The following is a 56,117-nucleotide window of genomic DNA, read 5'->3' as shown; positions in this document are numbered from 1 at the left end:
GCCGAGACGCCCATGTGGTGGTTGACCGGGGCGCCGCGCATCGACAGGCGGCGCGCGCCGCCGAGGAGCGTGCCCGCGGTGTTGGCCGCGGCGCCCGGCTCGCAGAGCGCGGGGCGACCCTCCATGCACGGCACGCAGTGCCCGCAACTGGGCACGAACACCATGACGACGTGGTCGCCCGGGGCGAGGGCGGCGACCAGGGGGCCGCACTCGACCACTTCCCCGGCGGCCTCGTGGCCCAGCGCCATCGGCACCGGGCGCGGCCGGTCGCCGTTGATGACCGAGAGGTCCGAGTGGCAAAGCCCGGCGGCGCGCACGCGCACGAGAACCTCGCCGGGGCCCGGCGGCGCGAGCTCGATTTCCTCGACCCGCAACGGCCGGCTCTGCGCGTAGGGCGGCGGCGCACCAACGGTGTGAAGGACGGCGGCGCGGGCTTTCAAGGCGATCTCCCCGGGAGGTGTTCGCACGAGGTTATCGCCCGGCGCCCGGGGGGCGCAAGGCGGCCGCCGGAAAGCAAAAAGCCCGATCTCTGTGGAGATCGGGCTTTTTTGTTTGTGGTCACGGTGCTTCGCAACCACGGGTAAGGCCCTGGCGATGACCTACTTTCTCACGGGCAATCCGCAATATCATCGGCGCGACGTCGTTTCACGGTCCTGTTCGGGATGGGAAGGGGTGGGGCCAACGCGCTATGGTCGCCAGGAATTCGGTATGTGGCCTGCGGTGCTCTGCGGCCACGGTCGTGGGTGCCCTGTTTGTTCGTGTTGGCGGTGCTTCGCAACCACGGGGGCATCCACGCGCTTGTTCGGGGGGTCATGAAGGTGTGGGTGTTGCATTGCGCCGGCGCTGTTTCCCGGGTGGGGGAGACGGCGCGCACAGGCGTCTGGTGCAGAGTTATAGGGTCAAGCCGCACGGGCAATTAGTACTGGTTAGCTCAAGGCGTTGCCACCCTTGCACACCCAGCCTATCAACGTCCTGGTCTCGGACGACCCTTCAGGGGGGTTGGACCCCCGGGAGATCTCATCTTCAGGCAAGTTTCCCGCTTAGATGCTTTCAGCGGTTATCTCTTCCGCATTTAGCTACCCGGCAATGCGACTGGCGTCACAACCGGTACACCAGGGATGCGTCCACTCCGGTCCTCTCGTACTAGGAGCAGCCCCCGTCAAATCTCCAACGCCCACGGCAGATAGGGACCAAACTGTCTCACGACGTTTTGAACCCAGCTCACGTACCACTTTAAATGGCGAACAGCCATACCCTTGGGACCGGCTACAGCCCCAGGATGTGATGAGCCGACATCGAGGTGCCAAACTCCCCCGTCGATATGAACTCTTGGGAGGAATCAGCCTGTTATCCCCGGCGTACCTTTTATCCGTTGAGCGATGGCCCTTCCATACAGAACCACCGGATCACTATGACCTGCTTTCGCACCTGCTCGACTTGTCAGTCTCGCAGTTAAGCACGCTTTTGCCATTGCACTATCAGCACGATTTCCGACCGTACCTAGCGTACCTTCGTACTCCTCCGTTACAATTTGGGAGGAGACCGCCCCAGTCAAACTGCCTACCATACACGGTCCCCAATCCAGCTAATGGATCTAGGTTAGAACCCCAACAACATTAGGGTGGTATTTCAAGGATGGCTCCATAGATTCTAGCGAATCTACTTCAAAGCCTCCCACCTATCCTACACAAATGTTATCAAAGTCCAATGTAAAGCTACAGTAAAGGTGCACGGGGTCTTTCCGTCTAGCCGCGGGGAGATTGCATCTTCACAAACATTTCAACTTCGCTGAGTCCCAGGAGGAGACAGTGTGGCCATCGTTACGCCATTCGTGCAGGTCGGAACTTACCCGACAAGGAATTTCGCTACCTTAGGACCGTTATAGTTACGGCCGCCGTTTACCGGGGCTTCAATCAAGAGCTTGCACCCCATCATTTAACCTTCCGGCACCGGGCAGGCGTCACACTCTATACGTCCACTTACGTGTTTGCAGAGTGCTGTGTTTTTATTAAACAGTCGCAGCCACCTATTATTTGCAACCTTTTTCTGCTTCATGCGCAAGGCATTACACATACCAAAGGCACACCTTCTCCCGAAGTTACGGTGTCATTTTGCCGAGTTCCTTCTCCTGAGTTCTCTCAAGCGCCTTAGAATTCTCATCCTACCCACCTGTGTTGGTTTGCGGTACGGTCTTTATTTAACTGAAGCTTAGCGGCTTTTCCTGGAAGCATGGTATTACTCACTTGGCACTCCGAAGAGTGTTGCGTTATCACATCTCGATTTAGTCACTCGGATTTTCCTAAGTAACATATCTACTTGCTTGAACCGGGATATCCAACGCCCGGCTGAGCTAACCTTCTTCGTCCCCACATCGCATTAAACAAAGGTACTGGAATTTTAACCAGTTTCCCATCAGCTACGCATTTCTGCCTCACCTTAGGGGCCGACTCACCCTGCGCCGATTAACGTTGCACAGGAAACCTTGGGTTTTCGGCGAGGAAGTCTTTCACTTCCTTTATCGCTACTCATGTCAGCATTCGCACTTCCGATACCTCCAGCAGCCTTTACAAGCCACCTTCACAGGCTTACGGAACGCTCTCCTACCATTTACATTGCTGTAAATCCCTAGCTTCGGTGTATAGTTTAAGCCCCGTTACATCTTCCGCGCAGGACGACTCGATCAGTGAGCTATTACGCTTTCTTTAAAGGATGGCTGCTTCTAAGCCAACCTCCTGACTGTCTATGCCTTCCCACTTCGTTTACCACTTAACTATATCTTTGGGACCTTAGCTGAGGGTCTGGGTTGTTTCCCTTTTGACACCGGACGTTAGCACCCGATGTCTGTCTCCCATGCTTACACTCTTTGGTATTCGGAGTTTGCAATGGTTTGGTAAGTCGCGATGACCCCCTAGCCATAACAGTGCTCTACCCCCAAAGGTGATACATGAGGCACTACCTAAATAGTTTTCGGAGAGAACCAGCTATTTCCAGATTTGTTTAGCCTTTCACCCCTATTCACAGCTCATCCCCTAGTTTTTCAACACTAGTGGGTTCGGACCTCCACGAGGTGTTACCCTCGCTTCATCCTGGCCATGAATAGCTCATCTGGTTTCGGGTCTACACCCAGCAACTTGACGCCCTATTAAGACTCGCTTTCGCTACGCTTCCCCTACTCGGTTAAGCTTGCTACTGAATGTAAGTCGCTGACCCATTATACAAAAGGTACGCAGTCACCCTTACGGGCTCCCACTGTTTGTATGCAAGCGGTTTCAGGATCTATTTCACTCCCCTTCCGGGGTTCTTTTCGCCTTTCCCTCACGGTACTGGTTCACTATCGGTCGATTACGAGTATTTAGCCTTGGAGGATGGTCCCCCCATCTTCAAGCAGGATTTCTCGTGTCCCGCTCTACTTTTCTCAATCTTAGTTCCACATTTGAATTTTCATCTACAGGGCTATCACCTACTATGGCTTAACTTTCCAGAAAATTCGATTAATTCAAATGCTAAATATTGAAGGCTGATCCCATTTCGCTCGCCACTACTTTGGGAATCTCGATTGATTTCTTTTCCTCTGGATACTTAGATGTTTCAGTTCTCCAGGTTCGCTACACTTAATCTATATATTCAATTAAGGTTGACTCTTGCCTAATAAGCTCTTTTATCTAATTCTCGAAGAACCAATTAGACAAGAGTCGGGTTTCCCCATTCGGACATCTCCGGATCAAAGTTTGCTTGCCAACTCCCCGAAGCTTTTCGCAGGCTTCCACGTCCTTCATCGCCTGTAATCGCCAAGGCATCCACCACTTGCACTTATTCACTTGATCCTATAACTTTAAAAATTATCAAAGCTATAAAAACCATATTTAGTTACTTTTCATATCTTCTTTCATTACAAAGATACAATCTTAACCCTTAGCTTCCATTAACATCAATGAAAGCTATTATTTTCCACATTTTTAAAGAACAAAAATACATAGACAATAGAGGAACCGTCACGAACCTATCATTCCCACCATTTTAATATTTATTAACTATTATTGGTGGAGGTGAACGGGATCGAACCGATGACCCCCTGCTTGCAAAGCAGGTGCTCTCCCAGCTGAGCTACACCCCCTTTTATGCCGTTGGTGGGTCTGGGTGGACTTGAACCACCGACCCCACGCTTATCAAGCGTGTGCTCTAACCAACTGAGCTACAGACCCAAATAAGTCTAAGCACCATTTCTCATAGATCATAAACTAGCAAAAACTCTGGCTCTTAGCTCTGTCTATAAAACAATCGATAGGTTGTGAGTACTTGACACAGTCATTTCTTGAAAGGAGGTGATCCAGCCGCAGGTTCCCCTACGGCTACCTTGTTACGACTTCACCCCAGTCATGAACCTCACCGTGGCAAGCGCCCTCCTTACGGTTAGACTACCTGCTTCTGGTGAAGCCCACTCCCATGGTGTGACGGGCGGTGTGTACAAGACCCGGGAACGTATTCACCGCGACATGCTGATCCGCGATTACTAGCGATTCCGACTTCACGGAGTCGAGTTGCAGACTCCGATCCGGACTACGACGCGCTTTATGAGATTAGCTCCCTCTCGCGAGTTGGCAACCCTCTGTACGCGCCATTGTATTACGTGTGAAGCCCTACCCATAAGGGCCATGAGGACTTGACGTCATCCCCACCTTCCTCCGGTTTATCACCGGCAGTCTCATTAAAGTGCCCAACTAAATGATGGCAATTAATGATAAGGGTTGCGCTCGTTGCGGGACTTAACCCAACATCTCACGACACGAGCTGACGACAGCCATGCAGCACCTGTGTTGCAATTCCCTTTCGGGCACTTCTTCATCTCTGAAAAATTTTGCACATGTCAAGGGTAGGTAAGGTTTTTCGCGTTGCATCGAATTAATCCACATAATCCACCGCTTGTGCGGGTCCCCGTCAATTCCTTTGAGTTTTAATCTTGCGACCGTACTCCCCAGGCGGTCAACTTCACGCGTTAGCTACGTTACCAAGCCTATTAAGACCCGACAACTAGTTGACATAGTTTAGGGCGTGGACTACCAGGGTATCTAATCCTGTTTGCTCCCCACGCTTTCGTGCCTGAGCGTCAGTGTTAACCCAGGGGGTTGCCTTCGCCATCGATGTTCTTCCACATCTCTACGCATTTCACTGCTACACATGGAATTCCACCCCCCTCTGCCACACTCTAGTCTTGTAGTTTCAAACGCAATTCCCAGGTTAAGCCCGGGGATTTCACATCTGACTTACAAAACCGCCTGCGCACCCTTTACGCCCAATAATTCCGATTAACGCTTGCACCCTACGTATTACCGCGGCTGCTGGCACGTAGTTAGCCGGTGCTTCTTCTGTTGATACCGTCATGAATTATGATTATTAGTCACAATCTTTTCTTTTCAACTGAAAGAGCTTTACAACCCGAAGGCCTTCTTCACTCACGCGGCATTGCTGGATCAGGCTTTCGCCCATTGTCCAAAATTCCCCACTGCTGCCTCCCGTAGGAGTCTGGGCCGTGTCTCAGTCCCAGTGTGGCTGGCCATCCTCTCAGACCAACTACTGATCGTCGCCTTGGTAGGCCATTACCCTACCAACTAGCTAATCAGACATCGGCCGCTCCAAAAGCATAAGGTCTTACGATCCCCTACTTTTCTCCTCAGAGATTATGCGGTATTAGCGCATCTTTCGATGCGTTATCCCCCACTTTAGGACACGTTCCGATGCATTACTCACCCGTTCGCCACTCGCCACCAGACCGAAGTCCGTGCTGCCGTTCGACTTGCATGTGTAAAGCATGCCGCCAGCGTTCAATCTGAGCCAGGATCAAACTCTTAAGTTCAATTCTGGTAAAACTTTCGCTTGACGTCGATTTTGATTAATTTATCAATTTCTACATTTTAGCGAATACTAATTAAGCTTTTAAGCAATAAATTTGCTCTTTTGACTTATCAAGTACTCACACCTATCGATTGTATTTTTTTAAAGAACATCGCTACTTTTTTGTTGCTCATGCAGCGAGAAGCGGAATTATACAGACTCTGAAGTACTGGTCAAGATTTTTTTTCATTTATTGAAAAATATTTAAAAAATGATTAACTGGCGTGTGAATTTTGAGTTCTCTAAAAAAACCACCGCTCATACTCTAGTTGTTTAGTCCCACGGTGTGCTGGCGTAATATACAATCAGGTACTGAAGGAGGAATTATGGGACAAATTCTGCATGGAAGCGCCCGCACGACGGAGGCGGTGCGTCGCACGATACAACATAGTCAAGAGAGCCTGAATGTTCTGGCGAAGCGGTACGGTATTAATCCGAGAATCGTATCCAAGTGGCGCAAGCGTAACTTTGTCCATGATGCGCCGATGGGGCCTTCGGTCCCTACCTCCACGGTTTTGAAGCCAGAGGAGGAAGCTATGTGTGTTGCTTTTCGGCGGCATACGCTCTTGCCTCTGGACGATTGCTTGTATGCGTTGCAGTCCACGGTCCCGCATTTATCACGCCCGACCTTTCATCGCTGTTATCAACGTCACGGCATTAGCCGGTTGCCGGATGTCGAGGGTGATAAGCCTGCAAAAAAGAAATTTAAAAACTATCCGATTGGCTATTTTCATATCGATATCGCGGAAGTTCAAACGGAAGAAGGAAAGCTTTATCTATTCGTCACCATTGACCGCACATCAAAGTACGCTTACACCGAGCTGCATGAGCGTTCCACAAAGATGATCGCGGCAGATTTTTTACGTAGCTTGCTTAAAGCCGCTCCTTACACAATCCATACTGTCCTGACCGACAATGGTATCCAGTTCGCCGACCGAGTCTGCGATAAATACGCCTTCATACATATCTTTGATCGCGTCTGCGTTGAGTATGGCATCGAACACAGACTCACGAAACCAAAACATCCCTGGACGAACGGACAGGTCGAGCGCATGAATAGAACAATCAAAGAAGCGACTGTGAAACGCTATTACTATGATTCACATGATCAGTTGAAGGCTCATCTACATACTTTTGTGATGGCCTATAACTTCGCTAGACGACTAAAAACCCTCAATAGCCTCACGCCTTATGAATACATTCGCAAAATATGGACAAAAGAGCCAGAACGATTTAACGTTGACCCATCCCAGCACACCGTGGGATAAACATCTAGGTAATCTTTTAGAATCATTTTGCTGTGCCTATTGCCATATATTTCCTTAATAATAAATAAAAAACCACATCCACGGTGAGCCATAACGATCATTGAATATTAAGAGAAAAAAATCAATCAGTAGCATCACATTTAACAACTTGAATCCCAAGATCCTCAGCACGATACACAGTTACAAAACAACTCAATGATTATATACATATAAATATCAGTTCATTACGTTTAAAAAGCATATATACCATTCAAGAATTATATTGATCACCCGATTATCAAATTTAGTATAGTTTCTATTCACAAAACTCAATGCAATGTTTCTTAAACTTATTCATCATAAATACTGATATCTATGCGATTAGGAATACTTGAAGACGAACCAACTCAAATAGCCATTTATGAACTATTATTTTCTCATGGGCAGTACGAATACGAAATTTTTAGCTCCATTGCCGCGTTTCTCGATGCACTGAAAGAGAAAAAATTCGACTTGCTTGTGTTGGATTGGATGCTTCCGGATGGTACAGCGGAAGAAGTACTTAAATGGATTCGAGGAAACTACAGCTGGCATATCCCAATCATTTGTGTGACATCACGCGATAGCGAATCGGATGTTGTACATGTTTTACATATGGGTGCCGATGACTATTTTGTAAAATCAACCCGGCACTTTGAATTGCTCGCCAGAATCGAATCACTCACACGCCGCAACCGCGAAAAACAATCCTCTGTACTGCATTTCGGACCCTACGCAATCGACTGCGGCAATCAAGAAATCAATATTTCCGGAAAAAACATCGGACTTACACAAAAAGAATTCGCGCTTGCCAACTATCTATTTCACAATAAAAACAAACTATTATCAAGAATTCACTTGCTCGAAAAAATTTGGGGATTGGCAGCTGAAATTGACACACGCACGGTTGATACGCATATCAGCCGACTTCGTAACAAACTTCAGTTTACTCCGCAAAGCGAATGGGATATCCAGACTATCTACGGTTACGGCTACCGGCTGCAAAACGCCAAGGTAGCGGAAATTGCGTAAACGCTCGTGCCTCGAACAAGAGAACGGGGGCCAATGTCCCCCGTATTACATTTGAGCAGTTGAATCCCGTCAACTAAACCGCAATTGCTCTTCTGCGGCACGCCACAAATCCAAGAAAGCCAAGACCTGCTAACAGCATCGCATAAGTTTCAGGCTCCGGAATATCGGTGCGGCATTAAATGCCACTTCGCTAAGAAACACCCAAGGCCCGCTCGAGTGATAGAGACCACCAGATCATTACCGCTAAACGACAAACCGTCTGTTACGAAAGCGAATGGGGCCGACCCAACCGGATCGGCAATCGCAAAATTAGTATCGCCAGCGTTCACATTTGACGGCGCATAAACGCCGCCTGCTCCGTTGGAATCGTCAAAATGGAACGTCACGGAGGTGATATTCACCGGCGTATCCAGTGAAACGTAATCACCGGATCGAGCGTCCAGCCGACATACGGACCATTGCCGACAGGTGCCTCGGTCACAAACCAGTTGTCCGCCGTGATGACGCCATCAGTCAAGTCACCGCGCCGCCGGTTAAAGCCGCATTGCTGCAAGTTACGCAACCGCTACCATTATAGGTTTCATCCCAGTAGTTAAATTACCTCCGGCAAAGCCGGAGGCTTATTGAGTGAACGCCTCAAAGGCGTCCTAAACCATGAGCCGTCCAAGGCGGCTAAACATCTAATTTCATTTGGTCGTAGCGTTCATCTTCATGCTCTTGGTTGCGGATATAGGCCCTGACTATTCCTTCATCAAGACCGACCGTAGAAACAAAATACCCTCGAGCCCAGAAAACCTCACCCGTAAAATTCTTTACTCGACCTCCGTAGCGCCTCGCTATCGCAATTGCACTCTTCCCCTTGATGTAACCCATCACGTTCGATACCGAATATTTCGGCGAAATACTGATGCACATGTACACGTGATCCAGCATAATGTACCCCTCTACAATATTCGCTTCCTTTGTTGTGGTCCAATAGAGGCGGATATCTTGTTAAGGTAGTTGGAAGACTAATTAACGAGGTGAAAGATGAAAGAATCAGAAAAGCGAAGGGTCTATTCAGCGCAATTTAAAAAGGAAGCGGTATTACTGGTTACAGAGCACGGCTACACCATAGTGCAAGCGGCTCAAGTAGTTGACACCAGTGAGAAGAATCTGCAACGGTGGGTGAAGCAGCAAGCGCAGGAGAGAGATGGGAAATGTCTGGATGCTGATGAACGTGCAGAACTGCAACGTCTCAGAAGAGAGGTAAAAACACTGCGCATGGAGAAAGAAATCCTAAAAAAGGCGAGCGCCTTCTTTGCGCAAGAAATGAAGTGAAATATGGTTTCATTCAAGCTCGGAGAAATCATTATCCAGTAGCTATGCTTTGCAGGGTAATGAACGTGAGCAGCAGTGCTTATTATGATTGGCGCAAGAAGGGTGCAAAGCTCATCGATAGCCAAACCTGGCATCTGTGTCAGCGGATGAAAATGCACTTTACCCAATCCAGAGAAAGCATGGGCAGCCGACGCTTAATGAAGCAGTTACGCAAGGAAGGTTTTCAGGCAGGTCGACATCGAATACGTTTTCTCATGAATAAACTCGGATTAGTTGTTAAACGTAAGCGCCGGTTTGTGTTGACCACAGACAGCAAGCATTCATGCCCGATAGCACCCAATATACTGGATCGGCAGTTTAGTCCGGGATGCCCCAATCAAGTATGGGCGACTGATATTACTTACATCTGGACATTACAGGGCTGGCTATATCTGGCGGTAGTCATTGATTTGTACTCACGGCGTGTGATCGGCTGGAGTATAGACAAACAAATGAAGCAATCGCTGGTGATCCGGGCATTATTGATGGCAATTAATTTACGTAGTCCGCCTGAAGGGTTGATTCATCATTCCGATCGCGGCGGCCAGTATGCCAGCCATGCATATCAGCAGTTACTTAAACAGCATGGCATGGTCTGCTCAATGAGCAGAAAGGAAAATTGTTGGGATAATTCTCCGGTCGAGCGTTTCTTCAGTAGCTTGAAACGTGAATGGCTGACAGGAAATAGTTATCAAACCAGAGAATCTGCTATTGCCGATACTCATGCCTATATGAGTTACTATAATTCTCAGCGTATTCATACGGCGATCGGTGATGTGACACCAATAGAATTTGAAAAAGGACTTAATAAAGTGTCCGGCTTTATTTGACCACAACATGAGTCCCCCGGCTTAGCCGGGGGCTTACCTCACTGAGTTATCGGCATTCACCTTTCTGCTACCTATCGTTAATGAATCTTTCCAATCCGCTTGACTACATCCGCATCGTACTCAGTCACACTATGCACCCCGGCAATATCGGCGCGGCGGCACGGGCGATGAAAACGATGGGATTAAGCTCGCTCTATCTGATTAATCCAAAATCTTTCCCTGATAAAGAAGCGAATGCCCGTGCGGTCAGCGCCCGTGACATTCTTGAGAAAGTCAAGGTATGCTCTGAGTTGGATGAAGCATTGGACACCACTGTGCTGGTCGCTGCGATTACAGCGCGTCCGCGCGATCTTTCGCACGATGTTTTCGATGCGCGGCAGGGCGCGCGGGAATTATTGTGTTATGCCCGGCATCACCCGGTCGCTTTACTGTTTGGCGCGGAAACTTCCGGCCTGACGACCGCGGAAGTAAACAAATGCCAGATGATCATTCACATTCCTGCAAATCCGGAATTTACGTCGTTGAACCTGGCCAGCGCAGTGCAAGTCATGGCATATGAGTTGCGCATGGCGCTGATAGAAGATGCAGAACCTGCAACCCCGATTGGGTCACCAGCCAGCTTCAATGATTTGGAATTATTCTACGCGCATCTTGAGCAAGCGATGATTGCCAGTGATTTCCTCGACCCGGAAAAACCCAAATTGCTGATGCAGCGTATCCGCCGTTTGTTTTCAAAGGCGCGGCTGGAGAAAGAGGAAGTGCAAATTCTGCGCGGGATTTTGACAGCACTGGGTAAGCGCTGGTGAAATTCGGCACCCAATCGATTAATTTTCTTTGATTAATGTACCGACCCCTTGATCGGTCAAAATTTCCAGCAACAAAGCGTGTTCGACACGCCCATCGATAATGTGACAGGATTTGACGCCTTTCTTGATCGCATCCAGCGCTGAACCGATCTTCGGCAGCATGCCGCCGGAAATGGTGCCGTCGGCAAATAGTTCGTCGACACGTTGCGCGGTCAGACCGGTCAGGAGCTTGCCTTCCTTGTTCATGACACCGGGAATGTTCGACAGCAAAATCAATTTTTCCGCCTTTAGAATTTCCGCCAGCTTGCCCGCAACCAAGTCGGCGTTGATGTTGTAGGCTTCGCCTTCGCTGCCGACACCGATCGGCGCAATCACCGGGATGAAATCCTGGGTGTCAAGCAACGCGATCAACGCCGGATCGATCGATTCGATCTCGCCGACCTGGCCGATGTTGATCCACTTGCCAGCGGTTTCACGATCCGGCATCAGCATTTTCTTGGCGCGAATAAACGCACCGTCCTTGCCGGTCAAACCAACCGCTTTGCCACCGTGGCGGTTGATCAGATTGACAATGTCTTTATTGACCGAACCGCCGAGCACCATTTCGACGACATTCATGGTTTCCGCGTCAGTAACGCGCATACCTTGAATGAATTCGCCTTGCTTGCCGACGCGCTTGAGCATATCGTTGATCTGCGGTCCGCCGCCATGCACTACCACCGGATTCATGCCAACCAGTTTCAACAGCACGACATCGCGCGCGAATCCGTGCTTGAGATTTTCTTCCACCATGGCGTTGCCGCCGTATTTGATGACAATGGTTTTACCGTGGAAACGTTGAATGTACGGCAATGCTTCCGCCAGAATCTTGGCTTTTTCTTTTGCAGCGATAGAAGTTATCGACATAATTTTACTGTTATCGGTTGGTTGATTTTATTGTCGTGTGCATAAAAAAATGATTTCTTATTCACTGCGAGCGATCTGCATAAATTTTTCGTCCCGGATCAAAGCAAATATGCTGAGTTCCTTCCAAATTCGTCCCTCGCTGTCTTGATAGTGCGCCAGGATGCCGGCAGATAGTTTCTTTTTGGGTGATTTAACCGGGGTAAACTCGGACAATTTTCGGATGCCGAGCATGCTATGCACGGCAAAACCACCATAGTCTTTATTGCCTGGAAATGCCAGTAATACGCGCGATTTCAAATTAAACGGCATCGATTGATGGCCAAGATACATCGATAAATCCGTAATGCCATAGAGATTACCGCGTACATTGGCTAAACCAAGAAACCAGGATTGCGTCAGCGGAACATGCGCAAGCTTTGGCATGACAATGACTTCATTGACTTCCGTCATCGGAATCAAATAACGCTCTTCACCGGCAGTCACGCCGATAACAGCCGATGTGCTTGTTTGCTTACCGGTACTTCCTTTCTGCTTACTTTGAGCCGGATTGATTTCTTCTATGCTCATGGATTTTGATCGCCGATGACGGCGCTCTCGCCAATTGTTTATTCGTAATCGCGTTATTTTACTGTATTATCGGCCTTGAAATTTCGAATTCTATGGAGCCCAGTAAATGAAATCTTTCAATAGGAACTGGTTGTTACTTTTTCTATGTCTGCCATTGTTGTCAGGTTGTCCGATGTACACTCTGAGCACAGCTTCCGGATCAGATTCTTATATTGCCGAAGATCGAAGAACCAGTGGCATTTTCATTGAGGACGAAGGTATTGAGCTCAAAAGCTCGCGACGTATTCATCAACAATTCGGTAATAGCGTGCATATCAATGTAACCAGTTATAACCGAGTGGTTTTGTTAAGCGGCGAAGCGCCATCTGAAGAGATCAAACATAATATTGAGCGATTGGTAATGGGCGTCGATAATGTACGCCGCATTCACAATGAAATCGCCGTAGCCGGAAATACTACACTGGCTTCGCGCAGTAATGACACATTGCTGACATCCAAAGTAAAAGCGCGTTTTCTCGCAGAGCGGAAATTTCAGATTAATCACGTAAAAATCGTGACGGAAAATGGAGTGGTTTACTTAATGGGCATTGTTAAGCGTGAAGAAGCCGACAATGCCGCGAAAATCGCCAGCTCCACTTCCGGTGTCCGTAAAGTTGTGAAAGTATTCGAATACATGAATTAAGATGCATCGGTTTATCCCATGTTGCCAGCCGACCTGAGCGCGCACTTAGATCGCATATTTCCACCCGAACGTTTTTATACTGATCCGGTGGATTGCTATGCATATGCCTACGATAACAGCCGCAAGATCTTCCCACCGGATGCGGTCTTGTTTCCTTTATCAGCCGATGAGATCCGGCAAACTATCCTTCTGTGCAACCAATACCGAGTGCCATTAATTCCTCGCGGCAGAGGCACTGGCACTGCAGGTGGCTGTTTACCTGAATTCGGCGGCATTGCCCTATCGCTGGAGCGCATGATCCATATCATGGCTATCGATCCTGCAAACCGCGTTATCGTGGTGCAACCGGGTGTTTTGAATCAATCCGTGCAGGATGCGGCCAAGCCGCATGGTTTTTTCTGGCCGCCGGATCCTTCAAGCGCTGCGTTTTCAACAGTCGGTGGTAATATTGCAGCCAGTGCCGGCGGTCCGCATGCGGTTAAATATGGCACCACGCGCGAACATGTTTTAGGTTTGAAAGCCGTAACGGGGGTTGGAGATATTATTACAACCGGCTGCTACACGACTAAAGGAGTGGTCGGTTATGACTTGACTCGCCTACTTATCGGTTCCGAAGGAACGCTGGCAGTCATCACGGAAGCCACGTTGAAATTAACCGCGTTACCCAATGCTGTCACCGGCATTACTGCTCACTACCGTGATCTTTCCAGTTGTGCCGCAGCGATCGTTAGAATCATGACGCTGCCGCAATTGCCAAGTGCTCTGGAATTTTTGGATGCCGGTTCTCTCAATTTAATTCGTGGCCGCTATCCCGATATGCTGCCTGCTGACACGCATGCCATGCTAATGATTGAAGTGGATGGCTCCAGTCTTGACATAGCAGAAGCGGTAGCCGCTATTTTAGCTGCTTGTCAATCTTCCGAGTTGATTTTTGCGGGTGAGGTCGACAACATTCCAGCACTGTGGAAAGCTCGCAAAGCTTTGTCTCCATTACTTCGAGAAATCGCACCGAAAAAAATTAATGAAGATGTCGTCGTACCGGTTGATACCTTGCCTCAATTTCTGACTGGACTGACACAATTGAGTCATCACTATCAACTGCACAATGTCAATTTCGGTCATGCAGGCAATGGCAATATTCACGTCAACTTACTGATCAATCCGGATAATCCTGACGAAGTAGCGCGTGCTGAACGGTGTTTGGATGAAGTGTTTAATTTGGTGATTAAACTGCGCGGCACTTTATCCGGTGAACATGGTATTGGCAGTGAAAAGCGCGCTTTCATTACGAAAGAAATCGATGCTTCAACGCTCAATCTGATGCGCGCCATTAAACAGGTATTTGACCCGAATAATATTCTTAATCCTGGCAAATTGTTTCCTGCTCCAAATTGAAGCAAACCGCCTGTTCTTAAAAATATAAAAGCGATTGCAGTTCCACCGCTATGGAAATACTGCAACCGCAGTTTTTGTAAATTGATCAGAAAATTCTAGAAATGAAAGTAATGATCAACCAGTAATGCGACAAACAGCAATGCCAGATATAAAATCGAGTAGCGGAATGCTTCGCGAGCCAGTTTATCGCTGTAATTGCGGTAAATTTCGATGGCATAGTATAAGAAAATACCATTCAATATCAACGTGCTTACCAGATAAATCATACCGCTCATTTGGGTCACGTATGGAAGAATCGTGACGGCACATAGAATGAATGTATACAACAGCACATGCAATTTCGTAAATTGATCGCCGTGTGTCACTGGCAGCATCGGCATGCCGATAGATGCGTATTCATTTTTGCGATACAACGCCAGTGCCCAAAAATGGGGAGGCGTCCAGGCAAAAATAATCAAAAACAGCAATAATGCATCGCTTGAAATTTCTCCAGTCACCGCGGTCCACCCCAAAACTGGTGGCATGGCACCCGATGCACCGCCGATCACAATATTCTGCGGCGTCAATGGTTTTAATATCACGGTATAAATGATGGCATAGCCGACAAAAGTCCCGAGGGTCAGCCACATAGTCAGTTCATTGATCCAGTAATATAGAATGAACAATCCCAAACCACCAACGATTGACAGGAAAAACAATGTTTCAGGAACACTGACTTTTCCTTGTGGCAAAGGCCTGCCTTTCGTTCTTGCCATCACCACATCCAGTTTGTGTTCAACCAAACAATTTAAAGCGGCTGCAGCGCCTGCCACCAATGCGATGCCAATCGTCGCTAAAATTAATGTATCCAACGGTACTGCTCCGGGAACCGCTAAAAACATGCCAATTACTGCAGTAAAAACTATCAGCGATACCACACGCGGTTTGGTTAATTTATAGAATTGATTGATACGCGACGCCGTTTCTTGCCATGTCATACTGGAAGCCATATCATTAATCTCCTTATACTTTTCTTTAATCTCTTACTATTGCTATAAAATTTTTTATAGCAATGGTTATTTAATGTTCTATTTGCGAAACATGAAGTAAACGTTTCAGATCATGCCCCATTTTTGTGCCGTCAACATCCTCCGGAAATCGCATCATCAAATTTCCGATAGGATCTATCAAATAAATATGCTTTATTTGTGATTCCTTGGTTTCGATCAATTCGAGCAACTCGCTATCTTTCGCGCTTACAAAATACGTCCCTTCATATTCCTTCAATAATTCTTCACTGGGTTTCGTATTATCGTTGATTAGCCAGAGTCGTTCGATTCTATGTTTTTCTTTACCTTGTACTATCCGAACTTGCCGCATGAAGTAAAGCTTTTTCATACATGCTTCGCTGCAATGTTCAGCTGAGTCCACAGTTAATAATACCCACTTTCCATGCAAATCTTTTATTCGAAGAATGGTATTATCTAATTGATTCGTACCTTTGCCTGCAAGCTTGACGATCGGTATTAGATCACCATAATTCTTGCTTTCCGGCCTGTATTCCATGAAATACAGTGCATAAGAAACAAAAACCGGTAGGCACATCAAAATCAACAGAAGAATGAATTTACGCCTGTTGCTCTTCTTTATTTCTTCGTTTGACATTCAATACTATAAAAATGATTATTGTTGTGGCTGCAAGCGAAAACCATTGAACTGCATAACCAATGTTTTTCGATGCTCCTGAATCGGGTTTATGCCATTCTCTTATTAGTCCGTCATCATCTTTGCTTTTTTGTAAAATCAACAAAGGCTGCATTTTTAATCCGACAAATTGCTGATATTTCTCAAATGAGAAACTGCTCCAAACTTGATTCTCTATTTGTTTATCAGACAACTCAAACGTTTTGATATCTGGTGAAACAACAGTGCCTATTATTTGTACTTCGTCTTTTATTTCCATAATAGGCGGCAATATTGACCTATCGTAACCCGTAGCTATCCAACCTCTATTTATAGCTACATGTGAAGAACTATTTGAAATTCTTAGCGGCGTAATAACATGATAACCCGCTCTTCCCTGATAAGTTTTATTGTCCAGATAAATTGTCTTCTCATTAACAAATTCACCTTGTACTTCCACATCCCGATATTCATAATCTCTTAGCTTAACCATACTGGCAGGTAATAATACCGGGGGCTGCTTTGCGAATTGTTCTAACTGCTCATGTTTGGATTGCTTTTCATCCGCCCTCGATAATTGCCATAAGCCGAGATTCATAAAAATTAAGATTGCTGCTATGGTTACAATAATTGACCATAGTCTTGGTTCAAATCGATATCCTAGAATGTTCATCAATCAGCATTGCCAGTAAATTTGAACAGATTCTTTGCGAAATTCTTAGGATTCATCTATAGCAGGAAAACTCAACAGCATTGCATTTTTACTCTCGATAATGACAAATTCCAGCTTTTTCACCTTTCAATTTCCTTTAGTGCAAAAGCTGGAATTTTGTAAGAAAAACCGCTGTTATTTCGTTACATCAGGTATACGAATACAAACAACCCCAACCATACTACGTCGACAAAGTGCCAATACCATGCCACGCCTTCAAATCCGAAGTGATGCTCGGGCGAAAAGTGCCCAGCCGCACTACGGAAGTAGATAACGATCAACATAATCGTTCCAATAGTCACATGGAAACCATGAAACCCGGTTAGCATGAAAAATGTCGCACCGTATGCACCCGTTGTTAATTTGAGATTTAAATCTTGATAAGCATGAACATACTCATAAGCTTGGCAAGCAATGAACGTTGCACCTAATGCGATCGTTGCCAATAACCAGAGTTTTAAACCATCACGTCTGTTTTCTTTAAGCCTCCAATGTGCGATTGTGCAGGTTACACCGGAAGTCAATAGTAACAACGTGTTAAATGCCGGCAATCCCCAAGCTCCCATTGGAGTGAATGGATCATATTCTCCAGGACCAGCCGTCGGCCACTTTCCATCATACGATGACCAAAAACTATTCCCCAACACAGTGCTTTCTTCTGCTAACCATGGTATTGAAAGATTACGCATGTAATACAGAGCGCCGAAAAATGCGCAAAAGAACATAACTTCCGTAAAAATAAACCAACTCATTCCCCAGCGAAAAGATTTATCGACTTGCGTCCCATATTTTCCGCCTTCGCTTTCTCTCGCTACCGTTCCAAACCATCCAAAAAGCATATATATCAGAATAGCAAAACCAATTGCCAATAACCAATATCCTGTTTCTATCTTGTTCATGGTCAAAGCGGCGCCTGATCCCATAAACAAAATCGCCGTCGATCCAATGATTGGGTACGTCGATGGAGCTGGGACATAATAATGTCCTGATTCTTGACTCATTCTTCTCTCCTCTTACTTATGTTTTTAATTTCTAACTCACTATCAATCTGACAATCAGCATTACACCAAGAACGAATAGTATCGCGCCAATAATTCCACCTAAAATCACTTGAACTGGTGTTAATGTTGCAGCATCATGCTCAAGATCACTTTTTTTTCGAATTCCCATGAACGCAAACATTACAGCTTTCGCAACTTGTAAAATACTTGCTTTTGCGGGCTTATCTGTCTGCTTGCTCAAAATGTCGCCTTACTTTTTGATAACATTTACGCCTTCAGGCAATTCAAAAAAAGTATATGAAATCGTTACTGTATTAATCTCAACGGGTAAGCTGGGATCAATTACAAACTGAACTGGCATTTGCCTCGTTTCTTTTGGTTTAAGCACCTGTTTTGTAAAACAAAAACATTCCAATTTCTTCAGATGTTTTTCCAGATAGCGTGGACTATAACTTGGTATTGCTTGCCCAGCAATCTCACGATCTGAATTATTCGTAATCTCGTACATCACAGTAATTGGTTCACCGGGATGGATTCGAGCATTGGTTTGAAGTGATTTAAAACTCCAAGGTAATCCTCTTGCATTGGCATCAAACTCAACCGCCAACCAGCGCTCTTCATCCACCCAGTTATCCTTACTTAATACATCAGGATTTAACAGATTATTAATGCCGGTAACTTCGCAAAACTTTTCATAAAACGGAACTAACGCATAACCAAATGCAAACATGATCAATGTGAAAATAAACAACTTTTTCAGCATTAAAACATTAGCTTTTGGATTACTATTTATCATTCCCATTGTTTAATGATTACCGTTAAATATAACGCAACTACCGTTATTAACAAAAACAGTGCTGTTTTAACTTTTTTACGCTTCAAATCTGTTTCTTGTGACATACAAAATTCCTAATTGCTTTTATTTACTTAACAATAGGTGGTTTTTCAAAACTATGGTAAGGCGCTGGTGTTGGCAAATGCGTCCATTCCAAAGTTGTTGCGCCATCCCATGGCATTTGAGGTGCTTTTTCTCCGCTACGAATACAACTAATCATAATGTAGAGGAAAAGAAGCTGAGTTAATCCAAACCCAAATGCACCAATACTTGAAATCATGTTGAAATCAGCGAATTGCAAGTTGTAATCTGGAATTCTACGTGGCATACCCGCCAATCCCAAGAAATGCTGCACAAAGAATGTCAAATTGAAGAAGAACATTGACAACCAAAAGTGCCATTTACCCAGCGTTTCATTGTACATACGACCTGTCCATTTCGGTATCCAATAGTAAGCTCCTGCAAATAAAGCAAACAAAGAACCAGAAACAAGTACATAATGAAAGTGAGCGATTACGTAATAGGTATCTTGTACTTGAATGTCAATTGGCACAATGGCGCAAATTACACCACTGAAACCACCGATTACAAATAAGAAGATAAAGCCAATCGCAAACAACATAGGAGTTTCAAAACTCATCGAACCACGCCACATTGTGGCCGTCCAGTTAAACACTTTTACACCGGTCGGTACAGCAATCAGCATTGTCGCATACATAAAAAATAGCTGACCAACAGTTGGCATACCGGCAGTAAACATATGGTGCGCCCATACCACACACGACAAAATTGCAATTGAAGCCGTTGCATAAACCATTGAAGAATATCCAAACAATGGTTTACGTGAGAAGGTTGGAATTACTTCCGACACAATGCCAAAGGAAGGTAAAATCATGATATATACTTCTGGATGCCCAAAGAACCAGAAAATATGCTGAAACATCACAGGATCTCCACCGCCTGCCGCGTTGAAGAAGCTAGTACCAAAATGGCGATCTGTCAAAAGCATGGTTACCACACCCGCCAATACAGGCATCACCAACACAAGCAAATAAGCTGTAATCAGCCATGTCCAAACAAACATTGGCATTTTCATCAATGTCATGCCTGGAGCACGCATATTCAAAATGGTGGTAATGATATTAATCGATCCCATAATTGAAGACGCACCCAAGATGTGAACTGAGAAGATCATCAGATCAACGCCCAATCCGCCCTGTGTTGAAAGCGGGGGATAGAATGTCCAACCACCTGCAGCCGCACCACCGGGAACAAAGAATGAACTTACCAATAGCGTAGCCGCTACTGGTAGCAACCAGAAGCTCCAGTTGTTCATCCTCGCAAATGCCATATCTGGCGCACCAATCATCAATGGCACTTGCCAGTTAGCAAAACCAACAAACGCCGGCATAATGGCGCCAAACACCATTATCAAGCCATGCAGCGTCGTGAATTGATTAAATAATTCCGGTTCTAATATTTGTATGCCGGGCTGAAAAAGCTCGGCGCGAATTCCCATTGCTAGCGTTCCACCCACCAGAAACATCGCAAAACTGAACCACAAATACATCGTTCCGATATCTTTATGATTCGTTGTTGTAATCCAACGCATTATACCGCTTGGATGATGATCATCATGTTCGTGACCGTGTGCGTCACCATGTACTGCTGCCATAATTATCTCCTTTTACTTGTTTTCTAGATGCATTGATGTTTTAACCGCAGACGATTTTGCTGCCACCCATTTGCTATATTCATCCGCATCCATCACTTCCACCACAATTGGCATATACCCATGATCCTTGCCGCATAATTCCGCACATTGACCACGATAGATTCCCGGCTTATCTGCGGTAAACCATGTATCACGAATAAAACCCGGGATTGCATCTTGCTTAACCCCCAATGCCGGCACCCACCAAGCATGGAGCACATCATTTGCCGTTAAAATAACCCGCACCTTCTTACCTACAGGCACAACCACATGATTATCAACTTCCAGCAGATAGTTTTCCCCTTTCGGCGCTTTATTTTCAATTTGCGCACGCGGTGTAGATAGTTTACTAAAGAAACTAATTCCCTCTCCTTCGCCTTGCAAATAATCATATCCCCACATCCATTGATACCCAGTTGCCTTAATGGTTATATCTGGACTAGAAGTATCTTTCATCGCAATAACGGTTTTGGTCGCCGGCCACGCCATCACCACAAGAATAAGACAAGGTATGACTGTCCATATAATCTCAACAGTAGTACTATGATGAAAATTTGCTGCTTTATATCCAAGAGATTTACGATGCTTTAGCACAGAATAAAACATAACGCCAAATACACCAATAAAAATTACTAAACATATCCACATCAACACAATATGTTGATCGTAGATATCTTGCGCTATCACACTCTGCGGCTCAGGCAAATTATATTTGGACCCCACCGCCATACTTGAGTACAAAGCGAGAGCGGATACCCCCGCCAGGGTTGCTGCTGATTTACTTCTCATATTTCCCCCCACATGATTACTAATTTTACAGATTTCAGGTACGACTTAGAACGCTACAAACCTGAACGCTTATCCTGTTCAGCCAGCTTACGGAAGTCATACGCCAAAATCTTGTCTTGTTAAAACCACACCATGATTGACGATAATTTCATTTCCTTGGCCGAATTTCCTTTTTATCCGCAACTTAGATTTTATTAGTTATAGAACACTTCTACATGCTAATTAATCGAGTGGAAATTCTAGCATGCTGCAGTTACTCAAACAAGGGAAAATCATGATTTTTATAGCAATATTCCCATGTTTATAAAATGGTATTGTTACAAATGAATATAGAAAAACGATTATTTTAATTATCACAACTCAAAGAATATTCGATTTTCACACCAGCTTTATCAGAAGTGCAATAAATACGATTACCGCAAAAATAGGGATTACGAAACTCATCCAGTCGGATGATGTGCCCTTCGGGCTATTTTTGATCATATACCGCGCTGACGGCAAGAGAATAACAATAAACGCCACTAACGCCAAAGCTGAAACAATCTGCATCCAATCCATCTCAATTCCCCTCGTCAAACTATCTGACAGCGCAAAAAAAGCCCCGGTTCTACCGGGGCTTTATTCATTCCTCATTAGGATTTAGTGATTAATCATCGTTACCCATAATACCTAAAATTTGCAACAAACTGATAAAGATATTAAAAATGGTCATGTATAAACCTATCGTAGCTAACACATAATTGGTTTCACCGCCATGAATGATGCGACTCGTATCATAAAGAATAAAACCGCTCATTATCATGATAACAACCGCTGATATCATCAATGACATTGCCGGTATCTGCAAGAAGATATTAGCTACCGCCGCTAATAGTACTAGTAAAAAACCTACCATCAAAAAACCACCTAAAAAGCTAAAATCTTTTTTAGTAGCTAGCGCATAAGCGGACAACCCCATAAATATGACTCCTGTACCACCCAATGACAAAGTAATGATGTTGCCACCATTCGGTAACGAAGCATACATGGTCAGCACTGGCCCCAATCCGAATCCCAATAGACCCGTAATCAGGAAAACAATCCCGATCCCCGCCGATGAGTTTGCAAAACGCGGTAATACAAACATTGCTATCACCATACCACCAATAACTGAAATCAAATAAGTCATTGGCGGCATTTTCAGCGCCATTGATAGTGCAGCAGTCAATCCGCTGAACAGCAGAGTCAACGACAAAAGCATATAGGTATTACGCAAGACTTTATTTGTAGCAAGCACCGATGAAGAGCTTTGAGCTACTGATGAAAAATTTTGATTCATTATGAAATAGCCTCCATATAAAAAACATTCTAACGGCAAATAGGACTACTATATCCCTGATATAGTTCAAGTCATAGTATCATGAATCTTGTGGTCCTTTTATTTTAACCACTACTTGGCTACTTTCGCCAAGGCAAAATTATATACAAGAAAATATCCGTCTCGTTCGATTAGTGTAATATTTAGGCTAGCCAATCCAGAATCAAATGTTGCTTCACCAGAATAATTAATGCGTTTCTCCCCAACCAATGAAAATGCACTCATAGTTCGCGAAAAACTCAGCTCGACTATAGAGTGAAAGCGGCCAAAACTTCGATAGTAATCCATCAATTTATCTAGCTCTTTATCGGTAAGTGTTTGTTTGGTTTCCGGTGCTAAATGATGCAAGAAGGTTTGTTTTTCCCAGCCAGAAATTTCAGTGAGTATTTGTTTTATAGCTGGTTCCGCACTTTTGCTATAGTAATCTTTCTCGCGATTGGTATAGAAAAACAGCATTACAATCAAAGTTAGCAATACGGCTACGACAAAACGTAATGTATGAACTTGCATTTGAATTAATTGATTATCAGTTTAACAACTCATTATTCATTGTTTCCCCAGAAATTTCCTATCGATCCGTTGGTAGTTGGCAATGCGAAACCAAAATGCTGGAAAGCCGCTGCAGTCGCTACTCGCCCCCTTGATGTGCGTTTTAAAAAACCTTGTTGTATCAAGTAAGGCTCCAATACATCTTCAATAGTATCCCGTTCCTCACCGATCGCTGCAGCAAGATTATCCACACCCACGGGGCCACCGTTGAATTTCTCCAACACAGTCAGCAGCAATTTCCGATCCATCACATCCAAACCTATTGCATCCACATCTAACATGCTTAAAGCTGCATCCGCCAGTTCACGGGAAATATGTCCATCCGCTTTAACTTCCACATAATCACGAACCCGGCGTAACAAACGATTTACTATACGTGGAGTCCCCCGAGAGCGTCGCGCGATCTCAAATGCACCATCGAATGAAATTTTCACATTCAACAATCCGGCGGACCGTATCACTATCTTAGAAAGTTCTTCCGCGGTATAAAATTCCAAACGAGACACAATACCAAAGCGATCACGAAGCGGGTTTGTAAGCATTCCCGCCCGAGTCGTGGCACCCACCAATGTAAAAGATGGCAAATCCAATTTGACAGATCGTGCTGCGGGTCCTTCGCCAATCATAATATCCAACTGATAATCTTCCAATGCCGGATAGAGAATCTCCTCCACTACTGGCGAAAGGCGATGAATCTCATCAATAAATAATACGTCGTTGGGTTCCAGGTTAGTCAACAAAGCTGCCAAATCACCAGGACGCTCTAAAACCGGACCAGAAGTCTGCCGTAGGCTGACCCCCATCTCTTTCGAGATAATATGCGCAAGTGTCGTTTTACCAAGACCTGGCGGACCAAACAACAATACATGGTCGAGTGCTTCATGGCGTTTTTTGGCTGCTGCAATAAAAATTTGCAGCTGTTCCCGAATTTTCTCCTGACCGATGTATTCTTGCAACTGTTTAGGACGTAGTGCCCGCTCAAGAATTTCCTCCTGGGAAGAGGAAGGTGCTGCTGTAATCAGCCGGTCAACTTCAATCATTTCAAAGTTCCATTATCATTTACGCTACCTTTCTTTGGATAGCAACTGTAATGCCCGACGTATTCCATCTGTTAACGATGCTTCCGGTTGAATTTGATCAATAGCCCAATTTGCTTCTCGGTCATTGTAACCTAGTGACAATAAAGCGTTCAGCATATCACTACCATTTCTCGACGAAGATGAGATTGCTTCAGCATCGATCACTTTAGAGCTGAGCTTATCTCGCAATTCAAGTAATAACCGCTCTGCAGTTTTTTTCCCTATTCCAGGAATCTTGATTAGACGTGCACTATCTTGAGTGCCTATCGCTTGATACAAATCTTGTACACTCAATCCGGACAAGAGAGCAAGCGCTGTTCTCGCTCCAATACCGGATACCTTTATTAACTGTCGAAAAACTTGCCGTTCGGGCTCTGTTGCGAATCCAAACAGTAAATGTATATCTTCACGTATCAAAAGATGCGTATAAAGGGTAACTTCCGTGCCATTTACCGGAAGATCATAATAAGTACTCATTGGAACATCAATTTCGTAACCAATACCTCGCACATCCAACAGCACGTGCGGTGGGTGTTTTTCTATCAACACGCCAGTCAATCGCCCTATCACACTAACCGTCCCCGCTTCATACGATATCCCGTGGTTGAAATTTTTCCCAAACCCAACCCTCCATGAGCATGACACACCGCACACGCCAGAGCATCAGCAGCATCAGAACTCGGATGAGCCGTTAGATTCAGTAATCGCATAACCATTTGCTGGACTTGTTCTTTGCTAGCATGACCTTTACCGACAACTGCTTGTTTGATTTGCAAAGCTGTGTATTCCGCCACCTGTAAATTATTCGCTACAGCCGCACAAATTGCGGCACCGCGCGCTTGTCCCAGCAACAAAGTGGATTGAGGATTTAGATTGACAAAAACTTGCTCGATAGCGACGTGATCCGGCTGATACTGCTCAATCACATCACGAATATTATCTAAAATTTCTTTGAGTCTCGAAGGTAAATCACCTTCACATGTTTTAACGCTTCCACTACAGATATAAGTCAAATGGCTGCCATTTTTCTCGATCACTCCAAAACCGGTGATGCGTAAGCCTGGATCTATACCGAGAATGCGAATTTTTTCACCTATTCAAAATAAAAACTAATCCTGATTAATCAATGCGGTAGTATAAACATTCTGAACATCATCAAGATTCTCTAAAGCATCTAACAATTTCTGCATTTTTACCGCATCCTCGCCAGCTAACAATGCCTCGCTACTAGGCTTCATAGTAACCTCTGCATGCTCGGCTTTAAACTCCGCTTTCTCCAATGCTTGTTTCACATTGATAAATTCATACGGAGCAGTAATCACTTCAATACTGCCGTCATCGTTGCTGATTACGTCTTCCGCACCGCCATCAAGCGCTGCATCGATAAGCTTTTCTTCATCGGTTCCAGGTGCAAAAATCAGCTGACCGCAATGTTTGAATAAAAAACTGACGGAACCATCGGTTCCAAGATTTCCACCAAATTTGGTAAATGCATGACGAACATCTGCAACCGTACGAACACGATTATCCGTCATGCAATCAACCATAACGGCAGCACCGTTTATGCCATACCCTTCATAGCGAATTTCTTCATAATCGACTCCATCAAGAGCTCCGCTGCCGCGTTTAATCGCTCGTTCGATATTATCCTTTGGCATATTTTGATCATACGCTTTATCAACTGCTAATCGCAGCCGGGGATTACTATCCAGATCCGCCCCCCCCATCCTAGCAGCCACCGTTATCTCTTTGATGAGCCGCGTAAACACTTTACCGCGTTTAGCATCTTGCGCTGCTTTCTTGTGTTTGATGTTAGCCCATTTACTATGACCAGCCATTAATTAGTATCCTTAAATTGTAGATCGCTTATTAGCAAAAACACTCAAATCGGAAGCAATTATTGTTCAGCACGAACCTCTTCAATCATTGAATTCCGCCTTTTCCAAAATAACATATTGCTAAAAACCCGAATGATCACCATTCCGAATCGCTGTTAACTCATACTTTGCAAACTTACTAGCAAGGCATTTAATCTTTTTTCATCATCTTACTCACAATTTCAAACACAGTAAATTTGAACAATTTCACGATTATATTTTATTTCTTTTTTTCTGGACGCCTCCAGTTTGCAATACTGACTTGTTTTGACCTTGATAGTGTTAGTTGATTTTCCGGCGTCTCTTTGGTGATTGTTGATCCGGCCCCGATCGTTGATCCTCTGGCAATTTTTACGGGGGCGATTAATTGCGTATCCGATCCAATAAATACATCATCTTCGATTACTGTACGATACTTGTTGACCCCATCATAGTTACAAGTGATTGTTCCAGCACCAATGTTAACATGCTGACCAATCGTGGAATCTCCGATATAACTTAAATGGTTGGCTTTACTATATGGACCGATTTGACTATTTTTTACTTCAACGAAATTTCCAATATGAACTTGGCTCGCAAGTTTTGTCCCTGGTCGGATTCTTGCATAAGGGCCAATTTTACAAGCCTCTTCAATTTCTGCATCTTCAATCATGCAAAAAGGCTGAATAATGACGCCAGAAGCAACTCTGACGTTCCTTAGAACGCAATGCGCACCTATCTGCACTGAGTTACCCAATGTTACTGTACCTTCAAATATGCAATTAATATCAATTGAAACATCAGATCCGCAATTTAAGTCCCCACGAACATCAATACGTTCCGGGTCCATCAACCTAACGCCTTTTTCCATTAATTCTCTGGAATAATTTTCTTGATAAATGCGCTCAAGCTTGGCAAGTTGAGTCTTGCTGTTAACACCCAAAACTTCCCAATAATTATCTGCCTGAATCGTTTTAACTTCGACGCCATCTCTCACAGCTAAAGCAATGATATCCGTCAGATAATATTCGCGCTGGGAATTATTATTGCTGATTTCTGGTAACCATGAATGTAAACGAACATTTGGTATCATCATGATACCCGTATTGATTTCGCATATTTTCTGCTGATCCACCGTCGCATCTTTTTGCTCAACGATCGCTGCCACTTCTCCGGTCTCAAAATCTCTAATAATTCTTCCATAGCCAAACGGATTATCAAAAACGGCTGTTAACAGCGAACAATACTTACCCGCAGAGACAGTCATTAATTTTTGCAAAGTACCTTGGCTGATTAATGGAACATCGCCATACAAAACCAATGTAACACCATTCGCGTCCAACTGAGGTAATGCTTGTAATAACGCATGTCCAGTTCCCAATTGCTGGTCCTGGAGAATCCAATTCACATCTTCTGCAAGCATTGAATGCTTCACTTGTGCCGCACCGTGACCAATAACTATACAAATTTTATCTGGCATCAATGATCGCCCTCTATCGACCACGTGCTGAAGTAAAGATCGGCCGGCAATTTCATGCAATACTTTCGGTAACATCGAATGCATTCGTTTTCCCGCACCGGCTGCGAGAATCACAACATTCACTTTTTTTTCTTCTGTATGCATCTTGATTAAAATTGCGCTTGGTGGTTTGAATTTATTCGTTTAATTATTACAAATTCATTCAATAGATACAAAAAAAGGCGACCATTGTCGCCTTTTTTATTGAATCAGAAATTTTTTAATGCTTACGTTTCCTTAATTTATCAATTGCGGCTAATTGCGCCATTGCTTCCATCAACTCGGCCTGCGCTTTTGCATAGTCCAATTCGGATTCACGATTCTTCATTGCTTCTTCAGCTGCTCTTTTAGCTTCAATTGCTTTAGCTTCGTCAAGATCGTGACTTCTAACCGCCGTGTCAGCGAGAATTGTTACCACATCCGGCTGAACTTCAAGCACGCCTCCAGATACATATACCAATTCCTCATCTTTTAGCTGAGCTTTGATGCGAACCATACCTGAGTTAATTCTTGTCAATAGAGGCGTATGCCGTGGATAAATACCCACTTCCCCCATCTGAGCTGGTGCGACCAAAAATTCAACAGGTCCAGAATATATCGATTCTTCCGCACTAACAATATCTAGATGAAAAACAGTTCCCATTATTTCGCTCAAAAATTATTGAAGTGTTTTAGCTTTCTCGACTGCTTCTTCGATACTGCCTACCATATAAAAAGCTTGTTCGGGTAAATCATCATATTCACCCTCAACAATGCCTTTAAAACCTTTAATCGTATCTTTCAATGATACATATTTTCCTGGTGATCCCGTAAATACTTCCGCCACGTTAAATGGTTGCGATAAGAAACGTTGAATTTTCCGAGCCCTGCTAACTGTAAGCTTGTCCTCGGCAGACAATTCATCCATGCCTAGAATCGCAATAATATCCCGCAATTCTTTATAACGTTGTAATGTTTGTTGAACAGATCGAGCGGTATTATAATGCTCTTCACCCACCACTTGCGGATCCAGCTGCCGTGACGTTGAATCAAGAGGATCGACCGCTGGATAAATACCCAAAGATGCGATATCGCGCGATAACACCACAGTTGCATCCAAATGTCCAAATGTTGTTGCTGGTGAAGGATCCGTTAAATCATCGGCTGGCACATATACTGCCTGTATTGATGTAATGGAGCCTGTTTTAGTTGATGTTATTCGTTCTTGCAAACGCCCCATCTCTTCCGCCAATGTCGGCTGATAGCCAACCGCTGAAGGCATACGACCGAGCAATGCCGATACTTCCGTACCCGCCAAGGTATAGCGATATATATTATCCACGAAGAACAAAACATCGCGCCCTTCATCACGGAATGCTTCAGCCATTGTTAAACCCGTCAAAGCCACACGTAAACGATTCCCGGGCGGTTCATTCATTTGACCATATACCAATGCGACTTTATCAAGTACTTTTGAATCTTTCATTTCATGATAAAAATCATTACCCTCACGTGTGCGCTCGCCAACGCCTGCGAATACCGAATAGCCACTGTGCTCAATTGCAATATTACGGATTAATTCCATCATGTTGACAGTCTTGCCAACACCCGCACCCCCAAACAAGCCAACTTTACCACCCTTAGCAAACGGACATATGAGATCAATTACTTTGATGCCTGTTTCTAATAATTCCGTAGAAGCTGAGAGTTCATCAAACGCTGGTGCCTCACGGTGTATCGACATTTTCTGCTCTGCACCGATATCACCCATTTCATCTATAGGGCGTCCCAAAACATCCATAATACGCCCCAATGTCTTGGCGCCCACTGGTACTGTAATTTGCTTACCAGTATTATCGACCATCATTCCGCGACGCAAACCATCGGAAGAACCGAGTGCGATTGTTCTCACCACACCATCGCCTAATTGCTGCTGCACCTCAAGCGTTAGCTCTGATCCTTCCATTACCAATGCATCGTATACGTTCGGAAGAGAATCGCGTGGAAATTCCACATCTATTACCGCACCAATGCACTGTACAATTTTTCCTTGGCTCATTGTTGTTCCCTAAACTAATACAAAAATTATTTTAAACGGCTGCAGCGCCCCCGACAATTTCGGACAATTCTTTGGTAATTGCTGCTTGTCGAGACTTGTTATAAATTAAAGTTAATTCATCAATGACATTACCGGCATTGTCTGACGCTGCTTTCATAGCCACCATTCTTGCTGATTGCTCTGATGCCATATTTTCTGCAACAGCCTGATAAATCAATGCCTCGACATAGCGAATCATGACATCATCAATCACAGGTTTCGCTTCAGGCTCATAGATGTAATCCCACGAGGTATTCGGTCTTTCATTCGCCGATTCCACACCCTGGATGCGCTCATCTGTCAATGGCAGTAACTGCTCCATTACTGGCTCTTGCTTCATTGTGTTGATGAAGCGATTGTAAAAAATAAACACTCGGTCAAAGCGATCTTGTGTGTATCCATCCAACACAACCTTTACTGCTCCAATGAGCTTTGCAATATCGGGAGTATCTCCAAGTGCAATGACTTGTGAAATCACATTTGCACCTATGCGACTCATGAAACCTAGGCCTTTATTGCCTATGCAGCAAACTTCAAGCTGCTCGCCCTCAGCTTCCCAGCGTTTCATTTGATTCAAGGCTTTTCGTAGCACATTTGTATTCAAACCACCGCATAAGCCTTTGTCAGATGTAACAATAACAATTCCAACGCGCTTAACCGTATCGCGTTCTATTAGGAAAGGATGGCGATATTCAGTATTCGCTCGACTCATATGTGCAGCGACATTGCGAATCTTCTCACCATATGGTCGCGCTTTTTTCATGCGATCTTGAGCTTTCCGCATTTTTGACGCCGCCACCATCTCCATAGCGCGCGTAATTTTCTGCGTATTTTTTACGCTCTTTATTTTATTTCGTATTTCTCTGCTGCCAGCCATCGCTAATAGGTTCCACTTTGCTTAAATTCTTGAATCGCCGATGCCAATTCTTTATCTGTTTCAGCATCCAGTTCTTTATTGTTCTCGATTTTATCAAGGATTGCACCATGCTGAGCCTTGATATAGCTCTTCAACGCAGCCTCAAAAGCCAAAGCACGATTCACTTCGACATCATCATAATAGCCATTGTTGATGGCAAATAATGTCAACGCCATTTCCGACACACTAAGAGTTGCGTATTGGGGTTGCTTCATCAGCTCAGTCGCCATTTTCCCGCGCTCTAGCTGCTTGCGTGTTGCTTCATCCAAATCCGATGCGAATTGTGCAAATGCCGCCAGTTCACGATATTGCGCCAAAGCTAAACGTATACCACCACCAAGCTTTTTAATGACTTTCGTTTGCGCCGCACCGCCTACCCGTGAGACGGATACACCCGCATTGATTGCAGGGCGAATACCAGCATTGAATAAATCCGTTTCAAGGAAGATCTGTCCGTCAGTAATTGAAATGACATTTGTCGGAACGAAAGCTGTAACGTCACCTGCTTGCGTTTCAATAATCGGCAATGCCGTTAACGAACCTGTTTTTCCTTTCACTTGACCATTCGTTTCTTTTTCTACATAAGCCGCGCTTACTCTAGCTGCTCTTTCAAGTAAACGAGAATGAAGATAAAACACATCACCAGGGTAAGCTTCCCGTCCCGGCGGGCGTCTCAACAGCAAAGAAATTTGACGATACGCCCATGCTTGCTTGGTCAAATCGTCATATATAATGAGTGCATCCTGTCCTCTATCGCGGAAATACTCCCCCATCGTACAACCTGAATATGGAGCAATAAATTGCATTGCAGCAGATTCCGATGCTGTCGCTGCGACTACAATGGTATATTCCATTGCTCCTCGCTCTTCTAGTTTACGCACTACGTTGGCAATTGAAGATGCTTTCTGGCCTACCGCAACATAGATGCAAAGCATATTTTGACCTTTCTGATTCAAAATCGCATCAATCGCTACCGCAGTTTTACCAGTTTGCCGATCGCCAATAATTAGTTCACGTTGCCCACGTCCCACCGGCACCATCGAATCCACGGATTTCAAACCGGTTTGTACCGGTTGATCTACCGATTGCCTCCAAATCACACCAGGAGCAATTTTTTCAATTGGTTCCGATCTTGCCGCTGTAATTGGACCTTTGCCATCAATGGGCTGTCCCAATGCGTTCACAACCCTACCCAGCAAACCTTCGCCAACCGGAACTTCCAAGATCCGTCCTGTACATTTTACAGTGTCGCCTTCCCGGAGATGTTCGTACGTACCCAGAATAACAGCACCCACAGAGTCTCTTTCTAGATTCAAAGCCAATCCGAAAGTATTATTCGGAAATTCTAACATCTCACCCTGCATCACATCCGATAAACCGTGAATGCGAACAATTCCATCTGTTACTGAAACTATGGTTCCTTGCGTTCTAACTTCTGCTGTATCTGTTAGTCCTTCTATCCTTTTTTTAATCAATTCACTGATTTCGGATGGATTTAACTGCATTTTATTTAACTCCTAGCTTTTAAGAGCAATGGTCATTGCTTCAAGTTTTCCACGTATAGAAGCATCGAAGATTTCATCACCAATTTCAACCTTCACTCCGCCTATTATTTCTGGGTCTACGCTCACTTGAGCTTCAACTTTGCGATTGAATTTTTTTTCCAAGTCTGCCACCAAATCACTCAACTGCCCGCTCTCTAGCTTGAAAGCCGTGATGATCTTCGCGTCCAATACACCCTCATGCTGCGCCTTTAGCTGCTCAAATAAATCCCTTACTTGAGGCATCACGAGTATCCGCTTATTCTCAATTATCAGTCTGATAAAATTACGGGCTTCTGGAGTAAATTTTTTCCCACCAATTTCGAGAAATAGTTCGCTCAGTTGCTCAACCGGCACTAATGGATTGCCTATCAGCAACTTGATCTGATCGTCTTCCGCTATTTCAGCAGCAATTTGCAATATTTTGGACCACTGAGACAACGCCTTATTTTCTAAGGCAAACCTAAATACCGCCTCTGCATAGGGTCTGGCAACTGTAATTGCTTCCGCCATTATTTTAGATCATCCCGTATCGTATCAAGTAATTCAGCATGTGCTTTTGCATCCACTTCACGACGCAAAATTTTTGCCGCTCCCGCAAGCGCGATCTCAGCGACTTGTTGCCTTAGCACTTCTTTTGCGCTAAACATTTCATGTTCAATTTCTGCTTTTGCACCGGTAACTATCCGATTACCTTCCTCTTTTGCAGCTACTTTTGCTTCTTCAATAATTTCTGAAGCCCGCTTCTCAGCTTGCACTATTATTTCCGATGCTCTTTGTTTCGCTTCTTTCAACACATCAGACGAACGCTGGCTCGCCAATTCCAATTCATGGCGCCCCCTCTCTCCTGCCGCCAATCCATCTGCAATTGTTTTTTGTCTTTCTTCAATCGCACGCAACAATGGTGGCCAAACAAATTTAACAGTGAACCAAATAAATACCGAGAAGGCTATCGCCTGAGAAATTAAAGTAAAATTAATATTCATGACAAGCCTATAAATTCAGATTGAAACAACAATACTTTTACTGAATTACTGCCAACAATGGATTACCAAATGCAAACAGCATCGCCAAACCTACAGCAATAATGAAAGACGCATCAGTCAAGCCCAGTAACAAAAACACTTTACCTTGTAAAGTCGGTATCATTTCGGGTTGACGTGCCGCCCCCTCAAGAAAACGACTACACATCACACCAACACCGATACAGGCTCCCGCTGCGCCCAATCCAATCATCAAACCAATACCTATTCCAGTATATGCTTGAATCATTGCCAAATACTGCAAGTTCTCCATTTTAGTTTCCTTCTAATAAAGATTAATAAAATACAACAAAAAAAGCTTTAGATTTTAATGTGATTCATGCGCCATTGAGATATAAACTACCGTCAACATCATAAATATAAAGGCCTGCAACGTCACAATCAGGATGTGAAAAATTGCCCACCCAGCGCCCAGAACCGCCCCGAAAATGGTCCCCGACACACCTGTTGCCGCCCACATTCCCAACAGAAGAAATATAATTTCACCTGCATAGATGTTACCAAATAGCCGCAAAGAATGAGAAAGAGGCTTGGATACGTATTCAATAAAATTAAATAGCAGATTTAAGATCCAAAGCAATGGATTCTTACCAAACGGTGTACAGAAAAGCTCATGCATCCACCCGCCAATTCCTTTCACCTTTACATTAAAGTAAAGCATTAAAAACCAAACTGACAATGCTAGAGCAAAGGTTGTATTTACATCGGTTGTCGGCACAATCTTCCAATTATGCATACCGAAAATATTTTCAGTAATCCACGCCATGATATCGATCGGCAAAATATCCATGGCGTTCATCATCAACACCCAAACAAAAACGGTTAACGCCATCGGTGCAACCAATGCGTGTCGATTACCATGAAAAGTATTCTTAACTTCGTTATCGATAAACTCGACAGCCAATTCAACGAATGCTTGAGTTCTGGAGGGGACTCCCGGAGTCGCTTTACGCACAACCAACCATATAAAGCCAAAGCTAATGACGCCAAGGATTATTGAGGTGATCAATGTATCAACATGAAGAACCCAGAATGAACCTTTACTTACTTGCGTTGTTAAATAGGTTAGGTGGTGATCAATGTATGATGTTGGAGTAAGTTCTGTTTCGGATGCCATGTACTGCCTACTTCGCTATGATGAATTTATCTTATTTTGACTTTGTATTGTCCGCTACCAAAAGCGCCAAACTATAAACCAGAACAACAAGGATAAATGTTCCAATAAATACAAATGCGTTTACATTTTCGTAATATTTAAACACCATCCATAACAGGCCGATCGTCAATATTATTTTGACTGCCTCAGCCCTGAGCGCCGTCCTAAGCGCCGCACCTGCCGTAAAACCGCTATGTTGAGACACCATAACTGCATAAACTGCAGAAGCAATTACGTTTACCGTTCCTCCAAATAGCGCTGAAATTGCACTATGCATATCCATCAGAAGCCAGAAAACGGTTGCTGCTGCAAGTGTAGTCAACAACTGTATGCGAAGAACTATTTTAAGCGGCCTACTCTTAATCCAAGACATGTTTTTCACCTGCCCTTGGACAGACAGCATAGCTACACTTAAAAAAACCGCAACTATAGTCGAATAATGCTATACAGTCAACGTAGAATTCCTTTAAATGCGCTTTTAACTGCGACAAAAAACTAAAACTCGCTTCAAGCATCAAGTCTTTCGAAAATAGCTGCGATTCCCTGACCGCCACCAATACACATTGTTACCAATGCGTAACGTTTTCCGGTACGATGCAGCTCATAAATGGCTTTGATTGTAAGGACTGAACCTGTAGCACCTATTGGATGACCTAATGCCACAGCACCGCCATTCGGGTTTGTTTTTTCCGGATCGAAATGCAATTCTTTTGCTACTGCGCACGCTTGAACCGCAAAAGCTTCGTTAGATTCGATCACGTCCAGATCTGAGATATTAAGATTCGCACGCCGCAGAGCGCTTTGCACAGCAGGGACTGGCCCCATTCCCATGAATTTCGGATCAATGCCTGCATGGCCGTATGAAATCAATCGAGCCATCGGCTTTAATTTCCGCTTTTGTGCCGCACCGCTTTCCATCAACACTAATGCCGCAGCGCAATCATTGATACCTGAGGCGTTACCTGCAGTAACCGTTCCTTCCCGCAGAAAAACAGGATTGAGTTTAGCGAGATTTTCAATGTCCGCATTTTCCCGAGGATGCTCATCCGTATCAAAAACGACTGTTCCTTTGCGATTGGAAATTTCGATTGGCAATATCTGTTCTCTAAAATAACCGCTTTTACTCGCGTGTACTGCGCGACGATGACTTTCAACCGCATAAGTATCTTGCTCCTGACGGCTTATTTGCCATTTCGATGCAATATTTTCAGCGGTGATGCCCATATGCACACGATCGAAAGGATCGATCAATGCACCCACCATCATATCCACAGTACTGCCATCATTCATGCGTTGCCCCCAGCGCAATGCCGGCAGCAAATAACCACCACGGCTCATGGACTCCGCACCACCGGCTACTGCCACATCCGTATCATTCAACTGGATATTCTGCGCTGCGGAAATAATCGCTTGCAACCCGCTGCCACACAGCCGATTTACGGTTAAAGCCGATACATGCTGCGGCAATCCTCCTTGTATGGCGGCCACGCGCGCTAAATACATATCACGCGCTTCCGTATGAATAACATTCCCGAAAACCAAATGCCCTATTTCCGCAGTATCCACCTGAGCACGACGAACAGCTTCATCAACCACCTTTGCCGCCAGATCAGTAGGAGCGATATCTTTCAGAGAGCCACCGTAACCGCCGATTGCTGTTCGTACACCGCTTAGTATGACAACTTCTCGCACGATAGCTCCACAATTTAAATTTCCGGCGTGATTTCAAGGGCAGCGGATTTGATCATCATTCTAAAAATCTTTCTGCAAGTCCTGCAACGCGATTGTCACCAATTGGAATTCATGCTGCAATTTTGATAACAATTCAACAATATCTTTCTTTTGCAAATGATCCCCGGAGTCTTCCAGTAATCGGCAAATATCCGAAAGTTGCTCGGCACCGACATTAGCAGCGCTTGATCGTAATGAATGAACTGCTTGAATCATCCCGATGCGATCATCCGCCTGAATGGCTGCTTCGATTCGCATGACAGCCCCGGGAGTAGACGCTAAAAAAATGCCCACTAATCTTTTCAGGAAATCGGCGCCACCCGCCGGGTCCATTCGGCGTAATGCATCCAATTTATCAAAGTTAACGACAGAAATCGATGGTATTCGATCTTGAGGGTCAAAGCTCATACTGAGGCAATACAATCCGAGGCATGATAACGGATAGCCGGAGCTATCCGGTCAATTCATTCAGAAATTGACTATTTCTTAACAAAATCAACCAATTTCTGGTAAGTAAACAAGAAATCCTGCGCTTGCAATGGCGTATGACATTGAACGCAATTCAACTCGTTGCTTTTCACGCTACCGTCCGGATTGTAAAGAGCAAAACCCCAGTCACCCGTACGATTTTCCTTCGAAAAAGAAGCATCCCAGTCGCTTCTGTTTTCCATCACTGCAACTGCTGCCAGCGAATCGATTTCAAAAAGACCATCGCTACCGGGAATCGGCTTACCTTCCGCATCTTTTTTCGGTGTATAAATTTCCATTACCACAACCGCACCCGATCCGCCGTTTTTCCCTTGCTTATAGTTTGAAATGGTTGTTTCGTTGGCATAAAGCTTGGCCAGTTGTGTCTGGTTTGCACGATTCATCGTCGCATATAAGGTAAAGGTTTTGTCGTAATCCTTAGGAAACTTAACGTGCTCCGGATCACCTCCCGCTTGAACCAGTAATGGAGTAAACGCCAAAAATGCAGCCACTGTTTTGAATATATTTTTCATGTTTTTTCTCCTGAATGATATTGAAAGTCACCAAGTTAAACAAGCTTCCAATCGATATCATAACGCATAAAACGATAAAGATTGATAACTTGATCAAATTTGTCTATGCCGCCAGATCCAGCACTAGTTTTGCCGACAAATACAAAACCAGTAAAGCAAGCGCTAAGTGCACTGTAAAACTGATCGGCCTATTTCTAACCGTCCCCAGAAATGTATGACTCTTTCCTTCGCGTTTCGCGCGTTCATATTCTTCACGCATTCTTGCGCTACGTGTTTGTTGATAAACATCCACGAGCGCGCGGGCTTTATCATACTGGCTGTCATCCACAAGCCAGATTGCCGCTATTGATACCCCCCAATTTCCCGCCGATGTTTCGTAATAGTCGATCGCATTATCCGTAAGCAATTCGCGCACATCGTCCGCTTCGTCATCGGGAACATCATTCAACCGGAATAAAATTTTTGCCATGAACGCTCTTCGGTTATGTTATTTTCTAAGAAAATCGGGGCGCAACATTGTCGGATGCTAGCTTTACAGCAAAAACATTGTCAAGCGACCAACAACTCCCTTACTAAAAATTATATCGTTAACTTATTATTCCAATGACAAAAACCATACTGATTACAGGCTGCTCCAGCGGCATCGGCTATTGTGCCGCCAAAGGTCTACGGGAAAGAGGCTATCGCGTCTTTGCCACTGCGAGAAAGCGCGATAGCGTCGCAGCACTGCTTGCCGAAGGTTTCGAAAGTTTCCGTTTGGATTTAAATGACTCCAATACGATTCACTTTGCCTTTGAAGAAGTGCTGCGGCGTACTGGTGGCGAACTGTACGCACTCTTCAACAATGGCGCATTCGGCTTACCTGGTGCTGTCGAAGACTTACCTCGCGACGCGCTACGAGCGCAATTCGAAACCAATGTATTCGGCTGGCAGGAATTGACCAATCTGGCGGTGCCGGTGATGCGCAAACAAGGCTACGGTCGGATCATTCAGAACAGTTCAGTGCTGGGTTTTGTCGCATTACCGTTCCGTGGTGCATACAATGCTTCCAAATACGCCATTGAGGGATTGAGCGATACATTGCGGCTGGAACTGCGCGGCAGCAATGTCTATATCAGTCTGATCGAACCCGGTCCGATTGCCAGTAAATTCCGCGCCAATGCGGTTGAAGCGCTAGCAAAATACATCGACATCGACAACAGCGTTCATCGTGAAAAATATCAGGGTGTGCTGACGCGCTTAAACAAACCAGGACCCGCCGTGCCATTCACTTTGCCGCCTGAAGCAGTATTGAAGCGCGTGATTCATGCGCTCGAAGCCGAAAAACCGCAACCGCGTTATTATGTGACGATTCCGACGTATCTGTTCGGCTTCCTCAAACGCATTCTCAGCGCGCGCGCGTTAGATGCATTGCTGGCAAAATCCGGCAACAACAACTAATTAGAATTCCCTACGGAAAGCAATAATCAAGGATTCGCAGTAGATGCCGCACAGCCTTGCAGCATTTTCCACGCAATCTGGCCGAAGAATGCATTACCTCGAAGTGATGCCTGCACAGTTCGATCATCGGTTTGCTGCAGTAATAACGCAAACGCGTAAGCCGATTGATCGTTTTTGTCGCGCTGGTCGGCTGACTGCACTTCCGTTACGGGATCGCCATAAATCAGAATTGCATCGGGATTGGACGGTGTATACGTAGCGATAGCGTTACGCAGATAGCGGGTATCGTACGCATGAATTTCCGAGGCATGAATATCCGGGAATTGCCGGTTTCTGAATTGCAGCGGACGCAAAAACGACCGTCCGTCGGATTGCAATTTAGCAATCACGCATTCCGCCAGTACAACGTGATTCCCGGAAAAATTTTCTTTGAAACGCTGCGTGTTTTGTTGCACATCCGGAAAATTAGCGCACGCCGTTAGCAACCCCGCAACCGATAAACCGGTTACAAACTTCGCAACAAACGGCTGTGCATACCAATCAGACAATAACTTCAATCCTAGCCGCCAAAATATACATACGGCTTCATCGGTTCGTTCGATTCTTTGAAACGCTTGTTTTCCTCACGATTTTGTTCACGATCCCACCAACGGCTGCGCGCCTCTATCCGTTTTTCCTGGACCTCCGGGTTTTTTTCCAAAAACTCACGCATGAACTTCGTGTGTTCCGATTCGTAACTGTAATCCATGATGATCTCCTGCGTAGAAACTATAAAAAAGCGAACTTTAGCATAGCTCGGTTTTTCGATACAGTCTTGTCAACACCCGGCTACCGCTGAATCATTCACGACAATGATAAAATACCGGCATGAAGACACCGAATAATTACAATCTGTCGCGATTACCATGCTGGTGCTAGGCATCGAAACCTCGTGCGACGAAACCGGTATCGCACTGTACGACACCGAACGCGGCTTGCTCAGTCATACGTTATATTCGCAAGTGGCGATGCACCGCGAATACGGTGGTGTGGTACCGGAATTGGCATCGCGCGATCATATCCGCCGCGTACTGCCGCTGATTACACAAGCACTCGCCACCGCCAATTGCGAATTGCGCCAAGTCGATGGCATCGCCTACACCCAAGGCCCGGGATTGGCCGGTGCATTGCTGGTTGGCGCCAGCATCGGTGCGGCAATGAGTTTTGCGCTGAGTATCCCGGCAATTGGCATCCACCACCTTGAAGGTCACTTGCTGTCACCGCTGCTATCGAAACCGTCGCCCGTTTTTCCGTTCATCGCATTGCTGGTGTCCGGCGGTCATACTCAGTTGATGCAAGTCAACGCCGTCGGTCATTACCGTTTACTCGGCGAAACCGTCGACGACGCCGCCGGTGAAGCGTTCGATAAAACCGCCAAGTTATTGGGATTGGGTTATCCGGGTGGTGCGGCATTATCGCAGCTTGCCCGGCAAGGACGGCCCGGGCAATTCAAATTACCGCGCCCCATGCTCAACAGCGGCGATCTGAATTTCAGTTTCAGCGGCTTGAAAACCGCGGTGCTGACCTTGCTCAACAAGCAGGAACTCACCGACCAAATCCGCGCCGATATCGCGCTGGCGTTTCAAGAAGCGGTTGTCGAAGTGTTAACCGAGAAATCGCTGGCGGCACTCATGCAAAGCGGACTAAAACAATTAGTAGTGGCCGGTGGCGTCGGCGCCAACGAACAATTGCGCCGCAATCTGAGCCGTAAAGCGGCTGCAAAAGGCGCCACGGTGTTTTACCCGGAGCTGGAATTTTGTACTGATAATGGCGCCATGATCGCGTTTGCTGGTGCCATGCGTTTGCAAACGGTGCCGGAATCCACCCGGCAACCGGCACGCAGTTTCAATGTGTATGCGCGCTGGAATTTGGAAATGCTGGAAAAACCTGAAACCGATTAAGCATCAGGCGTTTTCTTTTCTCCAATCCGCCCTTCCTTACCCGTCAGCAAATTCACGATATTCGATTGGTGACGCCAGATCAGCAACAAGGACATCGCCGAAACCGCAAAAGTACCGGCTTCAAAGCCGAGCAGGCCGATGCTATATAGCGGCGCCAATGCCGCCGCAACCAACGCCGACAACGATGAAATGCGCCAAACATATGCCACCAGCAGCCAGGTTGCCAGCGCCAATAGACCCAACCAGGGATTCAAGCCGAGTAACACCCCGACTGCGGTCGCCACGCCTTTGCCGCCTTGGAAACGTAAAAATACCGGGAACACATGCCCGAGAAATACCGCCAGCGCCGCCACGGCGATCGCTTCATCGCCCAACCCCCATTGCGGCGCATAAGTTTGCGCCAGAAACACCGCCAACCAGCCTTTACCAGCGTCGCCAAGCAAGGTTAGTACCGCCGCGGCTTTCTTGCCGCTGCGCAACACATTGGTCGCGCCGGGATTCTTCGAACCGTAGGTACGCGGGTCGGGCAATTGAAAAATCCAGCTTGAAATCATCGCAAACGGCACGGAGCCGAGCACATAAGCCAGTACGGCAAACAGCAATAATGTCATGTCATCAGTACCACTTGGAAAAAATAGATTAGAATCCGCTATCGCTCACGCAAGGAGCCCATTTTACCGCTGAATCACCGATGGATATTATTTTTCTGCACGATTTCAAAGCCAAAACGCTGATCGGCGTTTACCCGTGGGAACGCATCGTTCCGCAAACCATCCGCATCGACCTGGAAATCGCACTACCGACCAGTCGCGCGTGCCAGACGGACAACATCGACGACGCACTCGATTACGCATTAGTCGTCGAAAAAATCAATGATATTTTGACCAACCGGCATTTCTCACTATTGGAAGCCTTGGCCGAGCATATCGCGCAAACCATTTTGAGCGAATTTCAATCGCCGTGGGTCAAGGTCAGTGTAGCAAAGCTGGGCATTATTCGTGGTGTGAAGCGGCTCGGCGTATGTATCGAACGTAGCGCAAGCAAACAATAACCGGTTTCACACGGATATTTCAAAATATCTTCGGATTGATTGTCATTGATGCAATATCTGCTGGCGCAGAATGCCAGGCGCAGCAAGAACAAATAGCATGGATGATAGTCTGAGGCATAAGGCTGCCGCGCTATTGACGTCGTCAGATCAGCGCGACAATCGAAGCATTTCACTATTTTGCAACCGGAAAATTTACAACCACTTGCCCGATGGTTAATAATATCCATTCCAACATCCAGAAGACGGAGGTATTTCATGCATACGATTCGGATCATTCATATTTCTTTTGCTGCATTGGCGTTTTTGACTATTAATATTGCAATGGCAGGACAAGATATCAGTGAAATACAGCGGCAATTCAACGCTGAAACCGTCAACAAGCGCTTCAGCGTGCCGACCGATGCCACTTTAAACTCGGCGCTCAAAGAAGCTACGCAGCGCGGCACACCCTCGGTAAGAACACAACAACGATTCACGCCCGGTTGCGTGGGTTTCGGCTGCGGTGCGTTTGGTTACGGTAATTTTGGTTACGGCAGTTACTTTGGCGGTTATGCGCGGCCTTATTACGGCGGTTTATATGGCGTTTCCAACTACATTCCATACTACTACGGCTGGTAGAAAAATTTGTCTCATAGGCTGCGCGACTTAAAGTCATATACAATAGCGTCCGATTTAAGTAACCGCTTTTGAGCGTTTTTTTCTTTTTAATTTAACAAACGGGAGATGCGATGGGATACGTAAGCAACAAGATTACTTGGACAATGGCAGGGATGCTGGTTTTTTCCATGATCTTAAGCGGCTGCGCTGCAGTTCATACGTCGATTGCCAAAAAAGATCTGGATGTTCAAACCAAAATGAGCGACACCATTTTCCTGGATCCCGTTGAGCCGGATCAGCGAACGATCTATATCAACGTCCGCAACACCTCCGACAAAACCAACTTCGATATTACCGCGACAGTGGCTCGAGCACTCGAGGCGAGAGGCTATCGCATCCTCAACAATCCGAAAGAAGCGCATTACTGGCTGCAAGTCAATGTACTAAGCGTCGACAAGGCCAGCCCGACCGCTGCTGAAGCTGCTCTGCGAGCAGGGTATGGCGGCATGGGCAGCGCCGCATTAGGAGCGGCTGTGGGAACAGCCGCCGGCGCAGCAATGGATGGCTGGACCGGGGCCGGCATTGGCGGATTGGCCGGTGCTGCGGCGTTTGGCCTGGCAAGCACACTGGCCGATGCAGCAGTGAAAGATGTTACGTTTATGGCAATTACCGATGTTGAAATCGCCGAACGAGTCGAAGATGGCGTCATTGTTCGTGAAGACCGGCAGCAGGATGCCAAGCAAGGCATCGGTGGCGCTAGAAGACAGTCCTCGACCAAAGTGAGTGAAATGAATAAATACCGCACCCGTGTCGTCAGCACCGCCAACAAAGTGAATTTGCAATACGAGGAAGCGGCGCCCGAGCTGACAAACGGTCTGGCTCGCTCGATTTCCGGACTGTTCTAATAGCTTAACAATGGCCCTGCAATCGGGCCTCTAAACAACACTTCCGGTTGCTCGGTGATCCTGCCGGATACCTGGCAACCGCTCAAAACCCGGAAATATCATTCCCAATTCATCAGGAGATAGCAATGCAACAAAAATTTATCTCGGTGGCGCTTATGCTGACCTTATTGTGTATTGTAACTGTTGGACATGCTCAGAAGAATCAACCCGCCGATAGCCGTGAAACTGTTAACCGCATGACGAAGGAATTGGGGCTCAGCGAGGCGCAGCGAAGCCAAGTCGAAAACATTCTCACTGCGGAACGGAAAAAAGTAGAAGCGGTTTTCAAAGAAGAAAGAAATAAACTACAGCAAATCCAGGAACAAACCCGCATCAGCCTACAAGCGGTGCTATCGCCCGAGCAAATGGATAAACTCGAAAAAAAGATGCGTCAGCAAAACGATAAAAATAACGCGCCCAAGAAATAGTGCGTATACGTCAGCTTGACCAATAGTAAGTCGGATCGGCAATACCCGCCGCTGCAAATCCCGCCTTGCGAATCCGGCAGGAATCGCACACACCGCAAGCCCTTCCTTCGAAATCCGCCTGATAGCAGGACACCGTCAAGCTAAAATCCACACCCAATGCCAACCCGGTTTGAATGATCTCTTTCTTGGATAAATGCATCAGCAGCGCATGGATCGTCAGTTTCTTACCTTCAACGCCCGCTTTGGTGGCGAGATTCGCCATCCGCTCAAACGCTGCAATGTATTCCTGACGGCAATCGGGATAGCCGGAATAATCGACCGCGTTCACTCCCACAAAAATATCCTGGCTTTGCAACGTCTCCGCCCAGGCCAACGCTAGCGACAACATGATCGTGTTTCTCGCGGGCACATAGGTCACCGGAATTTCCGTTTTTTCTCCGGTTGTTGGAATTTCAATTGCTTGATCGGTCAAAGCCGATCCGCCAAAGGCGGTCAGATCGAGTTTGATGACTTGATGCCGGCAAGCTCCAAGCGATTGCGCGACCTTTTGCGCAGCCGCCAGTTCCGAGCGATGCCGCTGCCCGTAATCGACGCTCAATGCGTAACATTGAAAACCTTGATCGCGCGCAATCGCCAGCACTGTTGCAGAATCCAAGCCACCGGATAGCAACACCACTGCTTTCTTCATCGGCCCGGCCCCTCGCTCCATAGTAGTTTGTGCAATTGCAATTGCATTCGCACCGGCAATTGATCACGCAAAACCCACTCGGCCAATGTTGCCGGATTCAGTTGACCATGCACCGGTGACAATAACACCGGGCAACGTTGCGATAATCGCTTGTCGTGAATTACATCGCAGACCCAGCGGTAATCGGTCTCGTCGCAAAGCACAAATTTGAGTTCGTCACGCGATGTCAAGTAATCAAGGTTATTCCAATTATTCTTGGATACTTCACCCGATCCGGGTGTTTTGATATCCATGATCTTCGATACACGCTCGTCCACCTGCGATAAATCCAGCGCACCGCTGGTTTCAAGCGATACCGAATAATGCGCATCGCACAGCGCCGCCAACAACAGCAAGCATGCTTTCTGCGCCAACGGCTCTCCGCCGGTCACGGTCACATACGGAGTTTGATAGCACGCGACTTGCTGCAAGATCGCGCTGATTGACAGGGTCTCACCGCCGGTAAAGGCATACGCGGTATCGCAATAACCGCAACGCAATGGACAACCGGTGAGGCGCACAAATACCGTCGGCAACCCTACCCGGCTGGTTTCGCCTTGTAACGAAAAGAAAATCTCGGTAATGCGCAAGGTTGTTGCCTCTAACGCTTGCATACGATTCTATCAATTAAAGGAAAAAGCGGACTGTACTACGTTGTGACGGCTACAGCAAATGACCTTTGTGGCTGGTTGCTGCAGTATTGAAACTACTTGAGGTTAGCCAAACGTTGTTTGGCTTTCTTACCAGCTTCGCTATGAGGAAATTTGGTCAGGATGTTTTCCAGCGTTTGCCGGCTCGCCTTGCTATCGCCCATTCCATTTTGACTGGAAGCGATATTCAACAAAGCATCCGGCACCTTGTTGCTATCCGGATACTGCGCGATCAATTTTTGCTGTGCGGTGATCGCAAGCTGGTAATCGCGTAGCGCATAGTGCGCATTACCGATCCAATAAGCGGCTGCGGGCGCCAGGTTGGAATGCGGATAACTTTGCATAAAGTTCTCGAATTGCACGATGGCATCGGTAAATTCACCGCCTTTAAATCGATCATAAGCTGCTTGATAAACACTATTCTCCGTAGGACCCGCGGGCATCAGTTCATCCGTCGAGACACTCGTTGAATCAGCGACCGCGGCTGATTCGGCTTCCTCATGCACCAATTCCGCAGCAACGGCACCTGCTGCAGGTGCCGTTGTTTGTTCCAAAACCGACGGTGCAACTGCAGCATGGTTTTCAGCTTGGATTTCCGGTCGGTCGGATATTGATGAACGCGGCTTTCCGGAAGGCTGTTCAATTTGGCGCAAACGATTGTCCAAATCGATATAAAAATCGCGCTGGCGTTTCTGCAGCAAACCGTTGTCATTACTGAGCATTTCGATCTGGCCATTCAGTTTTCCCAGCTCCTGATTGAGCGTTTCAACTTGCGCATAAAGTTCAAGCAAGGCTTGACTATTGAGCGCCTGCTCCATCTTGGCGATACGCGCTCCCATTTCACTGACCTGTTTGCGCAGCGCATCGATCTGTTCACGTGCTTCGTTATCACCAAACAATGATGCATACGCTGCATGACTGCTTAATAATAACGCGAGAAGTAAAGCGCGCATCAGCATTGTTATTCACCCCGGTAGAGAATATCGGTACGACGATTCTGACTCCAAGCCGCTTCGCTATTACCGAGTGCACGAGGTTTTTCTTCTCCGAGGCTAACGGACTCAATTTGAGCGTCTCTAGCACCCGCCAATGTCATCATGTTTCTCACACCATCCGCACGACGTTGACCGAGCGCCAGATTGTATTCGCGGCTACCACGGTCATCGGTATTGCCTTGCAGGATGACATTGGCATCAGGATTATCGCGCAGGAATCTCGCATGCGACAACACCAAATCCCGGTATTCCCCTTTGACGGTATAACTGTCATAGTCATAATAAACGCTGCGTTGCGACAAAATACTGTTGGGATCATTCAGCTGACTGAAATAACTCGGCCTGCCGGATCCCGATCCCATCAATTCGCTACCGCTCATCCCGCTGCCATACCCGGAATCCGCGCTTAATTCCTCATCCGGTTGCGTTGTTTGACTCGCACACCCTGCTAACAGCGCAACCAATGCGATTCCTAATGCTTTTTTCATAAAACTCTCCTGTTGTTAATAAAATATTACTTCCACTTCGGTAAAGGACCCCAAGCCGGCTCCCGGATATCGCCCGATTGAACGGTTAGATGCTGCCTAGTTTGCCCATCTCTGGAAACCGCCGATAATATACCATGCCCGTTTATCTCGGTCGCATACAGAATCATCCTGCCATTCGGCGCGAAGCTGGGTGACTCATCAAACCGGGAATTAGTCAGTATCTGAACTTGACGGGAACCAATTTCCTGTACCGCCACATTGAACTGATTATTATGCCGGTGGATAAACGTAAAACTTTTGCCATCCTGGCTATAGTCGGGACTAACATTGTAGTTGCCTTCAAAAGTCATCCGTTCGGCATTACCGGATTCCGAACTCGTCACCGCCATGCGGTAAATTTGCGGACTGCCGCCACGATCGGAAGTAAAGAGAATGTACCGGCCGTCCGGAGAAAAATTAGGTTCGGTATCGATCCCCGAACTTCTACTCAACCGCTGCAAACCGCTGCCATCGACATTGACCAGGAAAATTTGCGAACCCCCTTGATTGGTCAGAACCACGGCAAGTCTTTTACCGTCCGGTGACCAAGCCGGCGCGCTGTTACTGCCTTTAAAACTGGCGACCGCCCTGCGCTCGCGCGTCGTCAATGTCTGCACATAGACAACCGGTTTTTTGTTTTCAAAGGAAACATACGCCAACTGACTGCCATCGGGCGACCAGGCCGGAGAGATAATAGGTTCCGTGTATTCGATAATCGATTGCGCGTTATAACCATCCGAATCGGCAACTTGCAATGCGTATCTTTCTCCGCGCTTCAACACATAAGCGATGCGGGTGCTGAACACCCCGACATCACCGGTTAATGCTTCATAAATGACATCCGCGATGCGATGCGCTGCTGCGCGCAATTGCGTTGTCGGCACCGTGAGAGCCAGGCCGGTCAACTGCGATTTCTTGGCAACATCCATCACGCGGAACTGAATTTCCACCTGACCACCGGGCAATTGCGCCACTCGCCCGATAACCAGCGCGTTGGCGCCCCGATTGGCCCAATCGGAATAAACCACTTCCACCGGCGCGTGGGGAGACGATCCGGCCGGATCGATCAGCCGGAACAACCCGGTGCGCTGCAAGTCGGCACTAATAACCGGCGTGAGGTTTTGCGGCAGCGCGTTTTCCTCGGCGAAAGGCACAATTGCGACCGGAATTCGCGAAGCGCCGCCACCGAAAATCTCAATGTTCAGTTGTGCGAATGAGGGCGTCGAGATTAGCCAGAAAAAAAACATCCAGACGCCACGAAGTGATTTGAAACGATAATTTGACATAGCGATTAAATGATTAATAAAGCGATAATTACCGATGGATTATAGCAATCATTCACGATAATGCACCGTAATATTCAGATTGCGGAATTCGTTAAATAATGCCGGATCCGGCGGCAATGGCAGCGGTTTTGACAAATGAATTGCGCGCTCCACCGCACTATCAAAAACTGCATGCCCGCTGCTCTTGCTAAGCCGCACGTCCAGAATGTCTCCTCCCGGTAGCAACGTGACGTTGAACTCAACCACAGGATTGCCGGGTAAATCCGGCGGCATCACGATTCTGCTTTTGATCTTGGCAAGAATCAACGCCTTATATTTTGAAATTTCATTAGTAACCTGATTCCTGGCTGCCGCTTGCTGCGCAGCGCGTTGCGCTTCGGCTTCCCGTTGTGCTTTGACCTCCTGCTCCCGTTGCCGCTGCGCGGTTTGTTCTCTTTCTTTCTGCAGTTGCAACTCTTTCTGACGTGCGAGTTCCTTTTGTTTTTCAAGCTCCCGCTGTTTCTCTATTTCCTTCTGTTTCTCCAGCTCTTTTTGTTTTGCTAATTCTTTTTGCTTCTCCAATTCTTTCTGTTTCTCTTGCTCTTTCTTCTTCTCGAGCTCTTTCTGTTTCTCGATTTCCTTTAGGCGTTCCTGCTCTTTAATTTTTTCTTGTTCTTTTTTCTTCTGTTCTTCCGGATCCGGCTTCTGCTTCATCGCAATATCCGGTTTCTTGACCGGTGGTGTCACCGCGGCTTTCTGCGGTAACGGTTTCGGCGGCTCCGCTTTAACCGGTTCCGGTTTCGGAGGCTCGGGCTTAGTCGGTTCCGGTTTAGGCGATTCAGGCTTTGGCGGGGTGGGCTGCGGTTCCGGCTGTTTTGGTGGAGATGGCGGTGGCGCTTTTACCGGCTCTTGAATAGGCTTAGGCAATTCCGTCCAAATATCGACCACCATTCCTTCCGGCGGATGATCCTTCCAATGCAAACCGAAAACCAATAACGCGACAAATAGTAAATGAACCAACCCCGCCAACATGCCCGCCGTTAGCGACTTTGGCTCCTCATGGGGATGATTCCTTTGCACACTCACATTCATTACCAATTATTTATTTTTGTTGTGCCAGCAAACCCACTTTTGACACTTGATTTTGCTGCAAAATATCCATCACGATCATGACTTCTTCATAGCGCACGTTTTTATCCGCCGCAATCACAACCGGCTGCTCGGCATTTTGTGCTTGTTTTTGTTTAATCGCATTGATTAATTGCACTCGATTGACTTTCTGTTCCACCGCGGATACTGCGCGATCACGTAACGTGAGACTGCCATCCGCTTTGATGATTACCTCCAGTGGAGCCGCCGGTGTCGCCAGCGACTTGCCGATCTGAGGCAATTCAATTTGCCCATGATTAATCATAGGCGCGGTTACCATGAAAATAATCAGCAACACCAGCATCACGTCAATGTAAGGAACCACATTGATCTCATTCATTAATCTATGCTTGGCTCGACGTGTCATAATTTACTCTCAATCCTGTTATTCGGCTGCTCGCCGTTGCAATACATTGGATAGTTCTTCCATAAAGCTTTCAAACCGTGTCGCCAATTGATCGGTGCTGCTGGCATAGCGATTATAAGCAACCACTGCGGGGATGGCCGCGAAAAGACCCATGGCCGTTGCGATCAGAGCTTCTGCAATACCTGGTGCAACATGCGCGATCGTTGCCTGGGTTACACTCGACAAACTACGAAATGAATTCATGATCCCCCATACGGTACCCAACAAACCAATATAGGGACTGACGGATCCCACGGTAGCCAGAAATGATAAATGTGATTCCAGATAATCCATCTCGCGCTGATAAGTCGCACGCATGGCTCTGCGCGTACTCTCCATGACCGCTTCCAGATCGGAGCCACTCGGGTGCTTGGTAAACTCTCCGAAACCGGCTGCAAAAATGCGCTCCAGACAGCCTGATTGATAACGCGAACTAGTGATTCGTTGATGAAAGGCATTTAAATCGACGCCACGCCAAAAGATATCTTCAAAATCATCGGTTTTCTTTATTTCACTGCGGATGACAAACAGCTTTCTAAAAATATACCACCATGAAAAAAATGAAATCATTACCAAAATCAGCATCACCAGTTGTACCAGCAGACTGGCGCTAGTGATCAGATGCAGAAATGACATATCTTGTGTAACTGTTGTACTCATGCGGAATTCCTAATTTTTTCACGTAATAGTGCAGGAATGCTCACAGGTTTGAGTGTTTCTGCACCGACACATACCACTTGTACTGTGGCGCTCACCAACTTGACATGATTGCAAGTTATTTCTTGCAATAACGTAATACGACTTCTACCTATTTCGATAACCGCCACTGTCACACTCAACAAATCATCCAACGCAGCCGGTTTCAAATACACAACTTCAATCGACCGCACCATAAACAACGTTTTGTGAACCGCGGCCAATGAATTCACATTAAACCCAAGCGCCCGCAGCCATTCATAACGCGCACGCTCCATAAAATTCAGATAGCAGGTATGGTAAACAACCCCGCCCGCATCCGTATCTTGATAATAGACACGAACTGGAAATGAAAAATCTATCGTGGACATCACACTCAATCCATAGATACTTTGAACCGACCGCTTCATTCCGATGCGAAAACTCCGGTCGACAAATAGCGATCGCCACGATCGCAAGCAATGAATACAATCACCGCATTCTCTACTTGTGCGGATACGCGCAACGCGGCAGCTAATGCCCCGCCCGATGATATGCCTGCAAAAATCCCTTCTTCTCTCGCTAAACGGCGTGTCGTCTCTTCCGCTTCTTGCTGCGATACGTAAACCATTTCATCAACGCGTGATGCATCAAAAATTTTGGGTAAATAGGCCGGTGACCATTTTCGTATCCCTGGAATCTGCGCGCCTTCTTCCGGCTGTACGCCGATCACTCTGACTGGTTTTGATTGCTCTTTGAAAAACTTTGAGCATCCCATGATAGTTCCGGTCGTCCCCATACTGCTCACAAAATGCGTGATGGTTCCATTCGTATCCCGCCAAATTTCCGGGGCCGTCCCTTGATAATGGGCCAATGGATTATCGGGGTTGGCGAATTGATCGAGAATAAATCCCTGTCCTTCGTCGCGCATTTTTTCCGCCAGATCGCGTGCTTGTTCCATTCCTCCCGATCTAGGCGTCAAAATGATCTTTGCGCCATAGGCGCTCATTGATTGCCGCCTTTCGATGCTGAGATTCTCCGGCATGACGAGCACCATTCGGTAACCCATCATCGCCGCAGCCATTGCCAGTGCAATTCCGGTATTTCCACTGGTCGCTTCAATCAGGGTTGCGCCCGGTCGAATTAACCCGCGTTGCTGCGCATGGGAAATCATCGACAATGCCGGACGGTCTTTTACCGACCCTGCGGGATTGTTTCCTTCAAGTTTAGCAAGCACTACATTGCTCGTTGCTCCGGGAAGCTGCTTCAACCTGACTAAAGGGGTATTCCCAACAAAATACTCAATCGTTTTATGCATAGGTGCCAGATCTATCACTGATGTTTAAGAAACTTTCCCGGATTGTGCATTGCTTCATTTTTTGCCCCAATAAAAAACCCCCTCTGAACGATGCCAGAGGGGGTTCTGATTTATTATATCAAAACCGCTACTTCTTCTCAGGAGTCTCTGCGCTTTGTTCCGTTGTAGCTGTAACCGTAACCGCATCGCGTATTTGTTTGATAATGCCAGGTCCTACACCGACAACCTTGATCAAATCATCTACCGAAGTAAAAACACCATTTTTCTCACGGTATTCAACAATCGCTTTTGCCTTAGCAGGACCGATTCCTTGCAAGGTTTCCAGTTCCGCTTGTGTCGCCGTATTAAGATCGACTGCCGCGAATGCTGTACCGGTAAACAGAAATAGCAGGGTTACAAAAATAAATAATTGCTTCATGGTATCTCCTTTATCAAAAACAAATACTGATGAACGAAATTACGCGCGTCAGTTTCTGCATGTTAAAAAATACTTGCACGCATTTTTTCGTGAGCGCAAGTCGAGGTGATATCGGATACCACGGAAATTAATTTAGCAACTTATATTAATATTTTTTATATTCTATATAGATCTATGCTGCACCCACTCTGCCAGAAAAATCCAGTAGGATCATAAATTTTTTATTCACCCAATTAATCGGCTTGCCTTCTTAAGAAAGCGGGAATATCCATCGGATCGACACCGGATTGGCGCATGGCCGCTACGGTAGCATTATTCCTTCGACCGGTCCGCATGACGGCAGGTTCTTCTGTAGAAAAAATTGAATCTCTGTCATCGGTTCCGGTACGAGTATGGACAACCGTCAATGGAGAGCTTTGCCCTTGACCTTGGTTAGCGACGCTACCAAGCCCGGTAGCAACCAATGTTACGCGCAGATTATCGGCCATGTCTTCATCAATGACTGTGCCAACAATAATCGTTGCATCCTCGGCGGACAGATCTTTAATCGTGTTCATAACTTCATGAACTTCGCGCATTTTAAGTGATTGGCTCGCGGTAATATTCACTAATATTCCTCGCGCTCCAGTCAAAGAAATATCTTCGAGCAACGGGCTTGAAACCGCACGTTCCGCTGCCACACGAGCACGATCTACGCCCATTGCAATCGCAGAACCCATCATTGCCATCCCCATTTCCGACATAACTGTTTTAACATCGGCAAAATCCACATTCACCAAGCCCGGACAATTAATCACTTCGGCAATGCCCGCAACTGCTCCATAAAGCACATCGTTAGCCGCTTTGAAAGCATCAAGCATCGAAATATCATTACCTAATACCAGCATCAGCTTATCGTTTGGAATCACGATCAATGAATCCACATGCTGCGCCAACGCTTCCATCCCCGCTTTAGCGGCTATCAAGCGTTTTCCTTCAAATGCAAACGGCTTGCTGACAACGGCAACGGTCAATATACCCATTTCCTTGGCCACTTGCGCAACAACAGGCGCAGCCCCGGTACCTGTGCCTCCTCCCATACCGGCTGTAATAAACAGCATATCAGCGCCTTGAATCAATTCAGCAATGCGATCCCGATCCTCCAACGCGGCTTCACGTCCAATTTCAGGATTGGCTCCTGCGCCTAGTCCTTTCGTAATACCTGTGCCTAATTGCAGTACTGTCGGCGCTTTATTACTTTTCAATGCTTGGGCATCAGTATTCATGCTGATAAACTCAACGCCTTGCATGCCGTTCTGAATCATATGATCCACAGCATTGCTTCCGCACCCACCAACGCCGATTACTTTGATGACCGCCTCTTGAGTTTCGTTATTCATGATTTCGAACATATTGTTTCTCCTTTAGTACATTGAAATTAAAGCCGCTTTACTACAAATATTACCTGTTGATACCTGTAACGTTTCCATCAAAAATTTCTTTGGAACCATCCTTTCATCCTGGAAAAAATCTGCTTCGCAGAACTTCCTTGTAATCTCGAGCCATGTTGATGCTGTAATTGCTCAATACCCGCTAAAATCAAACCAATCCCTGTTGAATAACGCGGCGTGTGGATCACTTCCTTTAAGTTGCCGTGATAGTTGGGCAGGCCTAACCGCACCGGCATATGAAAAATCTCTTCACCCAACTCCACCATACCTCGCAACGAGGCGGATCCACCGGTAATCACTATTCCGGACGAAAGTAATTCTTCAAACCCGCTGCGGCGTAATTCGGCTTGCACCATGCAATAAAGCTCTTCCGCCCGAGGTTCGATAACTTCCGCTAAAGTTTGTTTTGAAAGCTGTCGAGATCCTCTGTTGCCGACATCCGGAACCTCAACCATCTCATGCGTATCAGCAAGGCTTCTAAGCGCACAACCATAGCGGCATTTGATGTCTTCAGCGCTTTTTGTAGGCGTACGTAACGCCATCGCAATATCGTTGGTAATTTGATCACCGGCGATCGGAATTACCGCGGTATGCCTGATGGCACCATGCGTAAACACCGCGATATCCGTCGTTCCACCACCAATATCCACCAGACAAACGCCTAAATCCTTTTCATCTTCGGATAACACAGCCATCGCAGACGCGAGTGGCTGCAAAATCAGATCGCGCACCTCCAAGCCGCAACGATGGACGCATTTAACAATGTTTTGCGCGGCGGAAACGGCACCGGTGACAATATGCACTTTCACCTCCAGCCGGATGCCACTCATCCCCACCGGTTCTCGCACATCTTCCTGCCCATCGATAATGAATTCCTGATTTAGCACGTGCAGAATCTGCTGATCAGCGGGAATATTGACTGCTTTTGCCGCTTCCATGACGCGCTCCACGTCTTTCTCCGTAACTTCCTTATCCTTAATGGGCACCATGCCATTCGAGTTAAAACCCCGGATATGACTGCCGGCAATTCCGGTATACACCTCCTGAATCTTGCAATCCGCCATTAACTCCGCTTCTTCCAACGCTCGCTGTATGGCGTTTACCGTTGTCTCAATATTGGCCACAACACCCTTCTTTAATCCGCGCGACGGGTGGCTACCCAAACCTATCACCTCAAAACCGCCTTCCGGTATGACTTCCGCGACAATGGCAACGATTTTTGAAGTACCGATATCCAACCCAACAATCAAATTTCTATTTTCTCTAGCCTTACTCATCTAGTCCCATCTCCCTGGTCTCACGTCTCTCTCCTCGCATCAGATTTACGCGGCACGTGTGGCGTCGTATCAGGCATACGAATCGCAAAACCGTTCGGATAACGCAAATCGACGTATGCCAATGGCTCTTGTTGATTTAACCAAGCGATGCTGTGGTTAAATACTGAAACATAGCGAGCCAATCGTTCCTCAGTTTCATTCCGACCAAGTTCCAAGATTGTTCCGGTATCCAATTGAATTCGCCAAGCGTAGCGCGATGTGAGATTCAGTTCGGAAATTTTCTGCTGCAACGGCGCCAAAATTTGATTAAAGCGCTGGTATTGCCGCGTAACCTCATGCGCACTCGCTTCATTGGGACCCGTAAAAACCGGCAAATCAATTTCAGCACTCACCCGGAACACTTCACCATACGTATTCACCAATGCTTGGCTTCCCCAATATGCCAACGCCCGGTGTTCTTCCAGCGTCACATTTAATCCATGCGGCCATTCTCTAGTAATTTTGGCCTCCCGCACCCATGGTAATTTTACAAAAGCTTCGCGCACAGCGGCCAAATTTACTGAAATAAAATTTCCATTAATCTCATTTCTCACAAGCTTTGCAATTTGTTCATTGGTAACATTCTGTAAAGCCATGCTTCTTGCTTCACCACGAACAACATTGATATTAATTTCCTTAATTGGAAAAAAGGGCGGCTTAATCAATTGCAAACTGATGGCATACAGCACTGCTATCGCAACCATACCGCACAATAGCTTCGATAATAAATTCAATGCATAAGGATTATTCCACATGCGCCAGATCCAATATTTTCACAACCAATTCCTCAAACGAAATTCCAGCGGCTCTGGCTGCCATAGGCACCAAACTATGACTGGTCATTCCGGGAGACGTATTTGCTTCGAGAAAGTAAAACTGCCCGGATTGCGTTAAAATCAAATCAACCCTGCCCCAACCGTGACAACCCAAAACCCGATAAGCGTGTAATGCTTGCCGCTGAATGCTTTCTTCCAACGCTTCCGGCAAGCCGCTGGGACAAAAATATCTCGTTTCGTTTGAGAAATACTTCGCTTCATAATCATAAAGATCGCCTGCTATCTCGATTCTTACGATAGGCAAAGGCATATCTCCCAAAACAGCCACTGTTAATTCCTGTCCGACAATAAACTCCTCGGCAAGCACCAGGGAATCATATTGCGCCGCCAAGCGATAAGCGGCTTCCAGATCCTTGCTGTCGAGCACTTTACTCAGGCCAATGGTCGATCCTTCGCATGCCGGCTTGACGATAAGCGGCAACCCCAATGTCTCAGCAACCGAAGCAAAATCGCTATCAGCCTGTAGCAGGGCGTATCGGGGGGAAAGAATACCTGCGGCTTGCCAAATCAATTTAGTACGCCATTTATCCATTGCCAAAGCGCTCGCCATTACACCACTACCGGTGTACGGCAATCCGATCCATTCAAGCGCGCCCTGAATGGTTCCATCTTCCCCAAAACGCCCGTGCAGCGTAATAAAAGCTCGATTGAAACCTTGATGCTGCAACATCTCCAATCCCTGACCAGCCGGATCGAATGGATAAGCGTCCACCCC

Annotated in this window: 63 protein-coding genes, 2 tRNA genes, 3 rRNA genes and 3 pseudogenes (1 of these 71 only partly in view); 13 read left to right on the top strand and 58 right to left on the bottom strand. The window is 46.2% G+C overall.

The annotated features are described in order from the left end of the window. The 6 genes from KF839_RS08870 to KF839_RS08845 form a co-directional block, all read right to left on the bottom strand. On the bottom strand, positions 1 to 440 hold a 440-nt coding region (locus tag KF839_RS08870; RefSeq protein WP_292917473.1), incomplete at its 3' end, for an alcohol dehydrogenase catalytic domain-containing protein. A 146-nt stretch (positions 441 to 586) separates the two neighbouring features. Then, positions 587 to 700, bottom strand: a 5S ribosomal RNA gene (gene rrf, locus KF839_RS08865). Between the two features lie 195 nt (positions 701 to 895). Next, positions 896 to 3,824, bottom strand: a 23S ribosomal RNA gene (locus KF839_RS08860). A gap of 214 nt (positions 3,825 to 4,038) precedes the next feature. After that, positions 4,039 to 4,114 (bottom strand) — tRNA-Ala (locus KF839_RS08855). 11 nt (positions 4,115 to 4,125) lie between these two features. Continuing rightward, a tRNA-Ile gene (locus KF839_RS08850) sits at positions 4,126 to 4,202 on the bottom strand. A gap of 113 nt (positions 4,203 to 4,315) precedes the next feature. Continuing rightward, positions 4,316 to 5,851, bottom strand: a 16S ribosomal RNA gene (locus KF839_RS08845). Together the 16S, 23S and 5S rRNA genes with 2 tRNA genes alongside form the textbook arrangement of a ribosomal RNA operon. A 364-nt stretch (positions 5,852 to 6,215) precedes the next feature. Between KF839_RS08845 and KF839_RS08840 the strand changes: the two genes are divergently transcribed. Together KF839_RS08840 and KF839_RS08835 are read left to right on the top strand one after the other, a co-directional pair. Then, positions 6,216 to 7,157: an IS481 family transposase gene (locus KF839_RS08840; protein ID WP_292917472.1), complete on the top strand. Its 942-nt coding sequence runs from the start codon at positions 6,216 to 6,218 to the stop codon at positions 7,155 to 7,157. A 354-nt stretch (positions 7,158 to 7,511) separates the two neighbouring features. After that, positions 7,512 to 8,207 (top strand): response regulator transcription factor, encoded by a 696-nt coding sequence (locus KF839_RS08835; RefSeq protein ID WP_292917471.1) that lies wholly within the window; start codon positions 7,512 to 7,514, stop codon positions 8,205 to 8,207. Between the two features lie 73 nt (positions 8,208 to 8,280). Here the strand turns inward: KF839_RS08835 and KF839_RS08830 are convergent, their stop codons facing one another. Continuing rightward, a complete protein-coding gene (locus KF839_RS08830; RefSeq protein WP_323802058.1) occupies positions 8,281 to 8,346 on the bottom strand; it encodes a hypothetical protein in 66 nt (21 codons plus the stop codon). Positions 8,347 to 8,356: 10 nt separating this feature from the next. Continuing rightward, on the bottom strand, positions 8,357 to 8,608 hold the full coding sequence (locus tag KF839_RS08825) for a hypothetical protein (protein ID WP_292917470.1): 252 nt from the start codon (positions 8,606 to 8,608) through the stop codon (positions 8,357 to 8,359). 11 nt (positions 8,609 to 8,619) lie between these two features. Here KF839_RS08825 and KF839_RS08820 point away from each other — a divergent pair, with 11 nt between their 5' ends. Then, on the top strand, positions 8,620 to 8,784 hold the full coding sequence (locus tag KF839_RS08820) for a hypothetical protein (protein ID WP_292917469.1): 165 nt from the start codon (positions 8,620 to 8,622) through the stop codon (positions 8,782 to 8,784). Positions 8,785 to 8,879: 95 nt separating this feature from the next. Here KF839_RS08820 and tnpA read toward each other — a convergent pair. Further along, positions 8,880 to 9,170 (bottom strand): annotated as a pseudogene (tnpA, locus tag KF839_RS08815) (IS200/IS605 family transposase); the annotation flags it as partial. A 66-nt stretch (positions 9,171 to 9,236) separates the two neighbouring features. On the opposite strand from tnpA, the pseudogene KF839_RS08810 reads away from it, so the two are divergent. Then, positions 9,237 to 10,396: pseudogene (locus tag KF839_RS08810) on the top strand (IS3 family transposase). 80 nt (positions 10,397 to 10,476) lie between these two features. Continuing rightward, positions 10,477 to 11,202, top strand: a complete 726-nt coding sequence (locus KF839_RS08805) for an RNA methyltransferase (RefSeq protein ID WP_292917468.1) — start codon at positions 10,477 to 10,479, stop codon at positions 11,200 to 11,202. Positions 11,203 to 11,220: 18 nt separating this feature from the next. Here KF839_RS08805 and argB read toward each other — a convergent pair whose 3' ends face one another. Both argB and KF839_RS08795 read right to left on the bottom strand, forming a co-directional pair. Next, positions 11,221 to 12,108 carry an acetylglutamate kinase gene (gene argB / locus KF839_RS08800; protein WP_292917467.1) on the bottom strand — a complete coding sequence of 296 codons (888 nt, stop codon included), beginning with the start codon at positions 12,106 to 12,108 and terminating at the stop codon, positions 11,221 to 11,223. A gap of 57 nt (positions 12,109 to 12,165) precedes the next feature. Further along, positions 12,166 to 12,675, bottom strand: coding sequence for a chemotaxis protein CheW (locus KF839_RS08795; RefSeq protein ID WP_292917466.1), 510 nt, complete (start codon positions 12,673 to 12,675; stop codon positions 12,166 to 12,168). 106 nt (positions 12,676 to 12,781) lie between these two features. Here KF839_RS08795 and KF839_RS08790 point away from each other — a divergent pair, with 106 nt between their 5' ends. Both KF839_RS08790 and KF839_RS08785 read left to right on the top strand, forming a co-directional pair. After that, a complete protein-coding gene (locus KF839_RS08790) occupies positions 12,782 to 13,357 on the top strand; it encodes a BON domain-containing protein (protein WP_292917465.1) in 576 nt (191 codons plus the stop codon). A gap of 18 nt (positions 13,358 to 13,375) precedes the next feature. Then, positions 13,376 to 14,752, top strand: a complete 1,377-nt coding sequence (locus KF839_RS08785) for an FAD-binding oxidoreductase (protein ID WP_292917464.1) — start codon at positions 13,376 to 13,378, stop codon at positions 14,750 to 14,752. Between the two features lie 95 nt (positions 14,753 to 14,847). Here KF839_RS08785 and cyoE read toward each other — a convergent pair whose 3' ends face one another. The 29 genes and pseudogenes from cyoE to KF839_RS08640 all read right to left on the bottom strand — a co-directional run bounded on the left by cyoE (position 14,848) and on the right by KF839_RS08640 (position 37,759). Beyond that, a complete protein-coding gene (gene cyoE, locus KF839_RS08780) occupies positions 14,848 to 15,741 on the bottom strand; it encodes a heme o synthase (protein ID WP_292917463.1) in 894 nt (297 codons plus the stop codon). A 70-nt stretch (positions 15,742 to 15,811) separates the two neighbouring features. Further along, a complete protein-coding gene (locus KF839_RS08775; protein ID WP_292917462.1) occupies positions 15,812 to 16,396 on the bottom strand; it encodes an SCO family protein in 585 nt (194 codons plus the stop codon). Continuing rightward, positions 16,359 to 17,087, bottom strand: coding sequence for an SURF1 family protein (locus KF839_RS08770; RefSeq protein ID WP_292917461.1), 729 nt, complete (start codon positions 17,085 to 17,087; stop codon positions 16,359 to 16,361). The genes KF839_RS08775 and KF839_RS08770 overlap by 38 nt, the downstream gene beginning before the upstream one ends. 182 nt (positions 17,088 to 17,269) lie before the next feature. Beyond that, positions 17,270 to 18,127, bottom strand: coding sequence for a cytochrome c oxidase subunit 3 (locus KF839_RS08765; RefSeq protein ID WP_292917460.1), 858 nt, complete (start codon positions 18,125 to 18,127; stop codon positions 17,270 to 17,272). Positions 18,128 to 18,158: 31 nt separating this feature from the next. Further along, positions 18,159 to 18,368, bottom strand: coding sequence for a DUF2970 domain-containing protein (locus KF839_RS08760; RefSeq protein ID WP_292917459.1), 210 nt, complete (start codon positions 18,366 to 18,368; stop codon positions 18,159 to 18,161). 9 nt (positions 18,369 to 18,377) lie between these two features. Further along, on the bottom strand, positions 18,378 to 18,929 hold the full coding sequence (locus tag KF839_RS08755) for a cytochrome c oxidase assembly protein (protein ID WP_416362359.1): 552 nt from the start codon (positions 18,927 to 18,929) through the stop codon (positions 18,378 to 18,380). Between the two features lie 121 nt (positions 18,930 to 19,050). Next, positions 19,051 to 20,637, bottom strand: a complete 1,587-nt coding sequence (gene ctaD, locus KF839_RS08750; protein ID WP_292917458.1) for a cytochrome c oxidase subunit I — start codon at positions 20,635 to 20,637, stop codon at positions 19,051 to 19,053. Between the two features lie 15 nt (positions 20,638 to 20,652). Beyond that, positions 20,653 to 21,405 (bottom strand): annotated as a pseudogene (gene coxB, locus KF839_RS08745) (cytochrome c oxidase subunit II); the annotation flags it as partial. Between the two features lie 438 nt (positions 21,406 to 21,843). After that, the gene (locus KF839_RS08740) at positions 21,844 to 22,023 is read right to left on the bottom strand and encodes a hypothetical protein (RefSeq protein WP_292917457.1); all 180 of its coding nucleotides are present in this window, start codon (positions 22,021 to 22,023) and stop codon (positions 21,844 to 21,846) included. 88 nt (positions 22,024 to 22,111) lie between these two features. After that, positions 22,112 to 22,783, bottom strand: a complete 672-nt coding sequence (locus KF839_RS08735) for a Bax inhibitor-1/YccA family protein (protein WP_292917456.1) — start codon at positions 22,781 to 22,783, stop codon at positions 22,112 to 22,114. A 111-nt stretch (positions 22,784 to 22,894) separates the two neighbouring features. Continuing rightward, on the bottom strand, positions 22,895 to 23,332 hold the full coding sequence (locus KF839_RS08730; protein ID WP_292917455.1) for a hypothetical protein: 438 nt from the start codon (positions 23,330 to 23,332) through the stop codon (positions 22,895 to 22,897). Between the two features lie 32 nt (positions 23,333 to 23,364). After that, on the bottom strand, positions 23,365 to 24,411 hold the full coding sequence (gene ruvB, locus KF839_RS08725; RefSeq protein WP_292917454.1) for a Holliday junction branch migration DNA helicase RuvB: 1,047 nt from the start codon (positions 24,409 to 24,411) through the stop codon (positions 23,365 to 23,367). A 24-nt stretch (positions 24,412 to 24,435) separates the two neighbouring features. Next, a complete protein-coding gene (ruvA, locus tag KF839_RS08720) occupies positions 24,436 to 25,020 on the bottom strand; it encodes a Holliday junction branch migration protein RuvA (RefSeq protein WP_292917453.1) in 585 nt (194 codons plus the stop codon). Then, positions 25,017 to 25,535: a crossover junction endodeoxyribonuclease RuvC gene (gene ruvC, locus KF839_RS08715; RefSeq protein ID WP_292917476.1), complete on the bottom strand. Its 519-nt coding sequence runs from the start codon at positions 25,533 to 25,535 to the stop codon at positions 25,017 to 25,019. Before ruvC ends, ruvA begins: the two co-directional genes overlap by 4 nt. A 24-nt stretch (positions 25,536 to 25,559) precedes the next feature. Continuing rightward, entirely contained in the window at positions 25,560 to 26,288 is a 729-nt protein-coding gene (locus KF839_RS08710) for a YebC/PmpR family DNA-binding transcriptional regulator (protein WP_292917452.1), read from the bottom strand. 259 nt (positions 26,289 to 26,547) lie between these two features. Next, positions 26,548 to 27,930 (bottom strand): bifunctional UDP-N-acetylglucosamine diphosphorylase/glucosamine-1-phosphate N-acetyltransferase GlmU, encoded by a 1,383-nt coding sequence (glmU, locus tag KF839_RS08705; RefSeq protein WP_292917451.1) that lies wholly within the window; start codon positions 27,928 to 27,930, stop codon positions 26,548 to 26,550. 115 nt (positions 27,931 to 28,045) lie between these two features. Continuing rightward, positions 28,046 to 28,468, bottom strand: a complete 423-nt coding sequence (locus KF839_RS08700) for a F0F1 ATP synthase subunit epsilon (protein ID WP_292917450.1) — start codon at positions 28,466 to 28,468, stop codon at positions 28,046 to 28,048. Positions 28,469 to 28,483: 15 nt separating this feature from the next. Beyond that, a complete protein-coding gene (gene atpD, locus KF839_RS08695; protein WP_292917449.1) occupies positions 28,484 to 29,863 on the bottom strand; it encodes a F0F1 ATP synthase subunit beta in 1,380 nt (459 codons plus the stop codon). A gap of 31 nt (positions 29,864 to 29,894) precedes the next feature. Further along, complete coding sequence (atpG, locus tag KF839_RS08690) at positions 29,895 to 30,779, bottom strand: F0F1 ATP synthase subunit gamma (protein ID WP_292917448.1); 885 nt, start codon at positions 30,777 to 30,779, stop codon at positions 29,895 to 29,897. Positions 30,780 to 30,781: 2 nt separating this feature from the next. Next, on the bottom strand, positions 30,782 to 32,323 hold the full coding sequence (atpA, locus tag KF839_RS08685; RefSeq protein WP_292917447.1) for a F0F1 ATP synthase subunit alpha: 1,542 nt from the start codon (positions 32,321 to 32,323) through the stop codon (positions 30,782 to 30,784). Between the two features lie 12 nt (positions 32,324 to 32,335). Beyond that, positions 32,336 to 32,872, bottom strand: coding sequence for a F0F1 ATP synthase subunit delta (locus KF839_RS08680; RefSeq protein WP_292917446.1), 537 nt, complete (start codon positions 32,870 to 32,872; stop codon positions 32,336 to 32,338). Beyond that, complete coding sequence (locus KF839_RS08675) at positions 32,872 to 33,345, bottom strand: F0F1 ATP synthase subunit B (protein WP_292917445.1); 474 nt, start codon at positions 33,343 to 33,345, stop codon at positions 32,872 to 32,874. Before KF839_RS08675 ends, KF839_RS08680 begins: the two co-directional genes overlap by 1 nt. Before the next feature lie 37 nt (positions 33,346 to 33,382). Further along, on the bottom strand, positions 33,383 to 33,655 hold the full coding sequence (gene atpE / locus KF839_RS08670; RefSeq protein ID WP_013646518.1) for a F0F1 ATP synthase subunit C: 273 nt from the start codon (positions 33,653 to 33,655) through the stop codon (positions 33,383 to 33,385). A gap of 54 nt (positions 33,656 to 33,709) precedes the next feature. Beyond that, positions 33,710 to 34,519 carry a F0F1 ATP synthase subunit A gene (gene atpB, locus KF839_RS08665; RefSeq protein WP_292917444.1) on the bottom strand — a complete coding sequence of 270 codons (810 nt, stop codon included), beginning with the start codon at positions 34,517 to 34,519 and terminating at the stop codon, positions 33,710 to 33,712. A 31-nt stretch (positions 34,520 to 34,550) separates the two neighbouring features. Further along, positions 34,551 to 34,931 (bottom strand): ATP synthase subunit I, encoded by a 381-nt coding sequence (locus KF839_RS08660; protein WP_292917443.1) that lies wholly within the window; start codon positions 34,929 to 34,931, stop codon positions 34,551 to 34,553. Between the two features lie 134 nt (positions 34,932 to 35,065). Continuing rightward, the gene (locus KF839_RS08655) at positions 35,066 to 36,250 is read right to left on the bottom strand and encodes an acetyl-CoA C-acyltransferase family protein (protein WP_292917442.1); all 1,185 of its coding nucleotides are present in this window, start codon (positions 36,248 to 36,250) and stop codon (positions 35,066 to 35,068) included. Positions 36,251 to 36,310: 60 nt separating this feature from the next. Beyond that, positions 36,311 to 36,697: an Hpt domain-containing protein gene (locus tag KF839_RS08650; protein WP_292917441.1), complete on the bottom strand. Its 387-nt coding sequence runs from the start codon at positions 36,695 to 36,697 to the stop codon at positions 36,311 to 36,313. Between the two features lie 71 nt (positions 36,698 to 36,768). Next, the gene (locus tag KF839_RS08645) at positions 36,769 to 37,290 is read right to left on the bottom strand and encodes a cytochrome P460 family protein (protein ID WP_292917440.1); all 522 of its coding nucleotides are present in this window, start codon (positions 37,288 to 37,290) and stop codon (positions 36,769 to 36,771) included. A gap of 103 nt (positions 37,291 to 37,393) precedes the next feature. Next, a complete protein-coding gene (locus KF839_RS08640) occupies positions 37,394 to 37,759 on the bottom strand; it encodes a DUF6164 family protein (protein ID WP_292917439.1) in 366 nt (121 codons plus the stop codon). A 134-nt stretch (positions 37,760 to 37,893) separates the two neighbouring features. Between KF839_RS08640 and KF839_RS08635 the strand changes: the two genes are divergently transcribed. Then, entirely contained in the window at positions 37,894 to 38,730 is an 837-nt protein-coding gene (locus KF839_RS08635; protein ID WP_292917438.1) for an SDR family oxidoreductase, read from the top strand. 26 nt (positions 38,731 to 38,756) lie between these two features. Here KF839_RS08635 and KF839_RS08630 read toward each other — a convergent pair whose 3' ends face one another. Further along, positions 38,757 to 39,278: a hypothetical protein gene (locus KF839_RS08630; RefSeq protein ID WP_292917437.1), complete on the bottom strand. Its 522-nt coding sequence runs from the start codon at positions 39,276 to 39,278 to the stop codon at positions 38,757 to 38,759. Between the two features lie 11 nt (positions 39,279 to 39,289). After that, on the bottom strand, positions 39,290 to 39,478 hold the full coding sequence (locus KF839_RS08625) for a DUF3460 family protein (protein ID WP_292917436.1): 189 nt from the start codon (positions 39,476 to 39,478) through the stop codon (positions 39,290 to 39,292). 157 nt (positions 39,479 to 39,635) lie between these two features. Between KF839_RS08625 and tsaD the strand changes: the two genes are divergently transcribed. Continuing rightward, positions 39,636 to 40,670, top strand: a complete 1,035-nt coding sequence (gene tsaD / locus KF839_RS08620; RefSeq protein ID WP_292917435.1) for a tRNA (adenosine(37)-N6)-threonylcarbamoyltransferase complex transferase subunit TsaD — start codon at positions 39,636 to 39,638, stop codon at positions 40,668 to 40,670. Here the strand turns inward: tsaD and plsY are convergent. Beyond that, complete coding sequence (gene plsY / locus KF839_RS08615) at positions 40,667 to 41,281, bottom strand: glycerol-3-phosphate 1-O-acyltransferase PlsY (RefSeq protein ID WP_292917434.1); 615 nt, start codon at positions 41,279 to 41,281, stop codon at positions 40,667 to 40,669. The genes tsaD and plsY overlap by 4 nt on opposite strands. Positions 41,282 to 41,361: 80 nt before the next feature. On the opposite strand from plsY, the gene folB reads away from it, so the two are divergent. The 4 genes from folB to KF839_RS08595 all read left to right on the top strand — a co-directional run bounded on the left by folB (position 41,362) and on the right by KF839_RS08595 (position 43,690). Beyond that, positions 41,362 to 41,721, top strand: coding sequence for a dihydroneopterin aldolase (gene folB, locus KF839_RS08610; protein ID WP_292917433.1), 360 nt, complete (start codon positions 41,362 to 41,364; stop codon positions 41,719 to 41,721). A gap of 255 nt (positions 41,722 to 41,976) precedes the next feature. After that, positions 41,977 to 42,339 carry a hypothetical protein gene (locus KF839_RS08605; RefSeq protein ID WP_292917432.1) on the top strand — a complete coding sequence of 121 codons (363 nt, stop codon included), beginning with the start codon at positions 41,977 to 41,979 and terminating at the stop codon, positions 42,337 to 42,339. Positions 42,340 to 42,449: 110 nt separating this feature from the next. Next, positions 42,450 to 43,223, top strand: a complete 774-nt coding sequence (locus KF839_RS08600) for a complement resistance protein TraT (protein WP_292917431.1) — start codon at positions 42,450 to 42,452, stop codon at positions 43,221 to 43,223. 125 nt (positions 43,224 to 43,348) lie between these two features. Beyond that, positions 43,349 to 43,690, top strand: a complete 342-nt coding sequence (locus KF839_RS08595) for a hypothetical protein (RefSeq protein ID WP_292917430.1) — start codon at positions 43,349 to 43,351, stop codon at positions 43,688 to 43,690. 10 nt (positions 43,691 to 43,700) lie between these two features. Here the strand turns inward: KF839_RS08595 and queC are convergent, their stop codons facing one another. The 15 genes from queC to KF839_RS08520 all read right to left on the bottom strand — a co-directional run. After that, entirely contained in the window at positions 43,701 to 44,378 is a 678-nt protein-coding gene (gene queC, locus KF839_RS08590) for a 7-cyano-7-deazaguanine synthase QueC (protein ID WP_292917429.1), read from the bottom strand. Further along, a complete protein-coding gene (queE, locus tag KF839_RS08585) occupies positions 44,375 to 45,031 on the bottom strand; it encodes a 7-carboxy-7-deazaguanine synthase QueE (RefSeq protein WP_292917428.1) in 657 nt (218 codons plus the stop codon). Before queE ends, queC begins: the two co-directional genes overlap by 4 nt. 92 nt (positions 45,032 to 45,123) lie before the next feature. Then, the gene (gene ybgF / locus KF839_RS08580; protein WP_292917427.1) at positions 45,124 to 46,026 is read right to left on the bottom strand and encodes a tol-pal system protein YbgF; all 903 of its coding nucleotides are present in this window, start codon (positions 46,024 to 46,026) and stop codon (positions 45,124 to 45,126) included. Between the two features lie 2 nt (positions 46,027 to 46,028). Further along, positions 46,029 to 46,550 carry a peptidoglycan-associated lipoprotein Pal gene (gene pal / locus KF839_RS08575; RefSeq protein WP_292917426.1) on the bottom strand — a complete coding sequence of 174 codons (522 nt, stop codon included), beginning with the start codon at positions 46,548 to 46,550 and terminating at the stop codon, positions 46,029 to 46,031. Between the two features lie 26 nt (positions 46,551 to 46,576). Beyond that, positions 46,577 to 47,875, bottom strand: a complete 1,299-nt coding sequence (gene tolB, locus KF839_RS08570) for a Tol-Pal system beta propeller repeat protein TolB (protein WP_292917425.1) — start codon at positions 47,873 to 47,875, stop codon at positions 46,577 to 46,579. A 48-nt stretch (positions 47,876 to 47,923) separates the two neighbouring features. After that, on the bottom strand, positions 47,924 to 48,946 hold the full coding sequence (gene tolA / locus KF839_RS08565; RefSeq protein WP_292917424.1) for a cell envelope integrity protein TolA: 1,023 nt from the start codon (positions 48,944 to 48,946) through the stop codon (positions 47,924 to 47,926). 10 nt (positions 48,947 to 48,956) lie between these two features. Then, positions 48,957 to 49,370, bottom strand: coding sequence for a protein TolR (gene tolR / locus KF839_RS08560; RefSeq protein ID WP_292917423.1), 414 nt, complete (start codon positions 49,368 to 49,370; stop codon positions 48,957 to 48,959). A gap of 18 nt (positions 49,371 to 49,388) precedes the next feature. Next, the gene (gene tolQ / locus KF839_RS08555) at positions 49,389 to 50,069 is read right to left on the bottom strand and encodes a protein TolQ (protein WP_292917422.1); all 681 of its coding nucleotides are present in this window, start codon (positions 50,067 to 50,069) and stop codon (positions 49,389 to 49,391) included. Then, complete coding sequence (gene ybgC, locus KF839_RS08550; RefSeq protein WP_292917421.1) at positions 50,066 to 50,476, bottom strand: tol-pal system-associated acyl-CoA thioesterase; 411 nt, start codon at positions 50,474 to 50,476, stop codon at positions 50,066 to 50,068. The genes tolQ and ybgC overlap by 4 nt, the downstream gene beginning before the upstream one ends. 35 nt (positions 50,477 to 50,511) lie before the next feature. Further along, positions 50,512 to 51,402, bottom strand: a complete 891-nt coding sequence (gene cysM / locus KF839_RS08545; protein WP_292917420.1) for a cysteine synthase CysM — start codon at positions 51,400 to 51,402, stop codon at positions 50,512 to 50,514. A gap of 127 nt (positions 51,403 to 51,529) precedes the next feature. Beyond that, the gene (locus KF839_RS08540) at positions 51,530 to 51,820 is read right to left on the bottom strand and encodes a ComEA family DNA-binding protein (RefSeq protein ID WP_292917419.1); all 291 of its coding nucleotides are present in this window, start codon (positions 51,818 to 51,820) and stop codon (positions 51,530 to 51,532) included. A gap of 233 nt (positions 51,821 to 52,053) precedes the next feature. Beyond that, positions 52,054 to 53,211, bottom strand: a complete 1,158-nt coding sequence (gene ftsZ, locus KF839_RS08535; RefSeq protein ID WP_292917418.1) for a cell division protein FtsZ — start codon at positions 53,209 to 53,211, stop codon at positions 52,054 to 52,056. 77 nt (positions 53,212 to 53,288) lie between these two features. Then, complete coding sequence (ftsA, locus tag KF839_RS08530; RefSeq protein WP_292917417.1) at positions 53,289 to 54,527, bottom strand: cell division protein FtsA; 1,239 nt, start codon at positions 54,525 to 54,527, stop codon at positions 53,289 to 53,291. A gap of 20 nt (positions 54,528 to 54,547) precedes the next feature. After that, positions 54,548 to 55,321 (bottom strand): cell division protein FtsQ/DivIB, encoded by a 774-nt coding sequence (locus tag KF839_RS08525; RefSeq protein WP_292917416.1) that lies wholly within the window; start codon positions 55,319 to 55,321, stop codon positions 54,548 to 54,550. Then, a protein-coding gene (locus KF839_RS08520) for a D-alanine--D-alanine ligase (protein WP_292917415.1) crosses the window boundary here: on the bottom strand, positions 55,311 to 56,117 show its 3' portion. It continues 111 nt past the right edge of the window; the window shows 807 of its 918 coding nt (coding positions 112–918); the start codon falls outside the window, past its right edge; the stop codon is at positions 55,311 to 55,313. Before KF839_RS08520 ends, KF839_RS08525 begins: the two co-directional genes overlap by 11 nt.

The organism is Nitrosomonas sp. (assembly GCF_019635155.1).
GTDB lineage: Bacteria > Pseudomonadota > Gammaproteobacteria > Burkholderiales > Nitrosomonadaceae > Nitrosomonas.
The sequence above is the reverse complement of the archived record's forward strand: the minus strand, read 5'-3'. Positions and strand labels throughout refer to the sequence as shown.

What these genes read in the sequence shown, in the direction of transcription:
- KF839_RS08840 (WP_292917472.1), top strand. Translation starts at nt 6,216, where the DNA reads ATGGGACAAATTCTGCATGGAAGCGCCCGCACGACGGAGGCGGTGCGT.
- KF839_RS08835 (WP_292917471.1), top strand. Translation starts at nt 7,512, where the DNA reads ATGCGATTAGGAATACTTGAAGACGAACCAACTCAAATAGCCATTTAT.
- KF839_RS08805 (WP_292917468.1), top strand. Translation starts at nt 10,477, where the DNA reads ATGAATCTTTCCAATCCGCTTGACTACATCCGCATCGTACTCAGTCAC.
- argB (WP_292917467.1), bottom strand. Translation starts at nt 12,108, where the DNA reads ATGTCGATAACTTCTATCGCTGCAAAAGAAAAAGCCAAGATTCTGGCG.
- KF839_RS08795 (WP_292917466.1), bottom strand. Translation starts at nt 12,675, where the DNA reads ATGAGCATAGAAGAAATCAATCCGGCTCAAAGTAAGCAGAAAGGAAGT.
- KF839_RS08790 (WP_292917465.1), top strand. Translation starts at nt 12,782, where the DNA reads ATGAAATCTTTCAATAGGAACTGGTTGTTACTTTTTCTATGTCTGCCA.
- KF839_RS08785 (WP_292917464.1), top strand. Translation starts at nt 13,376, where the DNA reads ATGTTGCCAGCCGACCTGAGCGCGCACTTAGATCGCATATTTCCACCC.
- cyoE (WP_292917463.1), bottom strand. Translation starts at nt 15,741, where the DNA reads ATGGCTTCCAGTATGACATGGCAAGAAACGGCGTCGCGTATCAATCAA.
- KF839_RS08775 (WP_292917462.1), bottom strand. Translation starts at nt 16,396, where the DNA reads ATGTCAAACGAAGAAATAAAGAAGAGCAACAGGCGTAAATTCATTCTT.
- KF839_RS08770 (WP_292917461.1), bottom strand. Translation starts at nt 17,087, where the DNA reads ATGAACATTCTAGGATATCGATTTGAACCAAGACTATGGTCAATTATT.
- KF839_RS08765 (WP_292917460.1), bottom strand. Translation starts at nt 18,127, where the DNA reads ATGAGTCAAGAATCAGGACATTATTATGTCCCAGCTCCATCGACGTAC.
- KF839_RS08755 (WP_416362359.1), bottom strand. Translation starts at nt 18,929, where the DNA reads ATGGGAATGATAAATAGTAATCCAAAAGCTAATGTTTTAATGCTGAAA.
- ctaD (WP_292917458.1), bottom strand. Translation starts at nt 20,637, where the DNA reads ATGGCAGCAGTACATGGTGACGCACACGGTCACGAACATGATGATCAT.
- KF839_RS08740 (WP_292917457.1), bottom strand. Translation starts at nt 22,023, where the DNA reads ATGGATTGGATGCAGATTGTTTCAGCTTTGGCGTTAGTGGCGTTTATT.
- KF839_RS08735 (WP_292917456.1), bottom strand. Translation starts at nt 22,783, where the DNA reads ATGAATCAAAATTTTTCATCAGTAGCTCAAAGCTCTTCATCGGTGCTT.
- KF839_RS08730 (WP_292917455.1), bottom strand. Translation starts at nt 23,332, where the DNA reads ATGCAAGTTCATACATTACGTTTTGTCGTAGCCGTATTGCTAACTTTG.
- ruvB (WP_292917454.1), bottom strand. Translation starts at nt 24,411, where the DNA reads ATGATTGAAGTTGACCGGCTGATTACAGCAGCACCTTCCTCTTCCCAG.
- KF839_RS08710 (WP_292917452.1), bottom strand. Translation starts at nt 26,288, where the DNA reads ATGGCTGGTCATAGTAAATGGGCTAACATCAAACACAAGAAAGCAGCG.
- glmU (WP_292917451.1), bottom strand. Translation starts at nt 27,930, where the DNA reads ATGCATACAGAAGAAAAAAAAGTGAATGTTGTGATTCTCGCAGCCGGT.
- KF839_RS08700 (WP_292917450.1), bottom strand. Translation starts at nt 28,468, where the DNA reads ATGGGAACTGTTTTTCATCTAGATATTGTTAGTGCGGAAGAATCGATA.
- atpD (WP_292917449.1), bottom strand. Translation starts at nt 29,863, where the DNA reads ATGAGCCAAGGAAAAATTGTACAGTGCATTGGTGCGGTAATAGATGTG.
- atpG (WP_292917448.1), bottom strand. Translation starts at nt 30,779, where the DNA reads ATGGCTGGCAGCAGAGAAATACGAAATAAAATAAAGAGCGTAAAAAAT.
- atpA (WP_292917447.1), bottom strand. Translation starts at nt 32,323, where the DNA reads ATGCAGTTAAATCCATCCGAAATCAGTGAATTGATTAAAAAAAGGATA.
- KF839_RS08680 (WP_292917446.1), bottom strand. Translation starts at nt 32,872, where the DNA reads ATGGCGGAAGCAATTACAGTTGCCAGACCCTATGCAGAGGCGGTATTT.
- KF839_RS08675 (WP_292917445.1), bottom strand. Translation starts at nt 33,345, where the DNA reads ATGAATATTAATTTTACTTTAATTTCTCAGGCGATAGCCTTCTCGGTA.
- atpE (WP_013646518.1), bottom strand. Translation starts at nt 33,655, where the DNA reads ATGGAGAACTTGCAGTATTTGGCAATGATTCAAGCATATACTGGAATA.
- atpB (WP_292917444.1), bottom strand. Translation starts at nt 34,519, where the DNA reads ATGGCATCCGAAACAGAACTTACTCCAACATCATACATTGATCACCAC.
- KF839_RS08660 (WP_292917443.1), bottom strand. Translation starts at nt 34,931, where the DNA reads ATGTCTTGGATTAAGAGTAGGCCGCTTAAAATAGTTCTTCGCATACAG.
- KF839_RS08650 (WP_292917441.1), bottom strand. Translation starts at nt 36,697, where the DNA reads ATGAGCTTTGACCCTCAAGATCGAATACCATCGATTTCTGTCGTTAAC.
- KF839_RS08645 (WP_292917440.1), bottom strand. Translation starts at nt 37,290, where the DNA reads ATGAAAAATATATTCAAAACAGTGGCTGCATTTTTGGCGTTTACTCCA.
- KF839_RS08640 (WP_292917439.1), bottom strand. Translation starts at nt 37,759, where the DNA reads ATGGCAAAAATTTTATTCCGGTTGAATGATGTTCCCGATGACGAAGCG.
- KF839_RS08635 (WP_292917438.1), top strand. Translation starts at nt 37,894, where the DNA reads ATGACAAAAACCATACTGATTACAGGCTGCTCCAGCGGCATCGGCTAT.
- KF839_RS08625 (WP_292917436.1), bottom strand. Translation starts at nt 39,478, where the DNA reads ATGGATTACAGTTACGAATCGGAACACACGAAGTTCATGCGTGAGTTT.
- tsaD (WP_292917435.1), top strand. Translation starts at nt 39,636, where the DNA reads ATGCTGGTGCTAGGCATCGAAACCTCGTGCGACGAAACCGGTATCGCA.
- plsY (WP_292917434.1), bottom strand. Translation starts at nt 41,281, where the DNA reads ATGACATTATTGCTGTTTGCCGTACTGGCTTATGTGCTCGGCTCCGTG.
- folB (WP_292917433.1), top strand. Translation starts at nt 41,362, where the DNA reads ATGGATATTATTTTTCTGCACGATTTCAAAGCCAAAACGCTGATCGGC.
- KF839_RS08605 (WP_292917432.1), top strand. Translation starts at nt 41,977, where the DNA reads ATGCATACGATTCGGATCATTCATATTTCTTTTGCTGCATTGGCGTTT.
- KF839_RS08600 (WP_292917431.1), top strand. Translation starts at nt 42,450, where the DNA reads ATGGGATACGTAAGCAACAAGATTACTTGGACAATGGCAGGGATGCTG.
- KF839_RS08595 (WP_292917430.1), top strand. Translation starts at nt 43,349, where the DNA reads ATGCAACAAAAATTTATCTCGGTGGCGCTTATGCTGACCTTATTGTGT.
- queC (WP_292917429.1), bottom strand. Translation starts at nt 44,378, where the DNA reads ATGAAGAAAGCAGTGGTGTTGCTATCCGGTGGCTTGGATTCTGCAACA.
- queE (WP_292917428.1), bottom strand. Translation starts at nt 45,031, where the DNA reads ATGCAAGCGTTAGAGGCAACAACCTTGCGCATTACCGAGATTTTCTTT.
- ybgF (WP_292917427.1), bottom strand. Translation starts at nt 46,026, where the DNA reads ATGCTGATGCGCGCTTTACTTCTCGCGTTATTATTAAGCAGTCATGCA.
- pal (WP_292917426.1), bottom strand. Translation starts at nt 46,550, where the DNA reads ATGAAAAAAGCATTAGGAATCGCATTGGTTGCGCTGTTAGCAGGGTGT.
- tolB (WP_292917425.1), bottom strand. Translation starts at nt 47,875, where the DNA reads ATGTCAAATTATCGTTTCAAATCACTTCGTGGCGTCTGGATGTTTTTT.
- tolA (WP_292917424.1), bottom strand. Translation starts at nt 48,946, where the DNA reads ATGAATGTGAGTGTGCAAAGGAATCATCCCCATGAGGAGCCAAAGTCG.
- tolR (WP_292917423.1), bottom strand. Translation starts at nt 49,370, where the DNA reads ATGACACGTCGAGCCAAGCATAGATTAATGAATGAGATCAATGTGGTT.
- tolQ (WP_292917422.1), bottom strand. Translation starts at nt 50,069, where the DNA reads ATGAGTACAACAGTTACACAAGATATGTCATTTCTGCATCTGATCACT.
- ybgC (WP_292917421.1), bottom strand. Translation starts at nt 50,476, where the DNA reads ATGTCCACGATAGATTTTTCATTTCCAGTTCGTGTCTATTATCAAGAT.
- cysM (WP_292917420.1), bottom strand. Translation starts at nt 51,402, where the DNA reads ATGCATAAAACGATTGAGTATTTTGTTGGGAATACCCCTTTAGTCAGG.
- KF839_RS08540 (WP_292917419.1), bottom strand. Translation starts at nt 51,820, where the DNA reads ATGAAGCAATTATTTATTTTTGTAACCCTGCTATTTCTGTTTACCGGT.
- ftsZ (WP_292917418.1), bottom strand. Translation starts at nt 53,211, where the DNA reads ATGTTCGAAATCATGAATAACGAAACTCAAGAGGCGGTCATCAAAGTA.
- ftsA (WP_292917417.1), bottom strand. Translation starts at nt 54,527, where the DNA reads ATGAGTAAGGCTAGAGAAAATAGAAATTTGATTGTTGGGTTGGATATC.
- KF839_RS08525 (WP_292917416.1), bottom strand. Translation starts at nt 55,321, where the DNA reads ATGTGGAATAATCCTTATGCATTGAATTTATTATCGAAGCTATTGTGC.